55 protein-coding genes, 2 tRNA genes, 1 pseudogene and 1 riboswitch (2 of these 59 cut by a window edge) are annotated in these 55,269 nt (G+C 71.5%); of the genes and pseudogenes, 18 read left to right on the forward strand and 40 right to left on the reverse strand.

What is annotated here, in order from left to right; all coding sequences use genetic code 11:
* Positions 1-93 (forward strand): annotated as a pseudogene (locus ABZ128_RS08200) (hypothetical protein); its annotated part reaches 204 nt to the left of the window's first position; the annotation flags it as partial.
* Positions 94-176: 83 nt separating this feature from the next.
* Here ABZ128_RS08200 and ABZ128_RS08205 read toward each other — a convergent pair.
* The 5 genes from ABZ128_RS08205 to ABZ128_RS08225 all read right to left on the reverse strand — a co-directional run bounded on the left by ABZ128_RS08205 (position 177) and on the right by ABZ128_RS08225 (position 5,252).
* Complete coding sequence (locus ABZ128_RS08205; RefSeq protein WP_356846830.1) at positions 177-1,475, reverse strand: DUF445 domain-containing protein; 1,299 nt, start codon at positions 1,473-1,475, stop codon at positions 177-179.
* Positions 1,476-1,689: 214 nt separating this feature from the next.
* Entirely contained in the window at positions 1,690-2,424 is a 735-nt protein-coding gene (locus ABZ128_RS08210; RefSeq protein ID WP_356846832.1) for a DUF1707 domain-containing protein, read from the reverse strand.
* Between the two features lie 103 nt (positions 2,425-2,527).
* Positions 2,528-3,499, reverse strand: a complete 972-nt coding sequence (locus tag ABZ128_RS08215; protein ID WP_356846833.1) for an ATP-binding cassette domain-containing protein — start codon at positions 3,497-3,499, stop codon at positions 2,528-2,530.
* 6 nt (positions 3,500-3,505) lie between these two features.
* A complete protein-coding gene (locus ABZ128_RS08220) occupies positions 3,506-4,372 on the reverse strand; it encodes an ABC transporter permease (RefSeq protein WP_356846950.1) in 867 nt (288 codons plus the stop codon).
* Positions 4,373-4,406: 34 nt separating this feature from the next.
* Positions 4,407-5,252: an ABC-2 family transporter protein gene (locus ABZ128_RS08225; RefSeq protein WP_356846834.1), complete on the reverse strand. Its 846-nt coding sequence runs from the start codon at positions 5,250-5,252 to the stop codon at positions 4,407-4,409.
* Between the two features lie 175 nt (positions 5,253-5,427).
* Between ABZ128_RS08225 and ABZ128_RS08230 the strand changes: the two genes are divergently transcribed.
* The gene (locus ABZ128_RS08230; RefSeq protein WP_356846835.1) at positions 5,428-7,812 is read left to right on the forward strand and encodes a transglycosylase domain-containing protein; all 2,385 of its coding nucleotides are present in this window, start codon (positions 5,428-5,430) and stop codon (positions 7,810-7,812) included.
* A 27-nt stretch (positions 7,813-7,839) separates the two neighbouring features.
* Here ABZ128_RS08230 and ABZ128_RS08235 read toward each other — a convergent pair whose 3' ends face one another.
* From ABZ128_RS08235 to ABZ128_RS08245, 3 genes are all read right to left on the reverse strand, one after another.
* On the reverse strand, positions 7,840-8,160 hold the full coding sequence (locus ABZ128_RS08235; protein WP_356846836.1) for a multidrug efflux SMR transporter: 321 nt from the start codon (positions 8,158-8,160) through the stop codon (positions 7,840-7,842).
* A gap of 31 nt (positions 8,161-8,191) precedes the next feature.
* Positions 8,192-8,267: riboswitch (guanidine-III (ykkC-III) riboswitch) on the reverse strand.
* A 73-nt stretch (positions 8,268-8,340) separates the two neighbouring features.
* Complete coding sequence (locus tag ABZ128_RS08240; RefSeq protein WP_356846837.1) at positions 8,341-8,691, reverse strand: co-chaperone GroES; 351 nt, start codon at positions 8,689-8,691, stop codon at positions 8,341-8,343.
* Positions 8,692-8,737: 46 nt separating this feature from the next.
* Positions 8,738-9,055: a DUF3618 domain-containing protein gene (locus ABZ128_RS08245; RefSeq protein ID WP_356846952.1), complete on the reverse strand. Its 318-nt coding sequence runs from the start codon at positions 9,053-9,055 to the stop codon at positions 8,738-8,740.
* A 109-nt stretch (positions 9,056-9,164) separates the two neighbouring features.
* On the opposite strand from ABZ128_RS08245, the gene bcp reads away from it, so the two are divergent.
* Both bcp and ABZ128_RS08255 read left to right on the forward strand, forming a co-directional pair.
* Positions 9,165-9,632, forward strand: a complete 468-nt coding sequence (gene bcp, locus ABZ128_RS08250; protein ID WP_356846838.1) for a thioredoxin-dependent thiol peroxidase — start codon at positions 9,165-9,167, stop codon at positions 9,630-9,632.
* Between the two features lie 510 nt (positions 9,633-10,142).
* Positions 10,143-10,226 (forward strand) — tRNA-Leu (locus ABZ128_RS08255).
* A 68-nt stretch (positions 10,227-10,294) separates the two neighbouring features.
* Here ABZ128_RS08255 and rdgB read toward each other — a convergent pair.
* The 4 genes from rdgB to ABZ128_RS08275 form a co-directional block, all read right to left on the reverse strand.
* Entirely contained in the window at positions 10,295-10,906 is a 612-nt protein-coding gene (gene rdgB / locus ABZ128_RS08260; RefSeq protein ID WP_356846839.1) for an RdgB/HAM1 family non-canonical purine NTP pyrophosphatase, read from the reverse strand.
* Positions 10,907-10,986: 80 nt separating this feature from the next.
* Positions 10,987-11,367 (reverse strand): hypothetical protein, encoded by a 381-nt coding sequence (locus ABZ128_RS08265; RefSeq protein WP_356846840.1) that lies wholly within the window; start codon positions 11,365-11,367, stop codon positions 10,987-10,989.
* Positions 11,368-11,466: 99 nt separating this feature from the next.
* Entirely contained in the window at positions 11,467-12,192 is a 726-nt protein-coding gene (gene rph / locus ABZ128_RS08270) for a ribonuclease PH (RefSeq protein ID WP_356846841.1), read from the reverse strand.
* Between the two features lie 140 nt (positions 12,193-12,332).
* Positions 12,333-12,632 carry a PTS glucose/sucrose transporter subunit IIB gene (locus ABZ128_RS08275; protein WP_356846842.1) on the reverse strand — a complete coding sequence of 100 codons (300 nt, stop codon included), beginning with the start codon at positions 12,630-12,632 and terminating at the stop codon, positions 12,333-12,335.
* Between the two features lie 137 nt (positions 12,633-12,769).
* Between ABZ128_RS08275 and ABZ128_RS08280 the strand changes: the two genes are divergently transcribed.
* Entirely contained in the window at positions 12,770-14,074 is a 1,305-nt protein-coding gene (locus ABZ128_RS08280) for a PTS transporter subunit EIIC (protein WP_356846843.1), read from the forward strand.
* Between the two features lie 304 nt (positions 14,075-14,378).
* Entirely contained in the window at positions 14,379-15,638 is a 1,260-nt protein-coding gene (locus tag ABZ128_RS08285; protein ID WP_356846844.1) for a PTS transporter subunit EIIC, read from the forward strand.
* 83 nt (positions 15,639-15,721) lie between these two features.
* Here ABZ128_RS08285 and ABZ128_RS08290 read toward each other — a convergent pair whose 3' ends face one another.
* The gene (locus ABZ128_RS08290; RefSeq protein ID WP_356846846.1) at positions 15,722-16,474 is read right to left on the reverse strand and encodes an MBL fold metallo-hydrolase; all 753 of its coding nucleotides are present in this window, start codon (positions 16,472-16,474) and stop codon (positions 15,722-15,724) included.
* Positions 16,475-16,679: 205 nt separating this feature from the next.
* Between ABZ128_RS08290 and ABZ128_RS08295 the strand changes: the two genes are divergently transcribed.
* Together ABZ128_RS08295 and ABZ128_RS08300 are read left to right on the forward strand one after the other, a co-directional pair.
* The gene (locus ABZ128_RS08295) at positions 16,680-17,099 is read left to right on the forward strand and encodes a hypothetical protein (RefSeq protein WP_356846847.1); all 420 of its coding nucleotides are present in this window, start codon (positions 16,680-16,682) and stop codon (positions 17,097-17,099) included.
* Positions 17,099-17,458 (forward strand): DUF488 family protein, encoded by a 360-nt coding sequence (locus ABZ128_RS08300; protein ID WP_356846848.1) that lies wholly within the window; start codon positions 17,099-17,101, stop codon positions 17,456-17,458. The genes ABZ128_RS08295 and ABZ128_RS08300 overlap by 1 nt, the downstream gene beginning before the upstream one ends.
* Before the next feature lie 95 nt (positions 17,459-17,553).
* On the opposite strand, the gene ABZ128_RS08305 is transcribed toward ABZ128_RS08300, so the two are convergent.
* The 7 genes from ABZ128_RS08305 to clpS form a co-directional block, all read right to left on the reverse strand.
* On the reverse strand, positions 17,554-18,504 hold the full coding sequence (locus tag ABZ128_RS08305; RefSeq protein ID WP_356846849.1) for a cysteine synthase: 951 nt from the start codon (positions 18,502-18,504) through the stop codon (positions 17,554-17,556).
* Positions 18,504-18,782, reverse strand: coding sequence for a MoaD/ThiS family protein (locus tag ABZ128_RS08310; RefSeq protein WP_356846850.1), 279 nt, complete (start codon positions 18,780-18,782; stop codon positions 18,504-18,506). The genes ABZ128_RS08305 and ABZ128_RS08310 overlap by 1 nt, the downstream gene beginning before the upstream one ends.
* A 78-nt stretch (positions 18,783-18,860) precedes the next feature.
* Positions 18,861-18,968, reverse strand: a complete 108-nt coding sequence (locus tag ABZ128_RS08315) for a putative leader peptide (RefSeq protein WP_324603773.1) — start codon at positions 18,966-18,968, stop codon at positions 18,861-18,863.
* 77 nt (positions 18,969-19,045) lie between these two features.
* Positions 19,046-19,468, reverse strand: coding sequence for a M67 family metallopeptidase (locus tag ABZ128_RS08320; RefSeq protein WP_356846851.1), 423 nt, complete (start codon positions 19,466-19,468; stop codon positions 19,046-19,048).
* Between the two features lie 102 nt (positions 19,469-19,570).
* On the reverse strand, positions 19,571-21,010 hold the full coding sequence (locus ABZ128_RS08325; RefSeq protein WP_356846852.1) for an amino acid permease: 1,440 nt from the start codon (positions 21,008-21,010) through the stop codon (positions 19,571-19,573).
* A gap of 360 nt (positions 21,011-21,370) precedes the next feature.
* Positions 21,371-21,988: a DUF2017 domain-containing protein gene (locus ABZ128_RS08330; protein WP_356846853.1), complete on the reverse strand. Its 618-nt coding sequence runs from the start codon at positions 21,986-21,988 to the stop codon at positions 21,371-21,373.
* Entirely contained in the window at positions 21,988-22,302 is a 315-nt protein-coding gene (gene clpS / locus ABZ128_RS08335) for an ATP-dependent Clp protease adapter ClpS (RefSeq protein ID WP_356846855.1), read from the reverse strand. The genes ABZ128_RS08330 and clpS overlap by 1 nt, the downstream gene beginning before the upstream one ends.
* Positions 22,303-22,382: 80 nt before the next feature.
* Between clpS and ABZ128_RS08340 the strand changes: the two genes are divergently transcribed.
* Positions 22,383-23,711, forward strand: a complete 1,329-nt coding sequence (locus ABZ128_RS08340; protein ID WP_356846856.1) for a nicotinate phosphoribosyltransferase — start codon at positions 22,383-22,385, stop codon at positions 23,709-23,711.
* A 73-nt stretch (positions 23,712-23,784) separates the two neighbouring features.
* Positions 23,785-24,378: an isochorismatase family protein gene (locus ABZ128_RS08345; RefSeq protein ID WP_356846857.1), complete on the forward strand. Its 594-nt coding sequence runs from the start codon at positions 23,785-23,787 to the stop codon at positions 24,376-24,378.
* A 28-nt stretch (positions 24,379-24,406) separates the two neighbouring features.
* Here ABZ128_RS08345 and ABZ128_RS08350 read toward each other — a convergent pair whose 3' ends face one another.
* Positions 24,407-24,709 carry a hypothetical protein gene (locus ABZ128_RS08350; RefSeq protein ID WP_356846953.1) on the reverse strand — a complete coding sequence of 101 codons (303 nt, stop codon included), beginning with the start codon at positions 24,707-24,709 and terminating at the stop codon, positions 24,407-24,409.
* 111 nt (positions 24,710-24,820) lie between these two features.
* On the reverse strand, positions 24,821-27,223 hold the full coding sequence (locus ABZ128_RS08355) for an immune inhibitor A domain-containing protein (RefSeq protein ID WP_356846954.1): 2,403 nt from the start codon (positions 27,221-27,223) through the stop codon (positions 24,821-24,823).
* 370 nt (positions 27,224-27,593) lie between these two features.
* On the opposite strand from ABZ128_RS08355, the gene ABZ128_RS08360 reads away from it, so the two are divergent.
* Positions 27,594-27,899 (forward strand): hypothetical protein, encoded by a 306-nt coding sequence (locus tag ABZ128_RS08360; protein ID WP_356846858.1) that lies wholly within the window; start codon positions 27,594-27,596, stop codon positions 27,897-27,899.
* 33 nt (positions 27,900-27,932) lie between these two features.
* On the opposite strand, the gene ABZ128_RS08365 is transcribed toward ABZ128_RS08360, so the two are convergent.
* Entirely contained in the window at positions 27,933-28,658 is a 726-nt protein-coding gene (locus ABZ128_RS08365) for an RDD family protein (protein WP_356846859.1), read from the reverse strand.
* A 108-nt stretch (positions 28,659-28,766) separates the two neighbouring features.
* Entirely contained in the window at positions 28,767-30,266 is a 1,500-nt protein-coding gene (locus ABZ128_RS08370) for an RDD family protein (protein ID WP_356846860.1), read from the reverse strand.
* Positions 30,267-30,553: 287 nt separating this feature from the next.
* Here ABZ128_RS08370 and ABZ128_RS08375 point away from each other — a divergent pair, with 287 nt between their 5' ends.
* The gene (locus ABZ128_RS08375; protein ID WP_356846861.1) at positions 30,554-31,036 is read left to right on the forward strand and encodes an SsgA family sporulation/cell division regulator; all 483 of its coding nucleotides are present in this window, start codon (positions 30,554-30,556) and stop codon (positions 31,034-31,036) included.
* A gap of 47 nt (positions 31,037-31,083) precedes the next feature.
* Here the strand turns inward: ABZ128_RS08375 and ABZ128_RS08380 are convergent, their stop codons facing one another.
* The gene (locus ABZ128_RS08380; RefSeq protein ID WP_356846863.1) at positions 31,084-32,511 is read right to left on the reverse strand and encodes an FAD-linked oxidase C-terminal domain-containing protein; all 1,428 of its coding nucleotides are present in this window, start codon (positions 32,509-32,511) and stop codon (positions 31,084-31,086) included.
* A 96-nt stretch (positions 32,512-32,607) separates the two neighbouring features.
* Here ABZ128_RS08380 and ABZ128_RS08385 point away from each other — a divergent pair, with 96 nt between their 5' ends.
* Entirely contained in the window at positions 32,608-34,233 is a 1,626-nt protein-coding gene (locus ABZ128_RS08385) for a tetratricopeptide repeat protein (RefSeq protein ID WP_356846864.1), read from the forward strand.
* A gap of 90 nt (positions 34,234-34,323) precedes the next feature.
* On the opposite strand, the gene hppD is transcribed toward ABZ128_RS08385, so the two are convergent.
* Entirely contained in the window at positions 34,324-35,478 is a 1,155-nt protein-coding gene (gene hppD, locus ABZ128_RS08390) for a 4-hydroxyphenylpyruvate dioxygenase (RefSeq protein WP_356846866.1), read from the reverse strand.
* Positions 35,479-35,612: 134 nt separating this feature from the next.
* Here hppD and ABZ128_RS08395 point away from each other — a divergent pair, with 134 nt between their 5' ends.
* From ABZ128_RS08395 to ABZ128_RS08410, 4 genes are all read left to right on the forward strand, one after another.
* Positions 35,613-36,083 (forward strand): Lrp/AsnC family transcriptional regulator, encoded by a 471-nt coding sequence (locus ABZ128_RS08395; protein WP_356846867.1) that lies wholly within the window; start codon positions 35,613-35,615, stop codon positions 36,081-36,083.
* 108 nt (positions 36,084-36,191) lie between these two features.
* On the forward strand, positions 36,192-36,782 hold the full coding sequence (locus ABZ128_RS08400) for a helix-turn-helix domain-containing protein (RefSeq protein WP_356846868.1): 591 nt from the start codon (positions 36,192-36,194) through the stop codon (positions 36,780-36,782).
* A gap of 142 nt (positions 36,783-36,924) precedes the next feature.
* A complete protein-coding gene (locus tag ABZ128_RS08405; protein WP_356846869.1) occupies positions 36,925-37,143 on the forward strand; it encodes a hypothetical protein in 219 nt (72 codons plus the stop codon).
* Positions 37,140-38,438: an MFS transporter gene (locus tag ABZ128_RS08410; RefSeq protein ID WP_356846871.1), complete on the forward strand. Its 1,299-nt coding sequence runs from the start codon at positions 37,140-37,142 to the stop codon at positions 38,436-38,438. Before ABZ128_RS08405 ends, ABZ128_RS08410 begins: the two co-directional genes overlap by 4 nt.
* Here ABZ128_RS08410 and ABZ128_RS08415 read toward each other — a convergent pair.
* From ABZ128_RS08415 to ABZ128_RS08440, 6 genes are all read right to left on the reverse strand, one after another.
* On the reverse strand, positions 38,368-39,165 hold the full coding sequence (locus ABZ128_RS08415; RefSeq protein ID WP_356846872.1) for a S16 family serine protease: 798 nt from the start codon (positions 39,163-39,165) through the stop codon (positions 38,368-38,370). The two genes, ABZ128_RS08410 and ABZ128_RS08415, sit on opposite strands and share 71 nt — an antisense overlap.
* A gap of 137 nt (positions 39,166-39,302) precedes the next feature.
* Complete coding sequence (locus ABZ128_RS08420) at positions 39,303-39,944, reverse strand: helix-turn-helix domain-containing protein (protein WP_007264382.1); 642 nt, start codon at positions 39,942-39,944, stop codon at positions 39,303-39,305.
* A 338-nt stretch (positions 39,945-40,282) separates the two neighbouring features.
* On the reverse strand, positions 40,283-42,067 hold the full coding sequence (locus tag ABZ128_RS08425) for a DEAD/DEAH box helicase (RefSeq protein ID WP_356846873.1): 1,785 nt from the start codon (positions 42,065-42,067) through the stop codon (positions 40,283-40,285).
* A 117-nt stretch (positions 42,068-42,184) separates the two neighbouring features.
* Entirely contained in the window at positions 42,185-42,607 is a 423-nt protein-coding gene (locus tag ABZ128_RS08430) for a type II toxin-antitoxin system death-on-curing family toxin (protein ID WP_356846875.1), read from the reverse strand.
* Positions 42,604-42,804 (reverse strand): hypothetical protein, encoded by a 201-nt coding sequence (locus tag ABZ128_RS08435; RefSeq protein ID WP_356846877.1) that lies wholly within the window; start codon positions 42,802-42,804, stop codon positions 42,604-42,606. Before ABZ128_RS08435 ends, ABZ128_RS08430 begins: the two co-directional genes overlap by 4 nt.
* A 9-nt stretch (positions 42,805-42,813) precedes the next feature.
* Entirely contained in the window at positions 42,814-44,304 is a 1,491-nt protein-coding gene (locus tag ABZ128_RS08440; protein ID WP_356846878.1) for an MFS transporter, read from the reverse strand.
* 181 nt (positions 44,305-44,485) lie between these two features.
* Between ABZ128_RS08440 and ABZ128_RS08445 the strand changes: the two genes are divergently transcribed.
* Positions 44,486-44,560: transfer RNA gene (locus ABZ128_RS08445), tRNA-Cys, on the forward strand.
* Between the two features lie 99 nt (positions 44,561-44,659).
* On the opposite strand, the gene ABZ128_RS08450 is transcribed toward ABZ128_RS08445, so the two are convergent.
* The 8 genes from ABZ128_RS08450 to ABZ128_RS08485 all read right to left on the reverse strand — a co-directional run.
* Positions 44,660-45,211 (reverse strand): hypothetical protein, encoded by a 552-nt coding sequence (locus ABZ128_RS08450; protein WP_356846880.1) that lies wholly within the window; start codon positions 45,209-45,211, stop codon positions 44,660-44,662.
* Position 45,212: 1 nt separating this feature from the next.
* Positions 45,213-47,507, reverse strand: coding sequence for a hypothetical protein (locus tag ABZ128_RS08455; RefSeq protein WP_356846882.1), 2,295 nt, complete (start codon positions 47,505-47,507; stop codon positions 45,213-45,215).
* A 20-nt stretch (positions 47,508-47,527) separates the two neighbouring features.
* Positions 47,528-47,965 carry a hypothetical protein gene (locus tag ABZ128_RS08460; RefSeq protein ID WP_356846883.1) on the reverse strand — a complete coding sequence of 146 codons (438 nt, stop codon included), beginning with the start codon at positions 47,963-47,965 and terminating at the stop codon, positions 47,528-47,530.
* Between the two features lie 329 nt (positions 47,966-48,294).
* Complete coding sequence (mycP, locus tag ABZ128_RS08465) at positions 48,295-49,455, reverse strand: type VII secretion-associated serine protease mycosin (RefSeq protein WP_356846885.1); 1,161 nt, start codon at positions 49,453-49,455, stop codon at positions 48,295-48,297.
* Positions 49,456-49,476: 21 nt separating this feature from the next.
* On the reverse strand, positions 49,477-50,919 hold the full coding sequence (locus ABZ128_RS08470) for a hypothetical protein (RefSeq protein WP_356846886.1): 1,443 nt from the start codon (positions 50,917-50,919) through the stop codon (positions 49,477-49,479).
* Positions 50,919-51,404, reverse strand: coding sequence for a DUF2563 family protein (locus ABZ128_RS08475; protein ID WP_356846888.1), 486 nt, complete (start codon positions 51,402-51,404; stop codon positions 50,919-50,921). Before ABZ128_RS08475 ends, ABZ128_RS08470 begins: the two co-directional genes overlap by 1 nt.
* Before the next feature lie 180 nt (positions 51,405-51,584).
* The gene (locus ABZ128_RS08480; RefSeq protein WP_356846955.1) at positions 51,585-53,888 is read right to left on the reverse strand and encodes a xanthine dehydrogenase family protein molybdopterin-binding subunit; all 2,304 of its coding nucleotides are present in this window, start codon (positions 53,886-53,888) and stop codon (positions 51,585-51,587) included.
* 44 nt (positions 53,889-53,932) lie between these two features.
* Positions 53,933-55,269, reverse strand: the 3' portion of a protein-coding gene (locus ABZ128_RS08485; RefSeq protein WP_356846890.1) for a (2Fe-2S)-binding protein. It continues 1,042 nt past the right edge of the window; the window shows 1,337 of its 2,379 coding nt (coding positions 1,043-2,379); the start codon falls outside the window, past its right edge; it ends in the stop codon at positions 53,933-53,935.

The following is a 55,269-nucleotide window of genomic DNA, read 5'->3' on the forward strand; positions in this document are numbered from 1 at the left end:
CACCCGCTGGCCAAGAAGGTCGGGGCCTGGCCGGCCGTCCTCGGGGCGGCGGCCGCAGTGGCGACGGCGTCCTGGTTCGCCGCCGACGCGCGCTGCCCGCGGGCCGGCGGCTCCGGCCACTCCGGCCACTCCGGCCACTCCGGCGGCGCCGCCCACCCCGTCCGCTCCAGCCGCGGCTACGCCCCCAGCGCCCGCGACACCGAGTAGATCAGCAGCCCGGCCAGGGCGCCGACCACCGTGCCGTTGATGCGGATGAACTGCAGGTCCCGCCCGATGTGGGCCTCGATCTTCCGCGACGTGTGCTCGGCGTCCCACCCCGCCACGGTCTCGGTGATCAGCGAGGTGATCTCCGCGCGGTAGGTGGTCACGACGTACACCGTCGCGCCCTCGATCCACCCCTCCACCTTCCGCTGGAGCCGGCCGTCGGTCGCCAGCCGCGCCCCCAGCGAGATCAGCGAGGAGCGGACCCGCAGGCGCAGCTCGCTCTGCTCGTCCTCCGCCGCCGAGAGGATCATCGACCGGATCGCGGTCCAGGCGGAGGCGATCACGTCCTGGACCTCCTCCCGCTCCAGGATCTCGGTCTTCAGGCGCTCCACCCGGGCCCGGGTGTCGGTGTCCGCCTGGAGGTCGGCGGCGAAGTCCCGCAGGAAACGGTCCACCGCGCCGCGCGCCGGATGCTCCGGCATGTCGCGCATCTCGCCGAGGAAGCGCAGCAGCTCCTTGTAGACGCGCTCGCCGACCTTGCGGTCCACGAAACGCGGAGTCCAGCCGGGGGCGCCGCCCTGGACCGCGCCCATGACGGACTCCGCGTGCGTCACCAGCCAGTCGTACGCCTTCGCGCACACCAGGTCCACGACCTTGCGGTGACCGCCGTCCGCGACGACCCTCTCCAGGGTCTTGCCGATGCCCGGGGCGATCTCGGCGCTCTCCGCCCGCCGGGTGATGGCCTCGCCCACGACGGCCTGCACATCGGAGTCCCGCAGCACGGTGAGGGCGCCGCGCAGCGCCGTGGCCAGCTCGGCGGTGACCCGGTCGGCGTGAGCCGGCTCGGCCAGCCAGGCGCCGAGGCGGCCGCCGATGCCGAGGGCGTGGAGGCGGGCGCGCACGACGTCGGAGGAGAGGAAGTTCTCGCCGACGAACTCGCCGAGGGAGATCCCGAGCTGGTCCTTCTTGGTCGGGATGATCGCGGTGTGCGGGATGGGCAGGCCGAGCGGCCGCTTGAAGAGGGCGGTGACGGCGAACCAGTCCGCGAGCGCGCCGACCATGCCGGCCTCGGCGGCGGCCCGGACGTAACCGGCCCAGGCGCCCGCGCCGGTGTGCTCGGCCCAGGTCGCCAGCACGTACACCAGCGCGACCAGCCCCAGCAGGCCGGTGGCGGTCGCCTTCATCCGGCGCACGCCGCGCCGACGCTCCTCGTCGGCCGCGCTGAACACGAAGCGGGTGCCGCTGCCTCCGGCTGTGGTGCGGTTGTCCACGTGCTCCTGCCTTCCCCCGGGCGCCGGGTTTGTCTGCATAGCATCCGACTCCCGGGACGGCCGTGAAGTTCCCGGCACGCCGTTTCGCTTCCCCTGATGAGTACGGGGGCCTACGGCCACAGCGCGCCCGGACCGGCCACGGCCCCTCCCCCACCGGCGCCCCACCCGGCCGCTCCGAAGCCCCCGCGGCCCGCCTACCCGGCAGCCCCGCCCCCTACAGCTCCTTGCGCAGGTCCGGGCCGCCCCCCAGGCGCTTCGGGGACTTCGGGGACTTCGCCGGCTTCGGGGCCTTGACCCGGACCTCCACCCCGCCCCAGAAGGCGAAGCCCGTCACCACCACGCGCGGGGCGCCCGGGCTCGTCGGGCCCTGGGATTCCCGCTGGTCGAAGGCGCCCATGAAGCCGAAGCCACGGACGTCGACCTCCACCCCCGGCGGCACCGTGATCTCGATGCCGCCCATGATCGCGACACAGTTGATCACCACCTCGCGTTCCGCGAACCGCGCCTCCCGCAGGTCCAGCTCACCGCCGCCCCAGAAGGCCACCGCGTTGAAACGGGCGGGCACCGTCCACCCGCCCTTGCGCTGGAAACCGGACATGACCGCGACCGCCGTCGCGGAGGCCCCCGGGACGCCCCCGCCGCCGATCCGGTCCCGCCAGACCTCCGCCCCGGTCCCCGTACCCGTACCCGCCCACGCGCCCGCCCCCGCTCCCGCCACCGGCGACGGCGCCCCGGCCGGAGCGGTCCCCGCCGCCGGCAGGTCGCGGGTCAGCGGTTCCAGCTCCGCGTAGGTGCGCGACGTGTACGCCGCCTCCAGCCGCTCCTCGAACTCCTCCATGTCGAGCCGGCCTTCGGCGACGGCGTCCCGCAGACGCTCCACCACCCGTTCGCGGTCGGCGTCCGACGCCCTCAGCTCCGGCAACGGCTTCTCCGGCCGTTCGTCAGTCATGCCGACCAGCCTATGCAGCCGGGCACGGGAGTTGTAGGACTTGACCCCGGCCCGGACCCCGGTCCCGACCCTGATTTCTCCCCACCCCCGGAGGGCAATCCCCTCAGCCCCGGCCCGCGTACATCCGCGCGATCACGTCCTCGATGTCCGGTTCCCGGATCGACAGGTCCAGCAGCGGGTACCGCGCCGCCACCTCCGCCACCAGCGGCGCCGCCGGGGCGCCCGCCGGGAAGGCCAGCCACTGGCGCGGCCCCTCCACCTTCACCACCCGCGCCCCCGCCACACGGATCGGCGCAAGCTCGCGTTCCAGGTCCAGCACCAACGTGCGTTCGCTCTCCCCCACCGTCCCCGCCCCGTGCAGGCCGTCCACCGTGCCGTCGTACATCAACCGCCCGTGGTCGATCACCATCACCCGTTCACACAACTGCTCGATGTCCTGGAGGTCATGGGTGGTGAGCAGCACCGTCGTCCCGAGTTCCGCGTTCAACTGCCGCAGGAAACCCCGTACCTTCGCCTTGCTCACCACGTCGAGCCCGATCGTCGGCTCGTCCAGGTACAGCACGTCCGGGTCGTGCAGCAGCGCCGCCGCGATGTCCCCGCGCATCCGCTGCCCCAGCGACAGCTGCCGTACCGGCACGTCGAGCAGCTCCCCCAGGTCCAGCCGGTCCACGCAGCGCTCCAGGTTCTCCCGGAACCTCGCCCGCGGGATCCGGTACATCCGGCGCATCAGCCCGTACGAGTCCTTCAGCGGCAGGTCCCACCACAGCGTGGTGCGCTGCCCGAACACGACCCCGATCCGGTGCGCCAGCCGCATCCGCTCACGCGCCGGGTCGATGCCCGCGACCCGCAGCCGGCCACCGCTCGGCGTCAGGATCCCGGTCAGCATCTTCACCGTGGTCGACTTCCCGGCACCATTGGGCCCGATGTAGCCGACCACCTCGCCCCGCGCCACCTCGAAGCTGATCCCGTCCACGGCCCTGACCTGCCGTTTCTCCCGGCGTACCAGCCCCACACGGCGGCGTACCTCGAAAACCTTCTCGACCCCGTCCAGCGAGATCAGCGCATCCCTGCCCACAACGGCTCAGCTCCCCGTGCTCCGGTACATACGAAGACCCGCCCGCCACGCCAACGAGGCGGGCACGAACACCGCGAGGGCGACCAGCGGGCTCAGGTACGCCACCCAGCCCGGCAGCCCCAGCGGATCGGGCCGCCCCAGCAGGTGCAGTGCGGGCAGCCAGTTGACGAACGCCAGCGGCACGATGAAGGTGACCGCGCGCACCAGCTCCTTCCCGAACACCGTCGGCGGGTACTGGAGCATCGTGTTGCCCCCGGCCGTGAAGGAGTTCTGCACCTCCGCCGCGTCACCGGCCACGAACTGGAACGCCGCCCCCGCCACCATCACCGCACTGAAGATCCCCGCCCCGGCGATGACCATCACGGGCACCAGCAGCACCTTCCCCACCGTCCAGTCGACGTCGAGCGCCGACAACGCCCAGCCCAGCACCACCAGCCCCTGCCCGGTGCGCCCGATCCGGCGCAGGGCGAAACGGTCCGCCGCGATCTGGGCCAGGACGGGCACCGGGCGCACCAGCATGGTGTCCAGCGAGCCGTCCCGCACCCGGAGCCCGACCCGGAAGGTGTTGCCGAGCAGCAGGTCGGCCAGGCCCAGCGAGGCCGAGGAGGAACCGTAGAGCAGGGCCGTCTCGGGCAGCGTGAAACCGCCCAGGACGTCCACGTGCGAGAACATGATGAAGATCGCGACGAAGTCGAGCAGCGTCAACGCCGCGTTCCCCGCCGTGGACAGGAAGAAGGACGTCCGGTAGGTCATCGTCGCGCGGATCCACATCGCGACGATGAGCCCGTAGCCGCGCAACCCCTCCACGACACGGCTGCGTTCGGGCACCAGGAGCGGCCCCGCCGGCCTCCCCGGCCCGAGCCCCGGGGCCATCTCCCCGGCCCCCGCCTGCACCCCCGCCTCGGCCTCAGCCACCCTGGACCACCACCTTCCGGGTCGCGGCCGACTGCACCAGCCGCCCCAGGCCCAGCAGGACGAGCGCCCACCCGGCCTGGAACCCCAGCGCCCGCACCACCCCCGCCGGCCCGCCCTCGGCGTACGTGCCCATCAACACGTCCAGCGGCACCTGCAGCATCGCCGCCCACGGCAGCACCCGCACGAACTCCCCGAAAGCCCCCGGGAACACCGTCAGCGGCAGCAGCACACCGGAGAAGAAGATCGTGACGACGTTGGCCATCATGTTGACCCCCGTTCCGTCCATCAGCCAGAACGCGGCCAGCGCCAGCAGGTAGCGCACCGCGAAGCTCACCGCGAGCCCGAGCAGGAAGGACACCAGGAACAGCAGCCAGCGCACCGGATCGGCGGGCAGCGCCAGCCGGAACGCCAGTGCCCCGGCCAGCAACGGCACCACTCCGCGGCCCACCAGCTGGAAGGCGGACCGCCCGAGGTCCGCCGCGAGCCACCACAGTTGGAGGTCGACGGGCCGGTACAGGTCCACGGCGACGTCCCCCGTGCGGATGCGCTCCTGCAACTCCTCCTGGAAACCACCGCCGATCAGCGCGCCCGCGGCGAGCAGCGACTGGCTCACCCATACGAAGGTCAGGGCCTCGGCCTGGTCGTAGCCGCCCAGCCCGGGGCGCTCGTCCCACAGGGCGACGTACGTGTACGCGAGGATGAAGCCGAAGACCGTGTTCGTGAACACACCTGCGGCCGTCGCGGTCCCATAGGCGGCGTAGCGCCGGAAACCACCGACGGCGACGGCCAGATAGAGGCGGCCCTGCTGCGCGGCTGCCCGAAGCGTTCTCCGGCGCACCGTATCCCTCCGTTTCCCGGATCGTTCCTACGAGGGCCAAAGCGCGCGAGCTTAGTGCGGAGGGGCGATCCACGCGACCGAATTACGCCCGTCCGGCGCGTAATGGGCGGCCATCAGGTAGACACCTTGGGGTACAGACGTGGATGTTCCGCACGGCGCCGAGGAGCCTTGGACGATGAGCGACCAGTCACCACCACCTGGCTGGACGCCTCGTGACCCGGACACCCCCGACCGGCCGGCCGGCCCGGACGGACCGCCCGCCCGACGCCGGCGGACCGGCCGGCGCCGCTTCTTCCCCACCTGGCGCATGCTCCTCGGCGCCTTCCTGCTGCTCCTCCTGCTCGTCTGCGGCGCCCTCGTCGCGGGCTACCTGCTGGTCGACATCCCGCCCGCCAACTCCGCGGCGACCGCGCAGTCCAACCTGTACCTCTACTCCGACGGCACCGAACTCGCCCGCGACGGTGAAGTCGACCGGGTCAACGTCCCCCTCTCGCAGGTCCCCCGCACCGTGCAGGAAGCCGTACTGGCCGCGGAAGACCGGGACTTCTACTCCGAACGCGCCGTCGATCCCAAGGCCATGGTCCGCGCCGCCTGGAACACCCTCTCCGGCAAGGGCAAACAGTCCGGCTCGACCATCACCCAGCAGTACGTCAAGAACTACTACCTGGGCCAGGAACAGACGATCAAACGCAAGGTCAAAGAGTTCTTCATCGCCATCAAACTCGGACGCGAAAAATCGAAGCAGTACATTCTTGAGGGCTACCTCAACACCAGCTACTTCGGCCGCAACGCCTACGGCATCCAGGCCGCCGCCCAGGCCTACTACGGCAAGGACGCCGGAAAACTCACCACCGCCGAAGGCGCCTACCTCGCCACCCTCCTCAACTCCCCCAGCGCCTTCGACGTCGTCTCCCACCCCCAGAGCCGCGAACGCGCCCTCGCCCGCTGGAACTACGTACTCGACGGGATGGTCAAGAAGCAGTGGCTTTCCGCGCCCGAACGCGCCGCCACCACCTTCCCCGAACCCGGCAAGGTACGCCCGGCCGCGGGCCTGTCCGGGCAGCGCGGCTACCTCGTCGAAGCCATCAAGGACCACATCACCGAACGCAAGATCCTCGACGAGACCACCCTCGCCGAAGGCGGCTACCGCATCACCACCACCATCGACAGACGCCGCCAGAACGCCTTCGTCGAGGCGGTCGACGACAAGATGGCCGACAAACTCGACCCCGAGACGCACAAGACCGACCGCTTCGTACGCGCCGGCGGCGTCTCCATCGACCCGGCCACCGGCAAGGTCGTCGCCCTCTACGGCGGCTTCGACTACACCAAGCAGTACGTCAACAACGCCACCCGGCACGACTACCAGGTGGCCTCCACCTTCAAACCGTTCGTCTTCGCGGCCGCCGTGGAGAACAAATCCCGCACCCAGGACGGCCGTCGGATCACCCCCAACACCCTCTACAACGGCGACAACAAACGCCGCGTCGTCGGCACCCGCACCCCGTACGCCCCCGAGAACGAAGGCCGGCAGTCGTACGGGGACATCACCGTCAACACCGCCACCGACCTCTCCGTCAACACCGTCTTCGCCCAGATGGTCGTCGACGTCGGCACCGCCAAGGTCAAGGAAACCGCCGTCGCCCTCGGCATCCCCGAGAACACCCCGAACTTCGTCACCGGCCCCGCCATGGCGCTCGGCACCATGCAGGCCAGCGTCCTCGACATGACCCAGGCGTACGCGACCCTCGCCGACCACGGCCGCTACACCCCGTACACCTTCCTGGAAAAGATCAGCAAGGACGGCGAGGACCTCCACCTGCCCGACCGGACCCCCCGCCAGGCCGTCAGCCGCGAAGCCGCCGACACCACCACCTCCATGCTGGTCAGCGTCGTCGACAACGGCACCGGTACGGCCGCCCTGGCGGCGGGCCGCCCGGCCGCGGGCAAGACCGGCACCGGCGAACTGGACCGCTCGGCCTGGTTCGCCGCCTACACCCCCGACCTGGTCACCGTCGTCGCCATGATGGGCCAGGACCCCGACACCGGCACCCTGGAGTCCCTCTACGACGCACTCGGCGAAGCCCGCATCGGAGGCGGCGGCTACCCGGCCCGGATCTGGGCCCAGTACACGAAGACGGCCCTCGAAGGCACCGACCCCGTCGACTTCGACCTCGAACTCCAGCCGGGGGCGGCCCCCTCCCCGCCGCCGTTCACCCCGAACAACCCCGAGCAGCCGCCGGGCAGCACCCCGCTCCCGCCGGCGCCGCCGTCCCCGCCGGGCCGGCCCCACCGCCCCGGCCGGCCCAGCCCGCCGGCGGACGGGCAGGACGAGGAGGGCCAGACCGAAGGCGGCGAGGACGAGGAGGGGCAGACCACCGGGGGCGAAACCCCCGGAGGCGGCACCGACACGGGCACCACCGCCGGAAGGACCGGCGGCACCACGGCCGGCACCACGGCCGGCACCGGCTCCGGAACCACCGCCGGCGCCCTCGGCGGCGCCGGCGCAGGCGGCACCGGCGGCCGCCGCTCCCGCCCCCCGGCCGAGTTCCTGGAATGAGCCCGCACCCCGCACGGAGGGGACCGGTCAGTGACCGGCCGTGGCCTTCAGCCCCACCACGGCCACCAACAGCAGACAGATGAAGAAGATCCGGGCGGCCGTGACCGGCTCACCCAGCACCGCCATACCGAGCACCGCCGCCCCCACCGCACCGATGCCCACCCACACGCCGTACGCGGTACCGATGGGCAGCGTCTTGGCCGCGTACGACAGCAACACCATGCTCGCGACGATGCCCGCACCGGTGAACACGCTCGGCCACAGCCGCGTGAACCCCTCGGTGAACTTCATACCGATCGACCAGCCGACTTCGAGCAGTCCTGCGACGAGAAGAAGAACCCAGGCCATGACAGGCACCTCCGGAACGAGAGCGGAACGGGGTGCGTCGTCTTGTCGTCCAGCCACGGCCACCCGGTACGGCGCGTCTCGTCGGGGTCCCACCACCGTAGCAAAACACGAAGAAAGGGACCGGTGACAGACGTCACCGACCCCTCTCCGCGCAGATACAGCCGGTCAGGTCAGAGCAGGTCAGAGGTACAGCCCGGTGGAGTCCACGGACCCCTCCAGCCGCTCCGCGGCCACGGCGTGCAGATCCCGCTCGCGCATCAGCACGTACGTCGCCCCGCGGACCTCGACCTCGGCCCGGTCCTCGGGGTCGTACAGCACCCGGTCGCCCGGCTCCACACTGCGCACGTTCTGCCCGACCGCGACCACCTCGGCCCAGGCCAGCCGCTTGCCCACGGCAGCGGTCGCCGGGATCAGGATGCCGCCGCCCGAGCGCCGCTCGCCCTCGGGCGTGTCGGACTTCACGAGCACACGGTCGTGCAGCATGCGGATGGGCAGCTTGTCGTGGGTGGTGGTGTTGGTGTTCTCGCTCACGCCCCGAACCTACCCGCCCCCACCGCGCCCCTACGCCGCAGGGTCATCAGCGCTTGCGCCGCGCCGACAGCACGATCAGCCCCACGAGACCCACCGCCACCAGCGCGACCGGCACGATCCGCTCGGGGCGCGGGGCGCCGTCCTCGTGCCGGAAACCGTCCTTCACGTCCGTGACGAGGCGGTTCACGGCGACGATGGCCCGCCCGGCGGTGTGGTCGACCGTGGAGGCGACCCTGGCCTTCGCATCCCCGATGATCGTCTTGGGGTGCATCCGCACCCCGATCTCGTCGAGCGTCTCGGCGAGCTGGTCACGGCGGCGGATGATGTCCGCCTCGATCTGTGCGGGGGTCCTGGCTTCCGACACCGCGCTGCCTCCGTCGTCGTGGGTGGTGGTCATGGGGGGCGTGTTCCGCCATGCACAGTCTGTCAGCTTAGTCTCGTGGCGTATCGATCCCCTCCCGAGGAGACCAGCGATGAGTGAGCGACTCCAGCCGGGCGACAGCGCCCCTGCCTTCACCCTGCCCGACGCGGACGGCAACGAGATCTCGCTCGCCGACCACAAGGGCCGCAAGGTGATCGTGTACTTCTACCCCGCCGCCCTGACGCCGGGCTGCACGAAGCAGGCCTGCGACTTCACGGACAACCTGGCCGTGCTGGCCCAGGCCGGCTACGACGTCATCGGCGTCTCCCCGGACAAGCCGGAGAAGCTGGCGAAGTTCCGCGAACAGGAGCACCTGAAGGTCACCCTGGTCGGCGACCCGGAGAAGAAGGTCCTGGAGGCCTACGGTGCCTACGGCGAGAAGAAGCTGTACGGCAAGACGGTGACCGGGGTCATCCGCTCGACGGTCATCGTGGACGAGGAGGGCAAGGTCGAACGCGCCCTCTACAACGTCAAGGCCACCGGCCACGTAGCCAAGATCATCAAAGACCTGGGCATCTGACCCCACCACCCGGCCCACCCCGAAACGGCCCGCACCAACCGGTGCGGGCTGTTCCGTTCATCGGACGAACTCCCCCTCAGCCGCTCGACCATCGACCCGTGACTCCATGCGAGGACTGCACGCATGTCCACAGGACGGAGGAGCGCCATGGGTGACCCGTTCGCGTCGGCAGCAGCCGCCTCCACGACCTTCCGCGAACGAACCACCGCCGCGTGCGCCGCAGGGTGGCACAACTCGGACCCGAAACCTCCCACTTCACGCGACGCGCCTGGGGCAGGACACCCGCTCGCGCGCCGCGACCCGTGGCACCGGACACGCTCACGCTGCTCCCCGACGGTCGCCCCGCACGAACCGCGCGCGGCTGACCTCCGATATCCGTGCCCCAACTGCCACAGCCCGACGGACACGTGGTGCCGCAGGCGCCGCCCCGAGTCCTTCGCCTCCCCGGCCTCCGCCCCGTAGACTGAGCGAAGCCCAGCCTGACTCAATGTCCGATTTGGGCGGGATGTCGCGGTTGTGGTGGAATTGGCAGTCACGCTGGGTTTAGGTCCCAGTGGGGTAAAACCCGTGGGGGTTCGAGTCCCCCCAACCGCACACGCATACCGAAGGCCCCGTACGCAGCCGCGTGCGGGGCCTTCGGCGTGAGCCGGGGCATCGGGCCCTCAGTCCACCAGGGCCCGGATGAACGGGACCAGCGCGCGGAAGGCCTTGCCGCGGTGGGAGATGGCGTTCTTCTCCGCCGGGGTCAGTTCCGCGCAGGTGCGGGTGTCGCCCTCCGGCTGGAGGATCGGGTCGTAGCCGAAGCCGCCCGTGCCCGTCGGGGTGTGGCGGAGGGTGCCGGGGAGGCGGCCCTCGACCACGCGTTCGGTGCCGTCCGGGAGGGCCAGGGCCGCCGCGCACGCGAAGTGGGCGCCGCGGTGGACGTCGTCGATGTCCGAGAGCTGGGCCAGCAGGAGCTCCAGGTTCGCCTTGTCGTCGCCGTGGGTGCCGGCCCAGCGGGCCGAGAAGATGCCGGGGGCGCCGTTCAGGACGTCCACGCACAGGCCGGAGTCGTCGGCGATGGCCGGCAGGCCGGTGGCTCGGGCCAGGGCGTGGGCCTTGAGGAGGGCGTTCTCGGCGAAGGTGATGCCCGTTTCCTTGACGTCCGGGATCTCGGGGTACGCGTCCGCGCCGACCAGCTCGTACGGCAGGCCGGCGTCGGACAGGATGGCGCGGAGTTCGGAGACTTTGCCCGCGTTGCGGGTCGCGAGGATCAGGCGGCGGCTGCTGGTCATGGGCTCCATTATTCCGGTCGGCTCGCTGCGCCCGGTGCTCGCCCCGGCTCGCCCCGGCCCGCCTGCGCCCGGCTCGGCGCTCAGCCCGGGGTGCAGACCTTCGACAGTTCCTTCGCCGCGTCCGCGACGGGGGTGACGTCGGGGGTGGGGTTGCCGCTGTCGATCGACGTGCGGACGTTCTTGACGGCCGTGTTCATCGAGTCGATGGCCTTGCCGAGATCGGTGTTGTCCGTCTGGTCGCCGATCTTCTTGAGGTTCGTCTCGATCTGGTTCAGCGCGTTCTGGGCGTCCTGCGGGCTGTTGCCCGCGTTCGAGACCGCCTGCTGGAGGTCGTTCACGCCGTTCGTGATGGCCACCGCCGTGTTCGCGCAGTCCATCGCCGTGGAGATCGCGTCGCAGGAGGTGAGGGCCGGGACGGTCAGGACGGCCGCCACGGCCACGGCGGCTATGCGGAGCTTCATTCGGGTCCCCCCGGAAGGTTTGCGGGTACGTGGACGGGCGCACGGCTGTGACGCCGTGCGCCCGTGTCTGCGGAGACGCCGTGGCGCCCGCCGCGGTTGCTACAGCTGCAGCGCTCCGCGCTGGATGGCCTCCAGGTCGGCGCAGCCGCCGGCGGCGAGGTCGAGGAGGGCGTTGAGTTCCTTGCGGTCGAAGGGCTCGCCTTCGGCGGTGCCCTGGACCTCGACGAAGCGGCCGTCGCCGGTGCAGACGACGTTCATGTCGGTCTCGGCGCGGACGTCTTCCTCGTAGCAGAGGTCGAGGAGGGGGACGCCGTCGACGATGCCGACGCTGACGGCGGCGACGGTGCCGGTGAGCGGCTTGCGGCCGGCCTTGATCAGCTTCTTCCGCTGGCCCCAGGCGACGGCGTCGGCGAGGGCGACGTAGGCGCCGGTGATGGCGGCGGTGCGGGTGCCGCCGTCGGCCTGGAGGACGTCGCAGTCCAGGACGATGGTGTTCTCGCCGAGGGCCTTGTAGTCGATGACGGCGCGCAGGGAGCGGCCGATGAGGCGGGAGATCTCGTGGGTGCGGCCGCCGATCTTGCCGCGTACGGATTCGCGGTCGCCGCGGGTGTTGGTGGAGCGGGGGAGCATCGAGTACTCGGAGGTGACCCAGCCTTCGCCGCTGCCCTTGCGCCAGCGGGGGACGCCTTCGGTGAAGGAGGCGGTGCAGAAGACCTTGGTGTCGCCGAAGGCGATGAGGACGGAGCCCTCTGCGTGCTTGCTCCATCCGCGTTCGATGGTGACCGGGCGGAGCTGTTCGGGCGTGCGGCCGTCGATGCGAGACATGTTCCGAGCCTAGTCGGTGCGCGGGGAGGCGAGGACGGGGGAACGCGAAGACCCCGTCCGGGTGCGGGTGTGCGGGACGGGGTCCGGGCGCGGGTGTGGGTGGTCCCGCGTGTGCTCAGGTCAGATCAGGTCAGATCAGGTCACATCATGTCTTCGATGTCGGCGGCGATGGGGTCGGCGTCGGTGCCGATGACGACCTGGACGGCGGTGCCCATCTTGACGACGCCGTGGGCTCCGGCGGCCTTCAGGGCGGCCTCGTCGACCAGGTCGGGGTTGACGACCTCGGTGCGCAGGCGGGTGATGCAGCCTTCGACTTCTTCGATGTTGTCGATGCCGCCGAGCCCTGCGACGATCTTCTCAGCCTTGGTGGCCATGTGTTTCTCCCTGAGTTCTCCGAGAACCGACCCACCGGCGCGGTCCGCTTTGTCACGGTAGCCCACGGTTGGCCCATCTACACGAGCACGTGCGCGCCTTCTGCCGAATGATGACGATCAGCAGGAACCGCCTGCACAACTGGTCTACACCAGTGTGCCGCACGGGACGCACCTGCCAAAACGGGCCGGTCAGGAGGACGCCGATGAGCGCGAGCAGCGCCGCCGCAGCATCACCCGAACCGAGGTGGTGGAACGGCCTGTTCCAGGGGCTCCAGAAGATGGGGCGGAGCCTGCAGCTGCCGATCGCCGTCCTTCCGGCGGCCGGGATCATCAACCGGCTCGGCCAGCCTGACGTGTTCGGCAAGGACGGCCTGGACTGGGCGGACGTGGCCAAGGTGATGGCGGGGGCCGGCGGCGCGCTGCTGGACGCGGACCTGGGTCTGCCGCTCCTGTTCTGCATCGGCGTGGCGATCGGCATGGCGAAGAAGGCGGACGGCTCGACGGCGCTCGCGGCGGTGGCGGGGTTCCTCGTGTACCGGGGGGTGCTGCACGCCTTCCCCAAGGACTGCCCGTCCGGCACCAAGGACGTCGGGGGCGGCTGTCTCACGCCGACGGACACCTTCGCGGGGTACACGTACCAGAACCCGGGGGTGTTCGGCGGGATCATCATGGGTCTGCTCGCGGCCTGGTTCTGGCAGCGTTTCCACCGGGTGAAGCTCGTCGACTGGCTGGGTTTCTTCAACGGCCGCCGGCTGGTCCCCATCATCATGTCGTTCGTCGCGATCGCGTTCGCCGTGGTGTGCCTCGGCATCTGGCCGCCGGTGGGTGACGCGCTGGAGAGCTTCTCGGACTGGCTGACGGGGCTGGGCGCCTGGGGTTCGGGCCTGTTCGGTCTGGCGAACCGGGCGCTGCTGGTGATCGGGCTCCACCAGTTCCTGAACGTGCCGGTGTGGTTCCAGTTCGGCAGTTACACGAAGCCGGACGGCACGGTGGTGCACGGCGACATCAACATGTTCCTGCAGGGTGACCCGGATGCGGGGCAGTTCCTGTCCGGCTTCTTCCCGATCATGATGTTCGCCCTTCCGGCGGCGGCGCTGGCCATCACGCACTGCGCGAAGCCGCTGCGCCGCAAGGAGGTCGGGGGGCTGATGCTGTCGGTGGGCCTGACGTCGTTCGTCACGGGCATCACGGAGCCGATCGAGTACTCGTTCCTGTTCGTGGCGCCGGCGTTGTACGCGATCCACGCGGTGCTGACGGGGGTGTCGATGGCGGTGACCTGGGGGCTGGGCGTGCACGACGGTTTCAGCTTCTCGGCGGGGTTCATCGACTACGTCATCAACTGGCGGCTGGCGACGAAGCCCTGGCTGATCGTTCCGATCGGCCTGTGCTTCGCGGTGGTGTACTACGCGGTCTTCCGCTTCGCGATCACGAAGTTCGACATCCCGACCCCGGGGCGGGAGTCGGACGAGGAGATCGCGGCGATGCAGGCGGAGACGACGAAGGCGTAGCGGCGGGTCGCGCCCTCCCGGAGGCCGTCGAGGCCCTTGGATCTTTGATCCGGGGGCCTTTCGTCATGACCTGCCGTACGACATGCCGGGCGACCCGCCGGAGGACCCGGAGGATGTGGCGCAGGCCACAGGAAATCGAAGGTTCCTTATCTATCCCCGACCATGCTACAACTGGTCTACACCACCCATTGGTGTAGACCACGCACGAGCGGGGCACCTCTGTCCGAGCGCTCGCGTACCCCCGTTCCGAGACGCCGCCGATCCCCCGTTCCCCGGGCGGCGCCTTGCCTTCTGGAGGAAGCCCATGTCCACAGCCACCGCTGCTGCGGAAAAGAAGAAGGGCGCGGGCGTGATGGCTGTCATGCAGCGCATCGGCCGGAGCCTCATGCTCCCCGTCGCGGTGCTGCCCGCCGCCGCGCTGCTCGTCCGCCTCGGTGACAAGGACATGCTCGGCGATCCCTCGCTGCCGGGCTTCCTCACCAAGATCGCCGGATACATGTCCGCCGGCGGCGGCGCGATCCTCGCGAACATGGCGCTGCTGTTCGCCGTCGGCATCGCGATCGGTTACGCCAAGAAGTCCGACGGCTCCACCGCTCTCGCCGCGGTCACCGGCTACCTGGTCTTCTCCAAGGTCCTGGCGACCTTCACCGACCCGAACCTGCCGAAGGTCGAGACGGTCGTCGACCACAAGGTCGCCCTCGTGGACGCTCCCGTCGACGCCAAGGTCCTCGGCGGTGTCGTCATGGGCATCGTGGTCGCCCTGATCTACCAGAAGTTCTACCGGACGAAGCTGCCCGAGTGGGCCGGCTTCTTCGGCGGCCGCCGCCTGGTCCCGATCCTCTCCGCCTTCGCGGGTCTGCTGATCGGCATCCTCTTCGGCCTGATCTGGCCGGTCCTCGGCACGGGCCTGCACAACCTCGGTGAGTGGCTGGTCGGCTCGGGCGCCGTCGGCGCGGGCCTCTTCGGTGTCGCCAACCGCGCTCTGATCCCGGTCGGCATGCACCACCTGCTGAACTCCTTCCCGTGGTTCCAGGCCGGCGAGTACAACGGCAGCAGCGGTGACATCGCCCGCTTCCTGGCCGGTGACCCGAGCGCCGGACAGTTCATGACCGGCTTCTTCCCGATCATGATGTTCGCCCTCCCGGCGGCGTGCCTCGCGATCGTCCACTGCGCCCGCCCCGAGCGCCGCAAGGTCGTCGGCGGCATGATGTTCTCCCTCGCCCTGACCTCCTTCGTCACGGGCGTGACCGAGCCGATCGAGTTCACGTTCATGTTCATCGCCCCGGTGCTGTACGCGCTCCACGCGGTGCTGACCGGTGTATCGATGGCGCTGACCTGGGGGCTCGGCATGAAGGACGGCTTCGGCTTCTCCGCCGGTGCCATCGATTACCTGCTGAACCTGGGCAAGGCCACCAACCCGCTGGGCCTGGCGGTCGTCGGTCTGTGCTTCGCCGCGGTCTACTACGTGGTGTTCCGCTTCGCGATCGTCAAGTTCAACCTGCCCACCCCGGGCCGCGAGTCCGACGAGGAGCTGGCCGAGATGGCGAAGGCCGAGGCCAAGTAGCCGGCAGCCGCCGTACGAACGACGAAGCCCCCGCCTTCCCTTCCGGGAGGGCGGGGGCTTCGTCCGTCCGGGGCCGCTCGGGCTCAGACCTCGTACACGGCGCCCGCGTACGCGAGGTCGACCGGGCCGTCGTAGACCGCGCGGGCGTCGGCCAGGTTCTGCCGGGGGTCGGTCCACGGCGGGATGTGCGTGAGGACCAGCCGCCCGACCCGGCCGGCGCGGGCGAACTCCCCCGCTTCGCGGCCGTTGAGGTGGAGGTCGGGGATGTCCTCCTTGCCGTGGGTGAAGGACGCCTCGCACAGGAAGAGGTCCGTCTCCTCGGCCAGCAGCCCCAGCTCGGGGCAGACGCCGGTGTCGCCGGAGTACGTGAGGGAGCGGCCGCCGTGCTCGACGCGGATGCCGTACGCCTCCACCGGGTGGCTGACCCGCTCGGTGCGGACCTGGAACGGGCCGATCTCGAAGGTCGCGGGCTTCAGGGTGCGGAAGTCGAAGACCTCGCTCATCGAGCGCTCGTCGGGGACGTCGTCGTAGGCGGTGCTCAGCCGCCTCTCGGTGCCCTCCGGGCCGTAGACGGGGATGGCGGAGCAGCGGCCGCCCTCGTGCCGGTAGTAGCGGGCCACGAAGTACGCGCACATGTCGATGCAGTGGTCGGCGTGCAGGTGGCTCAGGAAGATCGCATCGAGGTCGTAGAGACCGATGTGGCGCTGCAGCTCGCCGAGGGCTCCGTTGCCCATGTCGAGGAGCAGCCGGAAGCCGTCGGCCTCGACGAGGTAGCTCGAACAGGCCGATTCCGCGGACGGGAACGACCCCGAGCAGCCGACGACGGTGAGCTTCATGGAGCGTGAACCTCCAGGGACGGTCCGTGGACGGAATGCGGGCCGTGCGTGGGTCGAGCGTAAGGCGCGAAACGTCGGGTCGCTCCTCCGCGGCAGGCCGTTGTGGGGGGAATCACCTGTGCTGTCACCCGGGGGAGCGACAGGGGGCACGGGCGTGCCGGTGTACTGCCGTGCCGGGGCCTGCGGGCGAGGATAACGTCGGAACATGGACACGTCCTGGTGGCCCGCGGCGGCGGCGGTGGTCGCCGTGTTGCTGGTGGTGCTGGTCGCGGGGCGGCTGCCGGCGCTGCCCCGGCGTGCCCTGCCGCAACACGCCTCCGGTACGGAGCCGCGGCCGCGCCCGGGCGAGCTGTGGTGCCTCGCGGACGGGCGGCCGTGCCTGGTGCTGACGGTGGAGCCGGTCCGGGCGCACCGGGCGCGGGTGGCGTGGATCAGCGGGAAGTACGACGACCGGCGGCCCGGGGTGATCCCGCTGCCGCCGGGGACGGTGGGGTCCCAGGGCCGTCCGGGTTTCCTGGAGGCGGACCGGCCGGAGCAGGTGTGGGTGTGGGAGTTCCGCAGCCGGCTGGGGGTGCTGGACCCGGCGGTGTGGGACGAGGTCAAGGGACTCGGAGGTGGCGGGTGATGGCGGGCGAGGTGCGGGTGCGGCGGGTCTACGATCCGGCGGAGCCGGAGGCGGACGGCGTACGGGTGCTGGTGGACCGGCTGTGGCCGCGGGGCCTGGCGAAGGCGCGGGCGGAGGTGGACGAGTGGCCGAAGGCGGTGACGCCGTCCGGGGAGCTGCGCACGTGGTTCCACGCGGGGGGCGGTTCGGCCGAGGAGTTCCGGCGGCGCTACGAGGCGGAGCTCGCGGAGCCGGAGGCGGCGGCGGAACTGTCCCGGTTGCGCGGGCTGGCGGCGAAGGGCCCGGTCACCTTGCTGACGGCGGTCCGGGACCCCGCGTCGAGCCACGCCGCGATCCTGGCGGAGCTGCTGTCCCCGTGACGGCCCCGGCGGTTCCCCTGACGGCCCCGGCGGTCCCCTGACGGCCGGCCCCGGGCCGGGTTCGGGTCAGTGCGGGCCGGGGCCGCGGCCGGGGGTCACGCCCAGAGCTGGCCCTGGAGGGTTTCGATGGCCTCTTCCGTGGTCTTCGCCGTGTAGACGCCGGTGGAGAGGTACTTCCAGCCGCCGTCGGCCACGACGAACACGATGTCCGCCGACTTCCCCGCGTCGACCGCCTTGCGGCCGACGCCGATCGCCGCGTGCAGGGCGGCTCCGGTGGAGACGCCCGCGAAGATGCCCTCCTGCTGGAGGAGTTCCCGGGTGCGGGTGACCGCGTCGGCGGAGCCGACCGAGTAGCGGGTCGTCAGGACGGAGGCGTCGTACAGCTCGGGGACGAAGCCCTCGTCGAGGTTGCGCAGGCCGTACACGAGGTCGTCGTAGCGGGGCTCGGCGGCGACGATCCTGATGCCTTCGACGTGCTCGCGCAGGTACCGGCCGACGCCCATCAGGGTGCCGGTCGTGCCGAGCCCGGCCACGAAGTGGGTGATCGAGGGGAGGTCCCGCAGGATCTCCGGGCCCGTGGTGGCGTAGTGGGCGCCCGCGTTGTCCGGGTTGCCGTACTGGTAGAGCATCACCCAGTCGGGGTGCTCGGCGGCCAGTTCCTTCGCCACCCGGACGGCGGTGTTCGATCCGCCCGCCGCCGGTGACGAGACGATCTCGGCTCCCCACATGGCGAGAAGGTCGCGGCGCTCCTGGCTCGTGTTCTCCGGCATGACGCACACGATCCGGTAGCCCTTGAGCTTCGCCGCCATCGCCAGGGAGATGCCGGTGTTGCCCGAGGTGGGTTCCAGGATGGTGCAACCGGGGTGGAGCCGGCCGTCCTTCTCGGCCTGCTCGACCATGTGGAGCGCGGGGCGGTCCTTGATCGAGCCGGTCGGGTTCCGGTCCTCCAGCTTGGCCCAGATCCGTACGTCCTCGGAGGGCGACAGCCTGGGCAGCCGGACGAGCGGCGTGTTGCCGACCGCGGCCAGCGGGGAGTCGTAGCGCATCAGACGGAGCCGCCGGCGACGGCCGGGAGGATGGTGACGCTGTCGCCGTCCTTGACCGCGGTGGAGATGCCGTCGAGGAAGCGGACGTCCTCGTCGTTGAGGTAGACGTTCACGAAGCGGCGCAGCTTGCCGCCGTCCACGATGCGCTCCTCGATGCCCTTGTGGCGCTTCTCCAGGTCGGCGAAGAGCTCGGACAGCGTGGCGCCCTCACCGGTGACGGCCTTCTCGCCGTCGGTGTAGGTGCGGAGGATGGTGGGGATGCGGACCTCGATGGCCATGGCAGCAGGCTCCAGTCGTGTCGTGACAAAGGTGTGGGGGCGCGGCGCAGGGCCCCCCGCGCGAGGGGCTGTGGGTGCTCAGGCGGCAGGACAGATACTGCTGGCGAGGCGGCACAGGTCGACGTGCAGCCGCGCCACGAGCAGCAGCCTGCCGGGCGTCTCGATGCTCACGTCGTGGGGAACCATGCGGTCATGTTAACGATTCCCGGTGCCCGGTTTGGAGTGTGATCCCGCATCGTGGACGCCATACGCTCACATCGTGGTCAGTAGGCCTCGACGACCTGCACTTCCTCCTCGGTGATGACGCCGTCGACGATGCGGTACGAGCGGAACTGGAACTCGCCGAGGCCGTCGGTGTCGGCCGTCGAGACGAGGACGTAGTGCGCGCCGGGCTCGCCCGCGTAGGAGACGTCGGTGCGCGAGGGGTAGGCCTCGGTCGCGGTGTGGGAGTGGTAGACGATGACGGGGTCCTCGTCGCGGTCGTCGAGCTCCCGGTAGAGCTTCAGCAGATCCTTCGAGTCGAACTCGTAGAACGTGGGCGAGCGGGCGGCGTTGAGCATCGGGATGAACCGCTCGGGGCGGTCGGTGCCGGCCGGGCCGGCGACGACGCCGCACGCCTCGTCGGGGTGGTCCTGGCGGGCGTGCTCGACGATCCGGTCGTACAGGTCCTTGGTGAGGGTCAGCATGAGCGACAGGATAAGCAGACGGGCCCTCCCGTACCGAGGTGTGGTACGGGAGGGCCCGGATCGTGGACACGAGCTCGGTGGAGCAGGCGTCGGGCGACCTCGTCAGGAGACCTTGTTGAAGGCGGCTCCGGCCGGGTTGCGGCGCTTGAGCACCAGGTAGGAGACGCCGAGGATCAGGCCCCACAGCGGGGCGCAGTAGAGCGAGACGCGCGAGTCGGCGTCGATGCCCATCATCACGATGACGACGGCGATGAAGGCGAGCGAGAACCAGCTCGTCCAGGGCGCGCCCGGGGTCTTGAACGGGGAGGCGGGCAGCGCTCCGCGGTTCACCAGGGAGCGGTAGCGGATCTGGCAGACCAGGATCATGATCCAGGCCCACATGCCGGAGATGGTGGCGAAGGAGACGACGTAGTCGAAGGCCTTGCCCGGGGCGACGTAGTTGATCCAGACGCCCACCAGCATCAGGGCGGCGGAGAAGGTGGTGCCCACGAGCGGGGTGCCGCTCTTGGTGAGCTTGGTGAAGACCTTCGGGCCCTGGCCGTTGAGCGCGAGGTCGCGCAGCATGCGGCCGGTGGAGTACATGCCGGAGTTGCAGGAGGACAGGGCGGCGGTCAGCACGACGAAGTTGACGATCGCGGCGCCGAGGCCGAGGCCCATCTTCTCGAAGGCGAGCACGAAGGGGCTCTCGCCGGCCTTGAAGTTCGACCACGGGATGACCGACATGATCATGATGAGGGCGCCGACGTAGAAGACGGCGATGCGCCACGGCACGGTGTTGATGGCCTTGGGCAGGGTCTTCTCGGGGTCCTTGGACTCGCCGGCGGTGACGCCGACGAGCTCGACCGCGAGGAAGGCGAACACGACGATCTGGAGCGTCATCAGCGTCTCGCCGATGCCGTTCGGGAAGAAGCCGCGGTCGTTCCACAGGTTGGAGAAGGAGGCGCCGCCGGCGGCGTCGGAGAAGCCGATGGTCAGGACGCCCGCGCAGATCAGGATCATGCCGACGATGGCGGTGACCTTGACCATGGAGAACCAGAACTCCAGCTCACCGAAGAGCTTCACGGAGATCAGGTTGGCGGCGTAGAGGATGACCGTGAAGATCAGCGCGTAGGCCCACTGCGGGAAGCTGTCGTGGGTCCAGTACGACATGTACTTGGCGGCGGCGGTGACCTCGGTGATGCCGGTGACCACCCAGAAGAGCCAGTAGGTCCAGCCGGTGGCGTATCCCCAGAAGGGGCCGAGGAACTGGCGGGCGTAGTCCGAGAAGGAGCCCGAGACCGGGCGGTACATCAGCAGCTCGCCCAGGGCGCGCATGATGAAGAAGATGACCAGGCCCGCGATGGCGTAGGCCAGGATCAGGCTCGGTCCCGCCTTGGAGATCGCCTTGCCGGCGCCCAGGAAGAGACCGGTGCCGATGGCTCCGCCGATCGCGATCATCTGGATCTGGCGGGCGCCGAGTGCGCGGTGGTAACCCTCGCCGCCCTCGGCCGGTGCGCCCTCGCCGGGCGTCCTGTCGTGCTGCTCGACCTGCACAGAGGTCATGTCTTGGTGCGCCTTTCTCCACGCCGACCCGCGCCTTGACTGGCTGCGGATCGGGTCCTCGATCCCCCCGGATACGGATGGAGTTGCACCCGGCGGTCAGCCGGTTCAAGCAGGCCGGGGGACATGGGTGGCGCCCCGTCGGCGGTCGTGAAGATTTATCACGGCCCTACGGGTGATCGGCGGACGGAAATGTGACGCAGGACACCGGGAATTCGGGACAAAGGTCCCGAAACAGATCAGATCACCGCATGGCGGTGATCTGATCGTTATCCGGATTTGAGCGTCCGCTGAGCGAACGAGGCGCGGGCGGTACGCGAGCGATGGCCGCGTCTGAGGTTTTCCTGAGGTTTCGGGCGGCTCTCAGAGGGTTTCGATGAGCGTCTCCTGAAGCCCGCCGAGCCAGAGGTAGGCCATCACCATCGGCTTGCGCGGATCGTCATCCGGCAGCCGGAAGAGCATGGCGCTCTCGTCGTCCTCGGTGATCTCCAGGCGGGCCGCGATGGTCAGCCGGAGGTCGTTGAGGGCGCCCAGCCAGCGCAGCGGCAGCTCCCCGGTCAGCTCCAGCACGGCCGCCTCGTCCTCGCCGGGCGCGAGCCCGTCCAGGCTCCGCACGACGGCCAGCGCGTCCTCCCGCTTGCGGGTGCGCAGGTCGTTCTCGGTGAACCGGCGGAACTCGGCCGACCGGGCGGCGAGCTCGGCCGGGTCCACACCCTGGTCCTCGGGGCCGGGGCCGCCGTAGGCGTCGGGGAAGAGCCGGGCCAGCGCCGGATCGGCCGGCCGCTCGGTGGGCCCGTCGCTGCCCTCGGCGAACAGCACGGCCAGCGGGTCCGCGTCCGCGTCGGGCTCGGGTGCGCCCGGCCCGATGAGCTCCAGCAGCTGCACGGCCAGGGAGCGCAGGATGGAGATCTCGATCTCGTCCAGCGTGATGGCGGCGCCGCCGCCCTTCAGGGCCTCGAACATCCCGGCGGAGCGCCCCATCAGACGCGGTCCTGGGAGAGGGTTGCCCACAGGCCGTAGCCGTGCATGGCCTGCACGTCGCGCTCCATTTCCTCGCGGGTGCCGCTGGAGACGACCGCCCGCCCCTTGTGGTGGACGTCGAGCATCAGCTTGTGCGCCTTGTCCTTCGAATAGCCGAAGTACGCCTGGAACACGTACGTCACGTAGCTCATGAGGTTGACCGGGTCGTTGTGCACGAGGGTCACCCAGGGGACGTCGGGCTCGGGGACCGCGGCGGCTTCTTCTGCCGACTCGGTGCGTTCGATCTCAATGGGAGCAACACTCACTCGTCCCATGCTGCCACTGTGACCGGCCCGTCGCACAAACGACCCCGACATCTCGTCACTCTGACGAAATGTGCGCTAGCATCCGTGTCATGAACCCTGCGGACCTGGGCCTGCCGGTGGACGTGCCGTCGACAGCGCTCTTCACGGATCACTACGAGCTCACGATGCTGCAGGCCGCCCTGGCGAACGGCACCGCCGACCGCCGCTCGGTCTTCGAGGTCTTCACCCGGCGGCTGCCCGAGGGGCGGCGCTACGGGGTGGTGGGCGGCACCGGCCGCGTCCTGGACGCGGTCGAGAACTTCCGCTTCGACGGCGCCGTGCTGGAGTTCCTGCGCGAGCGCGCCGTCGTCGACATGCGGACCCTGGACTGGCTGGCCTCCTACCGCTTCTCGGGCGACATCTGGGGCTACCCGGAGGGCGAGGTCTACTTCCCCGGCTCCCCCCTGCTGCGTGTCGAGGGCAGCTTCGCCGAGTGCGTGCTGCTGGAGACGGTGGTCCTGTCGATCCTGAACCACGACTCCGCGATCGCGGCCGCCGCCTCCCGCATGGCCTCGGCGGCCGGCGGGCGGCCGCTGATCGAGATGGGCGCGCGGCGTACGCACGAGCTGGCGGCCGTGGCGGCCTCGCGGGCCGCGTACGTCGGCGGATTCGCCTCGACCTCGGACCTGGCGGCGGGCTTCCGCTACGGGATCCCGACGGTCGGCACCTCCGCCCACGCCTTCACCCTGCTGCACGACAGCGAGCGCGACGCCTTCACGGCGCAGGTGGCCTCGCTCGGCGGGGGGACCACCCTGCTGGTGGACACCTACGACGTCGCCGAGGCGGTGCGGACCGCCGTGGAGGTGGCCGGGCCGGGACTGGGCGCGGTCCGGATCGACTCCGGTGACCTGCTGCTGGTCGCGCACCGGGTGCGCCAGCAGCTGGACGAGCTGGGCGCGACGGGGACGCGGATCGTGGTGACCTCGGACCTGGACGAGTACGCCATCGCCTCGCTGGCGGCGGCTCCGGTGGACGCGTACGGCGTCGGCACCCAGCTGGTGACCGGCAGCGGGCACCCGACCTGCTCGATGGTCTACAAACTGGTGGCCCGCGCCCAGTCCGCCGACCCGAAGGCGCCGCTGGTGCCGGTGGCGAAGAAGGCGAGCGGCGGGAAGACCTCCGTCGGCGGCCGCAAGTGGGCGGCGCGGCGGGTCGACGCCGAGGGCGTGGCGGAGGCCGAGGTCGTCGGGACCGGGCCGGTCCCCGCGGCCCTGGCGAACCGGCAGCTGCTGGTCGAGCTGGTCAAGGCCGGCGAGGTCGTCGCCCGCGAACCGCTGGAGGCCGCGCGGGAGCGCCACCGCGAGGCCCGGGCCGGCCTCCCCCTGTCGGCGACGCAGCTCTCGCGGGGCGAGGCCGTGATCCCGACGGAGTACGCGTAGCGCGGCCCGGGCGGGGGGAAGAGCCTCCCGCAGGGCCCGCCGCAGCACACCACCGAGCCGAAGGGCACCCGAAATGCACCGCGCACTGATCGTCGTCGACGTACAGAACGACTTCTGCGAAGGCGGCAGCCTGGCGGTCGCCGGCGGGGCCGACGTGGCCGCCGCCATCACCGAGCTGATCGGGCAGGCCACCCCCGGGTACCGCCACGTCGTGGCCACCCGTGACCACCACGTCGACCCGGGCCCGCACTTCGCCCGCCCGCCGGCCGAGCCGGACTACCGGGAGTCCTGGCCCGTGCACTGCGTCGCCGGCACCGAGGGCGTGGGGTTCCACCCGAACTTCGCGCCCGCCGTGGCCTCCGGCGCCGTCGCCGCCGTCTTCGACAAGGGGGCGTACGAGGCCGCGTACAGCGGGTTCGAGGGCGCCGACGAGAACGGCACGGGGCTGGCGCAGTGGCTGCGCGAGCGGCACGTCAGCGAGGTCGACGTCGTCGGGATCGCCACGGACCACTGCGTCCGGGCCACCGCGCTCGACGCCGCCCGCGCCGGTTTCACCACCCGGGTGCTGCTGAACCTGACGGCGGGCGTGGCCGCGGACACGACCGAGCGGGCCGTGGAGGAGCTCCGGACGGCCGGCGTGGCCGTGGTCGGCGGCCCCGCCCGCTAGGCCGGTGCCGGGGCCCCCAGGGGCCCTCTCAGGTGCCCAGGAGGGCCCGGATGGGGTGCCAGAGCTCCTGGGCCCGGTCCGGGGCGCCCCGCCAGAGCAGGCCGTCCGGGTGGTGCAGGACGGCCGTGACCTCGTCGGGGGTGGGGGGCTCGGCGTTGCCCCGCAGGTACACCGCGCGCATGCCGTGGTTCCGCAGCCTGGTCAGGGCGCGGGCCCGGTTCGCGGCGTGCACGAGCACGCGGACGTTGCCGTCCTCGCCGGACGGCCTGGGCAGGGTCAGCGCGACCACCACGCTGCCGCCTGGCAGTCTGACGAAACCTCCACCGGGCATGATCTTCAGCTCCCCCGTCAATAAGAAACTCAGCTCACGCATCTAAACGCGATCGGCCGCCGCCCGCTAGAGGGCGACGGCCGATCATGCTGTGACCTGCTGTTTTACGAGTTACTTCGCGGCGGGGCCGACCTCGACCGTCATCTGGAGACCGTCGTAGGTCTCCTTGGCGATCTTGATCTTGGTGTTGGTGTCAGTGACCTTCACCGAGCCGGTCGGGTTCTCGTCGTAGTAGTACTTGCCCTTGTGGTCGTCGAAGACCAGGTTCGCGGGCTTCGGCTTGAGGAAGAGCTCCTCGCCGTTCTTGTGCAGGGTGAACGCGTCCGTCGAGTACGCGCTGAACGGCGCGTCGTACGGCTGGATCTTGTTCCGCAGCAGGGTGCCGTCGGCCCACTTCATGGGCTTGGCGTTGGCGTCGATCGGGAGGATCAGACCGGCGCCCGGGTGCTGGCTGACGTTGTTGTCCTTCTGGGACTTGTCCCAGAGCCAGATCAGCAGGCCGTCCTGGTACGGGTAGTGCTCGACCCAGTTCGGCTTGGTGTTGGCGAAGCCGAAGTTGTACGGGCCGACCTTGAGGGTGGAGTCGTACGACACGTAGCGGCGGTTCTCCGCGATGTAGTACTGCTCGTACTCCTTGGTGAAGCCGGCGCCGATGCGCGAGAAGCCCTTGCCGGTCCAGCCGTTGTCGCCGTTCTCGGCGCCGTCGGTGAACAGGGTCTGGCCGTCCGCGGTGATCGAGAGGGCGTCGGCGGTGAAGCCCTTGCCGCCCGCGCCGCCGTCCGTCTGGTAGCGGAAGCGGAGGTCGATCTTCTTGCCCGCGTAGGCGTCGAGCGGGAACTTCAGGTCCTGCCAGCCGCCGGAGACGTCGGTGAGACCGGCGTTGCCCGCGGCGTCGGCCGGGATGGCCTTGCCGTTGGCGGTGCCGTTCAGGACGGTCCAGGTGGCGCCGCCGTCGGTGGACACCTCGGTGTAGAGGTAGTCGTAGTCCTTCTCGATGTCCCACCAGCCCTTGAGGGACAGGGCGGCGGAGGACTTGCCGGTCAGGTCGACCGAGCGGGTCAGGGTGTTCTTGAGGTCGTCACCCATGTTGCTCCACCACTGGGTGGAACCCTCGGCGGGAGTGGTGACCTCGGTCTTGACCTGCTTCTTCGGCAGCTCGACGAGCAGCGCCTGCTTGTCCTTGGTGTTGTACTCCGAGACGCCCAGCTTGTGGGTGGACTTCGTCGCGGCCTTCGCCGTGTCGTAGTTCAGCCAGCCCAGCTGCAGCTTGTCCCAGGCGGTCATGTCGCCGGGGAGGTCGCCTATGGAGTCCTTGCCCTCGCCGAGCCAGGAGCCGGCCGACATCAGGGACCAGAAGCCGACGGAGTTCTCGGCGCCACCGGAGGTGTCGTAGAGGTCCGGCAGACCGAGGTCGTGGCCGTACTCGTGGGCGAAGACGCCGAGGCCGCCGTTCTCGGGCTGCATCGTGTAGTCGCCGACCCAGATGCCGGTGTCGCCGATCTGGGTGCCGCCGGCCTTGTTGTTCTCCGGGCCGGTCTTGCCCGCGTTGGTGCCGTAGGCGTACCAGCGGTGCGCCCACAGCGCGTCGTGGCCCTGCACGCCGCCGCCGGCCGACTCGTCCTCGCCCGCGTGGACGATCTGGAAGTGGTCGATGTAGCCGTCGGGCTCGTTGAAGTTGCCGTCGCCGTCGAAGTCGTTGCGGTCCCACTGGTCGTACTGCGCCAGCTGGGCCTTGATCTGGGCGTCGGTCTTGCCGGCCTTCTTCTGCGCGTCGACCCAGGCGTTGACGCCGTCGCGGACGGTGTCCCAGACGTTGGCGCAGTTGGTCTGACCGCAGTAGTTCGAGCCGTAACGGGCCTCGTTGTACGGGACCTTGACCCAGTCGGCGACCTCGCCGTCGACGGAGTAGCGGCCCGAGGAGGTCTTCTCGTAGTAGGTCTTCAGCGAGTTCTTGCCCTGGCCGGTACCGAAGTACAGGTCCTGGAAGTACTCGCGGCTGAAGTCCTTGCGCCAGGCGGTGCTGTTGTTCGTGGAGCGGTCCGGCTGGGCGATCTGGTTGTGCGCCGGGCCGGGGGCGCCGCCGTACTTCGGCACGGCCGGCTTCGGGCCGTCGGGGCCGTCCGGGTCGAACATGGTCGTGTTGTCGACCTGGTCGCCGAAGTCGACGAGGATCGTGAAGATCTTGTCGGTCTTCTCGCGGCCGAGCTCGACGTACTTGTTGTCGTCGAGCTTGACGACCTTCGAGGCACCCCGCTGCTCGACCTGCTTCTTGCCCTTCAGCACCTGGTCAAGGGCAGCCTCGCGCGCCTGCGCCTGCTGCTTGCTGAACGGACCGTCGAGGTTGTGGGGGACCTGCTCCTTGGCGGGAGCGGTCGGGTCCTGGCGGTCCGCGGCCGGCGCGCCGCCCCAACTGGTGTCGGCCTGGGCCGCGGTGAAGAAGGCGCCGGAGGCCGCGGTGGCGGCCAGGGTCACGCCGATGGCTGCGGCACGCAGCGCTCGTCGGCGACTGGAAATGCTGGTCACTTGATGTCGTTCCCCTCCCGCGGCCGCGACACAGGTCGGAACATCTCCGTAGGAGTGGGGGGTTCCGCGCGGCGCGCGTCTCAAGTGACGACATTTGACCGGAGAGTCGAGAGAAAAGACAGACCTTGACTTGTTCCTTACAACTGCACTATGCGGTCAGGTGGTTCCGCTATCCGGACGTTCTCCTGCCATATGGGACGAAGGGCGCTTCCCGGCCCTCGCGCAGTGGTGGAGCGTGACCCCGTGCGCCCCCCGTGCACCGGCACCGTGGGTTAGGTCACGCTTACTGCCGGTTCCGCCCGGGAATCTCCCGTCCTAGAGTCTCCTGACTGGCCCTCCCGCCTTGAGGACGGATACCGCCATGCCGCGTCCGACTGCCGCACAGCTCGTGTACGGGTCCGCCACCGTCGTCGTGTCGACCATCGCCATGCTGCTGCTCTCGCAGACGAGTTCGGGCATCGGGGTCGCGGTGATCTGTGTGGCCGCGCTGGCCCTCGGTCTGCTCATCGCCGTCAGCGGGGCGATCCCTGCACGGCGCCCGCGCCCGGCTGCCTCTGCTGCCGGGGCCGAGGCGAGGGTGGAGGCGGAGGCAGGGGCTCCCATGCCGGCGGCCGCCCGGGTGCCTGAACCCCGGACGGCCGCTGCCGAACAGCCGGTGCACCACTGAGCCGTACGCCCGCACGGCCCGGGGTGCGCCGCGCTACACCACCCTGACCACCACGGTCTTGCCGACCTTGTCGTGCAGGCCCTGCTTGTACGGCTTGTCCACGAGCATCGAGATGATCAGCGCGAGCGGCCACAGGCAGAAGCAGCAGATCAGCGTCGGCAGCCAGAGCACCGCGGCGCGGGCCAGGGAGGCGCCCGAGGGCGGGACGCGGCCGTCGTTGAGCATGGCGGTGCGCAGGCCCAGTGCCTTCTTGCCGATGGTCTGCCCGCTCCGGTGGGTGAACCACCAGTCGTAGCCGACGTACGCGGCGATCGAGATCAGGGTCATCGCGAGGCCGGCGCCGCTGTACGACTTGGTGATGACCTCGCTGACGTCCTCGCCCTTGTTCGTCTCGACCATGTAGCGGTTGGTGCCGAAGGCCAGCTGGATCAGGGCCAGGGGAATGGCCACGATGATGAGGTCGATGATGCGGGCACCGAGCCGCTTGCCGAAGTCGGCGAGCGGGGGCATCCCGGCGAGCGGGTCGGGCATGCCGTAGCCGCCACCGCCGTACGCCCCTCCCCCGCCGTTGTACGGGCCGCCCGGCGGCGGGGGCGGAGGGGGCGGGTAGCCGCCTCCTCCGCCCCCGTACGGGCCTTCCCCGCCGCCGTACGGGCCTCCGGGCGGCGGGGGCCCGCCCGAGGTCGGCGGCTGCGGGGGCTTCTTGAGGAAGGGGTCGTCCTCGGGCGGCTCGGCCGGCGGCGGCTGATCGGTGCTCATGCCCCGAGTCGAACCCGCCTCCTGACGGCCCGCAACGGGACACGGTCCGTTAGGGGCATCCGCGCCCCGTACGGCGCCCGGGGCGGTACGGGGGCCCTGCGGGCGCCCCTAGCGGGACACGTACGTCCTGGCGGCGCGGTCGTGCCAGCCGCGGCGGCGGGGGCGGTCGCCGAGGCACCACAGGCTGCCGAGGAGCCCGAAGAGGGCGAACACCAGCCAGCGGCGCAGGGCCGCGCCGAAGCCCGGGGGGCGCAGGGTCGCGGCGGCCAGGACCCGGATGCCGAGGAGCTTCTTGCCCGGGGTGCGGCCCCAGCGGGCGGTGGGCAGGGCCTCGTAGAACACCCCGAAGAGGAGGACGGCGGCGAGGACGAGGCCCAGGTAGCCCGCGACGGTCCCGTCGAACAGCCAGACGGTGGTGGTGTGGCCGGTGCCGCGGGCGGCGTCCACCTTGGCCCGCAGGTGTGCGGTGGCGGCGGGCAGCAGGGGCCGGGCGGCGGCCGCGGCGACCGCGGCGAGGACGAGGGAGTCCAGGGCGCGCGCCACGGCCCGGCGCGCCAGTCCGGCCGGCCGTACGGCCCGCTCCGCCATCTGCTCGAACACCTCCCGCCCGGTGGGCCGGTGCCGGGCGGGGGCCGGGCCCTCCGCCTCCGGCCGGTCGGCGGGCGGCTCGGCCGGGAGCGGACCGCCCGCGGCGGGGCCCTGCCGCGGCGTCCAGGGGACGGCACCCCGCGGCGCGGACTCCCCGTCCCGTGGCTCCCGTTCGTCCCGCTCGCCGCCGCCTGCGGCAGGCCGGGCGCCGCCCGCCTCCGGGCCGGGCCGGGTCGGCGCGGGCCGCTCGGGCGCCCAGGTGCCGGTGCCCCGCGGGCCGGCGGGGGCCGGCTCCGCCGCCCGGATCTCCGCCCGGACCTCCGCGTGGGCCGCCTGCCGGGCGCCGGCTTCGTCCGGGGCGGGGCGGTCCGGGCTGGACGGCCACGGGGGTGCGTCCGGCGCGGCGCGGTTCGGCGCGGGCTGCCCGGACGGGGGCCAGGGGCCGGGTTCCGCGCGCTGCGGGCGGGGGGCCTCCCGGGCCTCGGGCCAGGAAGAGGTGAGGCCGGAGTCCGATCCGCCGCCCGGGGCGGAGGGCCAGGCCGGGGATTCGGCGGCGGGGGACCGCGCCGACAGGATGCCCACCCCCTCGGCCGAGCCGCGCGCGGCCCCCGTCCCCGCACCCGCCCGGGCGAAGGACACCCCCGGCCCCCGCTCCGCCACCGGCTCGGGCTCGGCCTCCGGCTCGGGCTCCGGCTTCGGCTTCGGCTTCGGATCCCGCTCCGGCTCCGCGCGGTGGCCCCAGGACACCCGGTCGTCGCGGGACCCGCCGAAGCCGGCCTGCTGGGCGGGATCGGCCTGCCACGCGGCCGCCGGCGCCCGCTCGGCCACCACCTCGGTCACGCCCGTCCGGTCCAGGAACACCGGCCCCGTCTCGTCGGCAGGAGTGGCGGGGCGGCTCGTACCCGGGACCCAGGACAGGCCGTTCCAGTACCGGACGTACCCGGGGATGGACGGATCGGGGTAGTAGCCCTCGCGGGCCGCGTGCTCGCCGTCACCAGGGGAGGCCGTCAATGTCCCCAACTCCGATCGTGGCTTGAGGCTTGTGCAGGGGGAGGACCATAGCCAAGAACCGCCCCCCGACCGGTGGGGTAACGGGAGAATCCAAGCCTTCGAGCGAACCTCCCCTCGTACGACTCTTTTCGGTCAGCCGACAGAAACCGGCCAATCCCCGTGGGGCTGCCCGAAGTCGCGTCATACCCGGGCACTTCGGCGCTCTCTGGGGTGCGGGGCCGGAACCGGCCCGCACCCGGCACCCCTGCACCCCTGCAGACCTGCAGGGGTGCATCCCGAACCGAGAAGAGGCCGCCATGCAGCACCACCCCGTCATCGAGCGCGAGCTGGAACTCAAGCTGGTCCTGTCCCCCGAGCGCAGCATCGCCGTCCCCGCCCGCCTGGTGTACCTCGCCGACGACCCGTACGCCGTGCACATCACCTTCCACACCGGCTCCAGCACGCCGGTGAACTGGACCTTCGCCCGCGAGCTGCTGGTCGAGGGGGTGTTCCGCCCGTGCGGCCACGGCGACGTCCGGATCTGGCCCACGAAGGTGGACGACGAGGCGGTGCTGTGCATGGCGCTGAGCTCCCCGGACGGCGACGCCCTGCTGGAGGCCCCGGCGCCGGCCGTCTCGGCCTGGCTGGAGCGCACCCTGCGCGCCGTGCCGCCCGGCAGCGAGGCCGAGCGGCTGGGCCTGGACGAGGCGCTGGCCGAGCTGCTCGCCCCGACTCCGGCCGACGACCTGTGGATGCGCGACCCCTGGCCGTCGGACGAGTCGGCGGACGGTGAGCTGTGATGGCGGGCGGGCGGAGCCCCGTACCGCGGCCGGGCCGGTGCGGGGCGTCAGCAGAGCTTGCCGGGGTTGAGCAGGCCGAGGGGATCGAAGGCCCATTTGACCGCGCGCTGCATCTCCAGTCCCACGGGTCCCAGTTCGCGGGCGAGCCACTCCTTCTTCAGGACGCCGACCCCGTGTTCGCCGGTGATGGTCCCGCCGAGCTCCAGCCCGAGTTCCATGATCGCGTCGAAGGAGGCGCGGGCCCGCCGCGTCTCGTCCGGGTCGGCCGGGTCGAAGCAGACCACCGGGTGCGTGTTGCCGTCGCCCGCGTGCGCGCAGACCCCGATCAGCAGGTCGTGCGTACGGGCGATGGCGGACGTACCGTCCAGCATCTCGGCGAGCCGCGAGCGCGGTACGCACACGTCGTCGATCATCGTCGCGGGCCGCAGGGCCTCCAGGGCGGTCAGCGACATCCGGCGGGCCCGCAGCAGCAGTTCGGACTCCGTCGGGTCTTCGGCGGGTACGACGGCGGTGGCTCCGGCGGCCGTGCACAGCCGCGCCAGGGCGGCCAGGTCGCCGGGGGCCTGCGGGGTGTCGAAGGCGGCCAGCAGCAGGGCCTCGGTGGTCTCGGGCAGGCCCATCCGGCCGAGGGCGTTGACGGCCCGGACGGTCGTACGGTCCATCAGTTCGAGCAGCGAGGGCGTCAGGCCCGCCTCCATGACGGCGCAGACGGCCGCGCAGGCGGCCGCGGCGGAGGGGAACTCGGCCGCAAGCGCGAGCTGCGGGAGCAGTGCGGGGCGCAGCCCCAGGACGGCGCGCACGACGACGCCGAGGGTGCCCTCGGAGCCGGTGAAGAGGCGGGTGAGGTCGTACCCGGCGACCCCCTTGGCGGTGCGCCGGCCCGTCCGCAGCAGCCGCCCGTCGGCGAGCACCACGTCGAGGCCGAGCACGTATTCGGCGGTGACCCCGTACTTGACGCAGCACAGGCCGCCGGAGCCGGTGCCGATGTTGCCGCCGATGGTGCACTGCTCCCAGCTGGAGGGGTCGGGCGGGTAGTACAGGCCGTGTTCGGCGACGGCCCGGGACAGGACGGCGTTGACGACGCCGGGTTCGACGACGGCGATGCGGTCGACGGTGTCGATCTCCAGGATCCGGTCCATCCGGATCAGGGAGAGCACGATGCAGCCGTCGGTGGCGTTGGCCGCGCCGGACAGGCCCGTGCGGGCGCCCTGCGGGACGACGGGGACGCGTAGGGCGGTGGCGGTGCGCAGGACGTGCTGCACCTGTTCGACGGTGCGGGGCAGGACGACGGCCGCCGGGGTGCCGGCGGGGCAGAAGGTGGCCATGTCGGTGGCGTAGGAGGCGGTGACCTCGGGGTCGGTGAGGACGGCCTCGGCGGGGAGCCCTTCCAGCAGGCTCTCCTTCACCCGCGCGGGGAGCGGTGGCTGCGCGGGGTGCGGTACGGAGGCCGGGAGATCATCAGCTGTGAGATCCATGGGCTCAGCGTGGCACCGGGGGCCATCGGTGTGAACACGGCCGTTACCGGCTTCGGACAGCCGGGCCGTCTCTTCATATTGACGCACAGTGACTTCATGGACCGTATCGACGAGGAATCGCAGCAGCCCGTGCCGCCCGTGACCTTCACCGGCCGCAAGACGCTCGTGGCGGCCGCGGTTGCCGTGGTCCTGATCGTCGGGGCGCTGGTGATCCGGCCGGCCCGCCAGGACGACGACGCGCGTCCGCCGGGCCCCAGCGAACGGGCCGCCTCGGCGGTCGGGATGGGCGCGCCCGCGTCGGCGGTGGACCTGACGGCGCTGGTCGCCGACCGGGAGAAGTGGGTCGCGGTCCATCCGGACGACGAGGGGTCGTGGGCGGTGCTCGGGGCGGCGTACCTGGAGCAGGCGCGGCGGACGGCGGCGCCGGGCTGGTTCCCGAAGGCGGAGAAGGCGCTGAAGCGGTCGCTGGAGATCCATCCGGCCGAGAAGGGCAACTTCGACGCGATGACGGGCATGGGCACGCTGGCCAACGCCCGCGGGGACTACACCACCGGCAAGAAGTGGGGCGAGCTCGTACGGGCGCAGGCACCGCAGCGGTGGACGGCGTACCCGGTGCTGGTGGACGCCTACTCGGGTCTGGGGGACTACAAGGGCGCCGAGCGGGCGATGGAGCGGCTGGTGGACCTGCGGCCGGGGCTGACGGCGTTCGTCCGGGCCTCGCAGGTCTACCGCGACCGCGGCTGGCGCGAGGACGCGGCGATGGCGATGGAGCACGCGGCGGCCGCGGCGAAGTCCCCGGCGGAGAAGGCGTACGTGCTGTTCCGGCTCGGGGAGCTGGCCTGGGAGCGCGGGGAGACGACGGAGGCGCTCGGCCAGTACGAGGGCGCCCTGCGGGCGGACCCGGCGCAGGCGGAGGCCCTCGGCGGCCGGGCGCGGGCGCTGGCCGGGCTGGGCCGGGGCGGGGAGGCGGTACGGGACTACCGGCTGGCGCTGGGCCGGGCGCCGATGCCGCGACTGGCGCTGGAGCTGGGCGAGTTGCTGGAGTCGCTGGGGCGGGCGGACGAGGCGCGGGTGCCCTACGACATGCTGCGGGCGGCCGCGGCGCGGGAGGGGGCGGACGGGGCGGACGACGAGGTGGTCCTCGGCCTGTTCGAGGCGGATCACGGGGATCCGGCCGCGGCGGTGCGGCGGCTCACGCAGGAGTGGGCGCGGCACAAGAACATGCAGGTGGCGGATGCGCTGGGGTGGGCGCTGCACAGGTCGGGGGATGACACGGCGGCCCTGGAGTACGCGAAGAAGGCGACGGACCGGGGTTTGCGCAGTGCGGACTTCGCCTACCACCTGGCGATGATCGAGCGGGGTGTCGGGGACGAGGCCGGGGCGCGGCGCCACCTGCAGGAGGCGATGCGCACGAACCCGCGGTTCTCGCCGGTGCGGGTGCCGCTGGTGAAGGAGGCCCTGGCCTCGATCGGCCAGCCGCCGCCGGGCGGTCCGGAGAACATGCAGCCGCCCACGCCTTGGGTGGCGCCGGAACTGCCCAAACCGGCCAAGCCGGCCAAGCCCGCCAAGCCCGCGCCGAATCCCGCGGTGGCGAAGGCGGCCGCGCAGAAGCCGGGCGGGCAGAAGCCGGGCGGGCAGCCGAAGCCGGCCGCCGCGCCGGCGAAGCCGAAGCCGGCCCCTTCGCCGGCGCTGACGCCGGCACCGGGCCCGTCGGGTGAGTGACGGCCGCGGGCCGGGGCCCGGGAGCGAGTGCCCCGGACCCCGGCCGCGTCACCGCCGGCCCGCGGGGGGCCTGCGTACCCGCTGTGGCGGCTAGAGGTTGCCGCGCTTGGCCTGCTCGCGCTCGATGGCCTCGAACAGGGCCTTGAAGTTGCCCTTGCCGAAGCCCATGGAGCCGTGGCGCTCGATCATCTCGAAGAAGACCGTCGGGCGGTCCTGCACCGGCTTGGTGAAGATCTGCAGCAGGTAGCCGTCCTCGTCGCGGTCCGCGAGGATCTTCAGCTCGCGCAGGGTCTCGATCGGGACGCGGGTGTCGCCGACCCACTCGCCGAGCGTGTCGTAGTACGAGTCCGGGGTGTCCAGGAACTGCACGCCCGCCGCCCGCATCGCGCGCACCGTCGCCACGATGTCGTTGGTCGCCAGCGCGATGTGCTGGACGCCGGCGCCGCCGTAGAACTCCAGGTACTCGTCGATCTGCGACTTCTTCTTCGCGATCGCCGGCTCGTTGATCGGGAACTTGACCTTCAGGGTGCCGTCCGCGACCACCTTCGACATCAGCGCCGAGTACTCGGTCGCGATGTCGTCGCCCACGAACTCCTTCATGTTCGTGAAGCCCATGACCTTGTTGTAGAAGCCGACCCACTCGTTCATGCGGCCGAGCTCGACGTTGCCGACGCAGTGGTCGATCGCCTGGAAGGTCCGCTTGGCCGGCGGCTCGACCATCGGGTCGACGGCGACGTAGCCCGGCAGGTAGGGGCCGGAGTAGTTCGAGCGGTCGACCAGGGTGTGGCGGGTCTGGCCGTAGGTGGCGATCGCGGCCAGCACGACCGTGCCGTGCTCGTCGGTCAGCTCGTACGGCTCGTCCAGGCCGCGCGCGCCCTGCTCGACGGCGTACTTGTACGCGGCGCGGGCGTCGGGGACCTCGATGGCGAGGTCGATGACGCCGTCACCGTGGTCGGCGACGTGCTCGGCGAGGAAGCGGCCGTGGTCCGTGGTCGCCTTGATGACCGAGGTCAGGACGAAGCGCGCGGCGCCGTTGGTGAGGACGTAGCTGGCCGTCTCGCGCACGCCGTTCTCCGGTCCGGAGTAGGCGACGAGCTTCATGCCGAAGGCGGTGGAGTAGTAGTGCGCGGCCTGCTTGGCGTTGCCGACGGCGAAGACGACCGCGTCCATGCCCTTCACCGGGAAGGGGTCTGCCTCACGCGCGGTGTGCGGGGTGGTTTCCAGATTCGTCGAAGACTCAGTCATGAGCGCAGAGTCCCGCCGATCCACAAGCTGCGCAATAGTTTCGATTTCTGCTGTACAGGTTGCCCAGTAGGGGCGGAGGATGACTGAGAGATCTGTGCAGGATGACCACTCCCCGAGCGCCCTGGAGGACCCCGATGGGAATCGACGCACTCGACGGCCGGCTCATCGTCCTGCTCGCGCGGGAGCCGAGGATCGGGGTCCTGGAGGCCTCGCGCCGGCTCGGCGTGGCCCGCGGCACCGTGCAGGCCCGGCTCGACCGGCTCCAGGCGAACGGGGTGATCCGCGGATTCGGCCCCCAGGTCGATCCGGCCGCCCTCGGGTATCCGGTGACGGCCTTCGCCACGCTGGAGATCAAGCAGGGCCAGGGAGCCGACGTACGGGCCCACTTGAGCGGGGTGCCGGAGGTGCTGGAGCTGCACACCACCACCGGGCACGGGGACATGCTGTGCCGGCTGGTGGCCCGGTCCAACGCCGACCTCCAGCGGGTCATCGACCGGGTGGTCGGCTTCGAGGGGATCGTGCGGGCCTCGACGGCGATCGTCATGGAGAACCCGGTCCCGCTGCGGATCATCCCGCTGGTGGAGCAGGCGGCCGCGGACGGCTGAGCCCTTCCGCGGACGGGCCTGCCGGTTTCAAGGTAGGCGTTGCGGTTCCAAAGAAGGCGTTGCAAAGAAACCCTTGCATAGGACTCTTTGCATGCTTAGGGTTGAGGCATGCCCGAAGAACCCGGAACCGCCAAGCAGCCCACGGTCCGCACCCTGGACGCCCGCTCCCTGCGGGGGCTCGCCCACCCCCTGCGCATGCGCATGCTGGCCGCCCTGCGGCAGGACGGTCCGGCCACGGCCTCCCAGCTGGCCGAGCGGCTCGGCGAGTCCAGCGGCTCCACCAGCTACCACCTGCGCCAGCTCGCCGCGCACGGGTTCGTCGAGGACGCCCCGGAGCACGGCAAGGGCCGCGAGCGCTGGTGGCGGGCCGCCCACGACGGCACACGCTTCGACGAGTCGCTGACGTCCGACGACGACCCCGAGACGCGCGGCGCGGCCGACGTCTTCCTGCACGAGATCGCGGCGATCCACGCGCAGGAGATGAACACCTGGCTCGGCAGTGCGCACGGCTGGCCCGACACCTGGCGGCGCGCCTCGGACCTCAGCGACTTCACGCTGCAGCTGACGCCCGAGCAGAGCGGTGAACTGATCCAGAAGATGCACGCGCTGGTCAACAGCTACCGCGACCTGCCGCGGGCGCAGGACACGGAGACCGTCCGCGTCCACACCCACGCCTTCCCGCGCCGCAACGGCGCATAGCGCGTACGTCCACGCCGGCGCCCGCAGGCGGCCCGCGGGCGGCGGCAGGCGCCGCCAGGCACCCGCGGGCGGCCTGAGCGCCGTACGCCGGCCACCCGAATGTCATGGCCTTGTCATGACCTGCAGAAGAAGGAGTCCTGCCATGCACGCCTTCACGTCTCCCGAGAGCCACTTCGACGCCCACATCGCCCGTACCGCCGAGCTCGCCGCCGAGGCCGGGGCCTGGCGCCTGTGCCGGTCGGCCGCCCCCGCCATCTCCCTGCGCAACCGGCTCGGCGCGGCACTGATCGGCGCCGGGCTGCGCCTCGTACAGCCCGGCCCCCTCCCCGCACGGATCGCCCGCACCCCGCGCGCCGCATGAGCCGGCGGCCCTTCGCTGCCGTCCTGGCCGCCAACACCATCTCCATCGCCGGAAGTTCACTCACCCTCATCGGCGTCCCGTGGTTCGTCCTGCAGACCACGGGCAGCGCCGGGCGGGCCGGGGTGGTCGCCTTCTGCGCCACCCTGCCCGTCGTGGTCGCCGCCCTCGTCGGCGGCCCGGTCATCGACCGGATCGGCCGCCGCCGGGTATCCGCGGTCTCCGACCTGATCTGCGGGCTGGCCGTCGGCGCGATCCCGCTGCTGCACTACGCGGGCCTGCTGGAGTTCTGGATGCTGTGCGCGCTGATGGCCGTGGGCGGCCTCGTGCACACCCCCGGCCTGACCGCCCGCGGCGTCCTGCTGCCCAGCCTGGCCGAGCACTCCGGCACCACCCTCACCCGGGCGGCGGGCCTCTACGACGCGGTCTCGCGCGGAGCCCGGATGATCGGCGCCGCGGTGGCCGGCCTGCTGATCGCGGTGTTCGGGCCCGAGGCCGTCCTGCTGCTGGACGCGGCCACCTTCGCCGTGTCGGCGCTGCTGGTCACCGTCTTCCTGCGCGGGGTGCCGGCCGCCGATCCGCAACGTGCCGCCGGCAAGGCCTCGTTCGCCGCCTACCGGGTCGAACTCGCCGAGGGCTGGACCTTCCTGACCCGTTCGCGGCTGCTGCTCGGCATCACCCTGATGGTGATGATGACCAACGGCCTGGACCAGGGCTGGTCCTCGGTGCTGCTGCCCGTGCACGGCCGCGAGGCCCTCGGCGGCGCCACCGCGCTCGGCCTGCTGATCTCCCTGTTCGGCGGCTCCGCCCTGCTCGGCGCCCTGCTGTACGGGTGGTGGGGCGAGCGCTTCCCCCGCAGGACCGTCTTCGCGGCGGCCTTCCTGGCCTCCGGCGCGACCCGTTACGCGGTCGCCGCACTCACCGACAGCACGCTCCCGCTCGCCGTGACGATGGCCCTGGCCGGGCTGGGCGCGGGCATGCTGAACCCGATCCTGACCACCGTGGTCTACGAGAAGGTGCCGGAGGCCCTGCGCAGCCGGGTCGCCGGGGTGAGCACGGCGGGCTGTGAGCTGACCATGCCGCTGGGCGGGCTCGCCGCCGGTCTGCTGGTCGACGGGTTCGGGACGGCGCCGGCGCTGCTGCTGTTCGGCGGCACGTACCTGCTCGTCACGCTCGCGCCGCTGGTGTTCCCGGCCTGGCGCACCATGGAGCGGGCGGCCGGGCCGGTCAGCACGACGGAGCCGGCTCTCCCCGGTTCAGCGCCCGCAGGGCGTTCACCGCATCCGTCAGCGAACTGACGGGGACCAGCCGCAGCCCCTCGGGGAGCTCGGAGCGGGCGTCCGCGCACTCCGCCTCCGGTACGAGGAACACGTCCGCCCCGTCGCGGCGCGCGGCCTGGGTCTTCAGCGCCACTCCGCCGACGGCGCCGACCTTGCCGTCGGGGCTGATGGTGCCCGTGCCGGCGACGGTGCGGCCGCCGGTGAGCTCGCCGCCGCTGCCGTCCCCGTCGAGCTTGTCGACGATGCCGAGGGAGAAGAGGAGGCCGGCGCTCGGCCCGCCGACATCGGCGAGGTGGAGCTCCACCTTCACGTCCTTGGGATCCTTGTGGAGATAGCCGAGGGCGGCCTGGGAGGCGGCCGACTGCGAGGTGGCCATTTCCTCCAGGTTGCGCTCTTCGATCTCCTCGTCGGTTCCGCCCGAGGGGTAGACGGCCTCCTTGGGCATGACCGCCCGCGTGGAGTCGAACAGGTTGTCCAGCAGCTCGGGCAGGGTCACCGTGGTCGACGGGCCGGTCGCCTGGATGGTGGTCATCCGCAGCTGGCCGGTGGTCTGCCGGGTCGGCGCGCCGGAGACGACGATGACCTGCTTGCCGTCCCGGACCCCGAGCACGTCGGCCGTGGGCCCGGGCTGGGCGACCACGAACGGCAGCGGCGCGAAGGCGGCGGCGGCGAACAGGCCGAGCACGGGCGCGGCGCAGACGGCCAGGGCGGCGGGACGCGGCAGACGTGTGAGGCGAGAGAGCACCCGGCCAATCTATCGGGCGCCCGATGCGGAGCAGCCGCGCCCCGGCGACGGGACGCGGCTGGGCGGACGGCGCCGTGCTGCACTGCGGACGGCGCCGGGGCCTCGGGTACGGGTGGAGCACCCGCCGGGCGGAAGGCTCAGCGCAGGGCGTCGGCGACCTCGCGGGCGGCGTCCACCACCCGCGGGCCGACCCGCTCGGGCACGGCGTCGGCCAGCATCACCACGCCGACGCTCCCCTCCAGCCCGGTGATGCCCACCAGCGGGGCCGCGGCTCCGCTCGCGCCCGCTTCGAGCTCCCCGTGGGTCAGCGTGTAGCCGGGCTCGATCAGCGAGCCCTGCCGCGCGGCCAGGATGGCCCGGCCGGCCGCGCCGCGGTCCAGCGGGTGGCGGAAGCCGGCCCGGTAGGCGACGTGGTAGTCGGTCCAGGTCGGCTCGACGACGGCCACGGCCAGCGCCTCGGTGCCGTCGACGAGGGTCAGGTGCGCGGTGGCGCCGATGTCCTCGGCGAGGGACCGCAGCGCGGGCAGGGCCGCCTCGCGTACGAGCGGGTGCACCTGCCGCCCCAGCCGCAGCACGCCGAGTCCGACCCGGGCCCGGCCGCCGAGGTCGCGGCGGACCAGGGCGTGCTGCTCCAGGGTGGCCAGCAGGCGGTAGACCACGGTGCGGTTGACACCGAGGCGGTTGGAGAGCTCGGTGACAGTCAGACCGTGGTCGGTGTCGGCGAGCAGCTTGAGGACCCTGAGCCCTCGGTCGAGAGTCTGGGAGGTTTCCGCGGTCACGACGCCTCTCCCTCTTTCGGTGGCGGCGGTGACTCTCGCGGGGTGGAGCGCTGCCGGTCCCTCGGCGACGCACGGAGAGGCCGCCGGTAGCGGCCATGGCACCGGCTGCGCTCCCGCGGCGGCGCTGCCACGGGGCGTTCGATGCGGGGACAGTAGCGAGCGGGTCCGCTCAGCGGAAGTCCTCGTCCAGAATCCGGGCGCGTACTACCCCTTTATGACGGTTTCCGCAGGCCCGTCGGCGTCAATTCGTGATCGGCGGCGACCGGTTGGGTCCGTACGAAGCACCGCACGGACCCCCCGGTCACATCTGGAGAAACCACCCACGCCGGCCCGGCGGCTCAGCGCATGCGCGTGGCCCACTCCTGGACCTTCTTGATCCGCTCCCGCAGCTGCCCGGCCGTGGCCTCCGCGCTCGGGGGCCCGCCGCACACGCGGCGCAGCTCCGTGTGGATCACGCCGTGCGGCTTGCCGCTCTGGTGGACGTACGCCCCCACCATCGTGTTCAGCGACTTGCGCAGCTCCAGCAGCTCCTTGTGGGAGACCACCGGCCGCCGCTCCGCGGGCAGTTCCAGCAGGTCGGCCTCGGCGTCGGGCTTGCGGCGGCTGTGTGCGATCTGCCGCGACTGCCGCTTCTGGAGGAGCAGCTGCACCTGGTCGGGCTCCAGCAGCCCCGGGATGCCGAGGTAGTCCTGCTCCTCCTCGCTGCCCGGGTGGGCCTGCATGCCGAACTCGGCCCCGTCGTAGAGCACCCGGTCGAAGACGGCGTCGGACTCCAGCGCCTCGAAGGACATCTGCTCGTCCTCGCCGGTGTCCTCGTCCTCCTGGCGGTTCGCCTCCTCCATCTCCTTCTCGGACTCGGCGTACGGGTCCTCCTCGCCCTGCTTCTTCGGCCGGTCCAGGACGTGGTCGCGCTCGACCTCCATCTCGTTGGCGAAGCCGAGCAGGTAGGGGATCGTCGGAAGGAACACGGAGGCCGTCTCGCCACGTCTGCGCGAACGCACGAAACGTCCGACGGCCTGGGCGAAGAACAGCGGGGTCGAGATGGTCGTCGCGTACACGCCGACCGCGAGGCGCGGTACGTCGACGCCTTCGGACACCATCCGGACCGCGACCATCCAGCGGTCGTCGTTCCCGCTGAAGTCGTCGATCCGCTTCGAGGCGCCCGCGTCGTCGGAGAGCACGAGGGTCGCCTTGGTCCCGGTGATCTCGCGGATCAGCTTGGCGTACGCGCGCGCCGCGTCCTGGTCGGAGGCGATGACCAGGCCGCCCGCGTCGGGGATGCTCTTGCGCACCTCCGTCAGCCGCTGGTCGGCGGCGCGCAGCACGTTCGGCATCCATTCGCCGCGCGGGTCCAGCGCCGTGCGCCAGGCCTGCGAGATGGCGTCCTTGGTCATGGGCTCGCCGAGGCGGGCGGCGATCTCGTCGCCGGCCTTCGTCCGCCAGCGCATGTTGCCGCTGTAGGAGAGGAAGATCACCGGCCGGACGACGCCGTCGCCGAGGGCGTTCCCGTAGCCGTAGGTGTAGTCGGCGGAGGAGCGCCGGATCCCGTCGTTCCCCTCTTCATAGGTGACGAAGGGGATGGGGTTGGTGTCGGACCGGAAGGGCGTACCGGTCAGGGCCAGGCGGCGGGTCGCCGGGTCGAAGGCCTCCAGGCAGGCCTCGCCCCAGGACTTGGAGTCGCCGGCGTGGTGGATCTCGTCGAGGATGACCAGCGTCTTGCGCTGCTCGCAGCGGTTGCGGTGCAGCATCGGGCGGACGCCGACGCCCGCGTAGGTGACGGCGACGCCGTGGTACTCCTTGCTGAGCGGCCCGGCGGAGTAGTCGGGGTCCAGCCGGATGCCTATCCGGGCGGCGGCCTCGGCCCACTGCTTCTTCAGGTGCTCGGTGGGCGCGACGACGGTCACCTGCTGCACGACGTGGTGGTGCAGCAGCCAGGACGCCAGGGTCAGGGCGAAGGTCGTCTTGCCTGCGCCGGGCGTGGCCACCGCGAGGAAGTCGCGGGGCTGGGTCTGCAGATACCGGTCCAGCGCACCCTGCTGCCAGGCGCGCAGCTTGCTGGCGGTGCCCCACGGGGCACGGCCGGGGAAGGCGGGTGAGAGGTGGTGGGAGGCGGTAGTAGTCACGGTCTCCGGTTCGGGCTCTCGGCGGCGGTCGTACGTAGGACAACCGGGCCACCCTACCGGTGCGGGCCCGCCCCCCGAGGAGGGACAGGCCCGTGACCTCGACGGGTGCGGCGAGCGTCACACCGGGCGGGCCGGCGCCAGTTGCCGCAGCCGCCCGGCGACCCGTGCCACGTCGGCCTCCTGCCCGGACGCGACGTCGATCACCAGCGCGTAGGCGGTGTCCTGGTCGGCGTCGGCGAGGTCGATCCCGTTGACGGCGAGGAAGGTCGCGGCGGCGAGCCAGGCGGTCCGCTTGTTCCCGTCGACCAGGGGGTGGTTCGTCGCGATGCCGTGGAGGAGCGCGGCGGCCTGCTCGTACGGGTCCTCGTACGCGGGCGTCCCGAACATGCGCGCCCGCGGCCGGTGCACGGCGGACTCCAGCAGCCCGGGGGCGCGCAGCTCGACCGGCTGGTCCTGGGCGAGGCAGGCGTGCCGGGCGAGGTCGAGGACCTCGGCGAGGGTGAGGTGGCGGACTGCGGCGGCCCGGACCGTCCCGCTCATGCGCCGAGCCGCTTCAGGAGTCCGGCGTGCCGCTGCGCCAGGCGGGCGGCCTCGTCGCCGACGCGCGCCCGCTCCCGGCGCAGGTGCTCCCGCACGGCCGCGAGCGCCAGCTCCTCGGGGCTGGTTCCGGTGGCGTCGGCGAGGTCGTCGAGCTCGGCCCGCTCGGCGCCGGAAAGCGGGATGATCAACTGCTGCATGTCCTGACCCTAGCGGGCCGGGCCGGGGCTGCCCACTGGATTCGGGTCCTTGTCATGGAGCCGGGTGGCGACCCAGGCGCCGACGAGCGCGACGGCGGCCATCGGCAGGAAGACCACCACGAACGCGGCGGGGTGCGAGGCCGTCGCCCCCTCCCGGAGGGTGTGGGCGGCGCCCACCGCTCCCCCGCCGAGCGCGGCGAAGGCGGCCCCGCCCGCGGCCAGCAGCACCACGTTGGCCAGGGCGTCCGAGATCTGCAGGGCGGCGGAGTTGGCCCCCGCCTCCTCCGGCGCGGACAGCTTCAGCAGCAGCACGCTCGTCGAGCCGATCACCAGCCCCATCCCCAGGCATCCCAGCGCCCAGACCAGCGCCACCGTCCACACCGGCACCCACGGCACCAGCACCGCCGGCGCCCCCGCGATGGCGGCGGCCACCATCACCATCCCGCACACCATCAGCCGCTCCCGGTACGGCGCCATCCGCCCCTTGGACTGCACCCACGAGCCGCCCGCCCAGGTCACCCCGCCCAGCGCGAGCGAGAACCCGGCGAGCGTCGGGCTCAGTCCGCGCTGGGTGACCAGCATCAGCGGCACGAAGCTCTCCGCGGCGATGAACGAGCCGGCCGCGACCCCGCGCAGCAGCACCACCGAGGGCAGCCCGCGCCGCGCCAGGTAGGTCCCGCGCGGCAGCAGGCCGTTCCTGAACGCCACCGCGGGCACCAGCAGGGCCGCCCCGACGAGAGCCGGCAGCACCGACACCCACCGCAGGTCCTGGGCGGCGTACTGGAGCAGCCCCGCCCCGACGGAGATCCCGAGCGCCAGCCGGATCCGCCGCCCGTCGAAGGCGGCGGGCGGCGCGTCGGGGTCCACGGGGCCGGAGGCGGTCCGCCGTATCGCGGGCAGCGCGACCGCCAGCGGCACCACGACCAGCGCCGGAATCCCGAGGAACACCCACCGCCATCCGAGGTGTTCGGTCACCGTCCCGGAGGCCAGCGGTCCCACGATGGACGGCACGACCCAGCTCGCGGCGAAGGCGGCCATGATCGCCGGCCGCAGCCGCTCCTCGTAGGCCCGGCTGACGACGACGTACAGGGCGACGATCACCAGCCCGCCCCCGAAACCCTGCACGGCCCGCCCGAGCACGAACACCCCCATGACCCCGGCGGTCCCGCAGCACACCAGCCCGGCGGCGAAGGCCCCGATCCCGACGGTGAGCGGCCGCAACGGCCCCCGCCGGTCGGCCCACTGCCCGGAGAGCACCATGCCGAAGAGGCTGGTGGTGAAGTAGGCGGAGAACCCGAAGGCGTAGAGCCCGATCCCGTCGAGCTCGCGTGCGGCGACGGGCATGGCGGTGCCGACGGCGGTGGCCTCGAACGCGATGAGGAACACCACGGAGATGATCCCGACGCTGAGCGTCCGGTACGCGGACCCGAGGATCCCGCCCCCGGCCTGGGGCGGGACCGGCACGCTGCGCTGCGGAACGCGGGGTTCAAGGGCACTCATCGCCCCAGGGTAAGGCCCGTAGCCACAGGGCGCCCCTGTCATTTCGACGGACCCCCGCCTCGGCCGCCGGACCTAGGACCGCCCGGACTGTGAACGCGGCATGGCAGTCCCGTTGCAGCCCCCGCACCACCCTTCCGGCAGCCCCGGGCCCGCCGTAGCGTCATCCCCGGAAGCACCGCACGGCCGTGTGCCCGAGTGGTTGAGGGACTCGCCTGCAAAGCGAGTTACGCCGGTTCGATTCCGGTCACGGCCTCCACGGCAAGGCCGCCCAGACCAGGTCCGGGCGGCCTTTGCGTTTGACCGGAACCGCGGCGTTCTCGGTCCCGCGGACTCCCCGTGCCGCGGTCCCCGGATGCTAGGCAGCGCACCGAAGCTGCTCAGTGGCGAAGTCGTAGTAGTGCTTCATCAGCCCGGTGAACAACTGCCGCGGATTCCTGGGTTTTCCCGCTCCGGAGCCGTCATCGAGGCTGAGCTCCAGCTCGAAAGTCTCATCGGACCGCCTGCACGTGAGTGCGACCACCGCCCCGCCGTCCCAAACGAGCCCCTTCTTTCCGAAGCTGAGCTTGTCAGGATGCTGCTCCTGCTGGGTGTCCCAGAAGAAGTCCTGTCCCGCCGCCAGTCGCCATGCCCGGGCGTGGAACCGGATGTCCCCGTCCAGGAAGAGCGTGCACGATGTCCTCTTGTTGTCCTGCGAAAGCTCGAACATAGCAGGCGAGTCGTCCCGGACCCTTTTGCCCTGGCCCACCAGTGGGGCCACGTCGTCACTCTCAAAGACGCCCGCACCCCAGCAAACGCGTTCGGGCAGCGAAGCGGCCTCCTGTGCGGACTGCCCCGAGGAGCATGCGGACAGCAGCAGGCCTGCAGTCGTCGCGCCGACGACGAATCGGAGGAGCCTGCGGCAGGCCACGTCAGGATTTGCCTTTCCCGGAGGCCATGAGGTCGCGGCCGACCGAGTGGGCGGTCTTGGCCTCCTTTGACGCCACACCGGCAAGGTCGTTCATATCGGTCTGACTGATGTCCGACCCTCGGGCCGCGTTGCGGACAGCGGTTGCCGCGGATTCACCAGCCGCCGTCTGCGCCCTGGCGTAGTCGGCAATCACCCCCTTTTCCGTCTTGCCCATCTTCTTGGCTACGTCTTCCTTCGCGCCGTCGACAACTGCCTCAGTGATGTCCTCCTGGAGCCATTCCACGACATCACCGGCCACTGGAACCATCTCCAGGTACTTGCTGCCGGCCATGCTGATACCGCGATTGACCCATTTGGCGGTGTCCTCGACGCCCTTGACGTACTCCTCGTTGGTGTGTGCAGCTTCACCGAGCGTGCCTTGGGCCCGGGCCTCGGAGAGCATGCCTGCGATCTGACCGCCGGGGTTCACGGCATTCGCGATGGCCGCGTCCAGCTCGCGGTGCTGGGCGCGGTGCTCGATGACATCGCTGACCAGCGCCGTGGTGTAAGCCTGCTGGGCGTTGGTGATCGCCCCGTACGCCTCGGGGTCCTGGGCCACTGCACCGAGGAACCGGGCCATCTGGGACTTTTCGAAGTCGGCCCGGTCGCCGAAGGTCTTGATCTGGTGGCCGCCGTTCTCGGCTGCGGCCTGCAGGTCAGGCATGTACTCGGCAGCCATCTGCCCGAAGTGGCCGACCAGTCCGGCCAGGGGGGCCGGGGGGTCGCTGTCGTCGCCGCCGGGAGCCTTCACGACCAGTTCCGGATCGTCTCCGAGCTTGGCCACGACACGTTCCATGACGGCCGCCATCTCCTTGGTGTGCGGGACGGGCTTCGCGTCCGCGTCACCCGTCACGCGGCCCGAGACCGCCGCCTCCAGGGCGTTGCCGAGGGCGTCCTGCGCCGGATGGGCCGCGCCGGTCCTCGTGATGTCGAAGCCGTCCATGTAGGGCTTCTTGTCGAGCATGTAGTCGACCATGCCCTGCGCCTTGCCGTGCTGCCCGCCGACCGCTTTGTCGGCCTTCGTGACGATGCCGTCGCCGTTAATGTCCTCACGCACCGGCTCGTTGAAGAATGCCGTCGCCGCGTCCGGGTTGTTGTTCAACGCCTCCATCAGGCCCGTCAGCGGGTAGAAGCCCCTGCCGCCCTCGGCCCCGTGGTTGAGGCTCATGTTCAGGTCCTGCGGCGCTCCGTACTCCCAGGCCTTCGGATCCTTGCGGTCCATCGCGACCATGTCGCGGCCGACCGCCGTCAGGAACTCCTTGTCGTACGTCCCCTCCCGCAGCAGCGAGCCCAGCGCCTGGTAGCCGTAGACCTTCGTCATCAGCCCGACGTCGATCTCCTTGCGGCCCGCCTTCATCAGCTGGGTCGTCCAAGCGGCATCAAGGTGGTTCGGGACGTCCTTGTGGGTCGCGAGACCCAGCATCGCACCGAGATCGCTCTGGATGTTCCCGACCATCAGCGCCCGGTCCCTGCCCGCCGCACCGAGGCCGGTCGCGTCCAGGGACATCTTCGAGTAGGCCTCCAGCGTGCCCTCTGGGCCCATCTGGCGGTAGAAGCCGGTGGCGAACTCGGGGTCGTTGCGGTTGTCGTCGAGGAGGTCTTCCAGCTGACGCAACGCCTCGGGGTTGCGTGCCGTCCCTCCCTCGCCGGAGACCTTCTTCATCAGGTCCGCCGCACGGTCCACCTGCTCGGCGTCGAGTGTCGTGTACTTCGGGGCGGTGAAGTTGTTGTCGTCCGTCACGTTCGCCTGGAGTACGCGCACCAGCGAGTCGTCGGCGTCCTGGGCATCCTCGACTGCCCGGTTGACCCGTTCCTGCCACAGGCTCCGGTTCTTGCGCAGCGACTCCTGGTAATCCGGGTCGTGCTGGGCGGCGTACTGGTCCTTCGGATCGGCGAACGGGACGGCGCTGACCCGCCCCGTCTCGTCGATCCGGAATCCCGATGCCGACGCCTCTTCGGCCAGCTTCTTGAGCGTGTCCTGGGCGGCCTTGATGGTGGCGTGCCCGTCGGTGAGAACCAGGTGGACGCCCTTCGCCTCCTTGGCGGCGTCCTCGAACTCCTTGGCCGTCTTGTCGATGAACGACCGTGCGACACCTGCCGTGACGCCGTTCCACTCCGCCTTGTCGGCCTTGGCCTTCATTCCGTTGCGGGCCGCCTCGGCAAGCTCGTCCAGCTTCTTGACCATCGCAGCCCAGTCGCCGATGGCCGTCTGGAGCTTGCCCAAGGGAGCGTTCATCACGTTCTCGTACGTCAGCACGTGCTCTCCTGCGTCTTCCGCTACTTGAGGAGTCCGTCGATCTTGGAAGCGGTGAACTCGGCGTAGAGGGTCTTCTCCTCCTTGGCGTGGGAGGCCACGGAGTAGTTGAGTCCGTTGGAGATGTTCGCGCAGGCGGCGATGAGGGTCTTGAGCTGGCTTTCCCAGCGGGTGTTCACCTTGAGGAGGGCCGCCCCGCTGGCGAAGTTCTCCTTCGTGAGCGCATTCGCCGCTTCGGAGGTGGCGGTGGCGGCGTGCTTGCCGTCCGTTTGCAGGCGGGAGTGGAGCTTGTACGCCTCGGTGCCGATGGCGCCGATGTGGTCCTGGTTGAGCTCCAGGTCGCCGCTGCCGGCGCCGCCGCTGCCGCTGCCTCCGGGGTCGGCGGGGACGTGGTTGAGCCGCATGGAGACGTTGGCCGCGGCGGTGGCCCGGGCGGCGGACCATTCCTCGTCGAACGACATCGCGTGCTCGTCTCCTTCCGTACTACCCCGGTACGCGTGGTGACGGCTCGGCTCGGCTCGGCGCCGTCGTTCTCGCGACCGCTGGGGGTCGCGAGGGCGGACGACACCGTAGCCGACGGGGTCGGTTCGCTCGACGTCTGCGCAGGGAGACCGGGGGCGGAAGGATGCAATTGAAGCCACCCGGGGGTGGGGGTGCAGGAGGCACGCACGGGTGGTGGCGCTGTTGGCGTGCACGCTGCGCCGAGAGTGGGACGCTTTCCGGACAAGATGAGGATCACCCCGCCGGGACCGAGCGGAGGTGACGGGGGCCGACCAGGCCCCCGCCCCGGTCAGCGGTTCCGGCGAACGACCACTGCGACCACGGCCCCACCGATGATCACGCAGGCACCCAGCCCGAGGGCGATCCAGGGCAGGTTGCTGCCTCCGCCGTCGTTCTTGGCCGCGGCCTGAGGGGCGCTGGATTCCGGCTTCTTGCCGTCGGCCGACGGGGCGGGCGAGTTCTTGGCGTCGGCGGCGGCCAGGTCGGGGAGCGGGTACACGTCCGCGGGGCCGGGGTCGCCGGGAGTCGGCAGCGCGACCTTGGGCCGCACGATGCCGTAACCGAGGTAGTCGTTCCTCTCCTTACCGTCGTCGGCCTTGCCGGCGGTGTTCAGGAGGACACGGAGGACCTGGTTGTTGGTCCAGTCGGGGTGGGCGGACCAGAGGAGAGCGGCGGAGGCGGACGCGAGGGCCGTCGCATCACTCGTGCCGTGTGACTTACAGACTTCCGTCTCGCCCGCACAGGCAGTGAAGATGTCTATGCCTGGAGCCGAAAGGTCCACTTGAGCACCGTGCTGGGACTCTGCAGTCGCCTCACCGTTGGGCCCCACGGCTGCCACACCGACTACACCTGGCGTAGCAGCGGGGTAGAGAACCTGATTGGTGGTGTCGCCGGCATTTCCGACACCCGCGAAAATCAGCTTACCTTTGGAAAGGGCGTATTTGACCGCCTCAAGCCGAGCCGGGTCATCCTTGGACCTGACCATCGAGATATTGATGACTTTAGCTTCCGAGTCCGCCGCGTACCTGATCGCTTCGGTCCATGAAGGGCTCGTTTCGTTGTATTCGTGAGGAACGCGAATCGGGAGGATTTTCGCGCCAGGCGCAAGGCCGAAGGCGCCGTCCCCACTCGGGTGCTTGCCGGAGCCAGCGATTATCGCAGCCATCGTCGTGCCGTGTTTGTCATAGTCGGTGCGCTCATCGCCCTCGTACGACGTGGCAAAGTCCTTACCTGGCAGAACCTGGCCTTCCAGCTCCGGAACACGGGCGACGCCACTGTCAATGACAGCGACTGTTACCCCCTTACCCGTGGTGATCTTCCAGATGTCTTCGGCCTTCATGGCATCCAAATGCCACTGCTTGGACCGAATCGTCTCGGCATAGGCCGGGGTCGCGGCGACCCCGGCCAGCAGGAGGCCCACCAGGGCCGAGGTCGCCTTGCGCATGCGCATCCCGTGCAATGTCCGTTCTGCTCAGTCGATCACCGGCGGGACAACGCGATCGTTGCCCTGCCAGGTCTCTTCGTCCTCGGTCAGGTAGTCGGGGCGCTCGCCCTCACGCTGCTCACGCCGACCTGCCGGCGTATGGGTCCCCGCACCAGCGTGCCCCATCCCGCCGCGGGCCGGTCCCGTCCCGGAGCCGTTGCGCACGAGACCCGAACCGCCCTGGGTGAAGGGCTGACCGCCGGTGACCGGACGGCCGACCGCGCCCGGCTGGCGACCACCGACAACACCGCCCGGCTCCATGGCCAGCCGACGCCCCATCGTGGAGCCGCTCTGGCCCCCGTGGGGACCACTGCCTCCGCCAGGGTGCATGCCATTGGCCATGCCGCGACCGGGCTGCGAGCCGCCTTCGTGACCGATGACAGTGCCGCGCGGGATACCCTGCGTGGGTCCACCGGTGGTTACCTGGCGACCACCGACGATCCCGGTGTCACGCGGGAGTACAGGCGAAAGACCCCCGGTCTTCCCTCCGGGAGGTGCCAGAGACGGGAGCTTGCTGAGAGGGCCCCCACCACCGGGCAGCGTCGGTCCACTCATCGGGGGAAACGTCATGGGCGGCAACGGTCCAACCGGGGTGGGACCGGCCGGAACGGGAGCGGGGCCGGTGGGCAGGCTGACGACCGGAGGGACGGTCTTGTCCGGCAGGGTCCCCACGTGGTCGAGGTCCACGTCCACATTGTGGTCCGGGATGACGGGGACCGGCGCAGGTCCGGTGGTCGCGGGCGGCGTGGGGTTCGGCTGATGGCCGGGCGCCCATCCGGGCTCGTTGGACGGTCCATCGCTCCGCGGAGCCGACGCCACGTACGAGGGGCTGCCGGATCCGGATGTACTTGTGTAACCGCCTCCGGAGCGTCCTACGTACTCATCGCCGGAGACACCCGTCGGCTGGAACGGTTCCGGCGGCGGAGGGAACGTCGGGACTTCGACCTTGCCCATCTGCGTAGACGACTGGTCGTACGACCCAGCGAGCTTCGTCAGGCCGTCGACGGCCTTCTGGTGGTCGCTGTTCAGCTTGGCGCTGGCGATCTGGCCGAGCTTGGCCGAGTCCGGGTCGTTGTGGAACTGCTTGGCAGCCGCCAGGTTCTCCGCCATGGCCGTGTCGTACGAGGGCATGTTCTTCTTGACCTCGACCATGGTCTGGGCGGCCTCGGTCATCCACTTGCCGCCCGCGGCGCTGTACTCGCCCAGGCGCAGCGTCGCGTTGCCGGCCTGGGTCGTCCACTCCTCGAACTTGGTGGCGGCCTCGCCCTCCCAGCCCTTCACCTTGTGCTTCTTGAGGGCCTCGCCGATCTCCTTGATCGTGGCGGCGGCCTCCGTCAGTTGGGTGCCGCGGGTCTTCACCGTCTCCGGGTCGAGGGTGGCGACCATCGCGAGCAGCTGCTGGTGAGTGAACCCTTCGAAATTCGTCGCCATCAGATCTTGCCCTTCGGCTTGTGCTCGGCGTCCTTCTTCTGCTTCGCCATGGGGTCGCGCTCGGGGACGTAGTCCTTCTCCGCCTGGCGGACGATGGCCCGCATCCGGGCGCGCGTCTCCTCGTCGACACCCTCGTAGCCCTTGCCGGACGTCAGGATCGCGATGCCCAGCGCCTCGATCTGGCCCGCCAAGCCCTTGGACAAGTTCTGCAACTGTTCATGAACCGTCGAATACGTCTTGAAGAGGGCGTCGGCTTCGGCGAAGCCCTTGCCCAGGGAACCTGCCGGGAGGGTGCCGTGGGCCAGCTTCTTGTCGTCCGCCGGGGAGTCGCCGAGCTTCTTGAGCAGCTCGTCGACCACCTTCTTGTAGCCCTTGAACGTCTCGAAGTCGACCTCAAGTGCCTTCGCCTGCGCCATGATCGCTGCCGACAAATCCGTCGGACTGGCGATCAGTCCCGCCAGGCCCGACGCCTGCTCCTCTGCCACGATGGCCTCCCCGAATCCCCGTCATCCCCGTGGGCGCGGCGTTTCCGCCCTGCGCCCCGTCCCCGTTCGCACCCGTACGCACTCGAACGTACCCGCACGTAACACGTCCTACCGATCACTTTAGCGACCGCCACCGACAGTCCCAACCTCGGGGTTGCACGTGCAATGCGGGTCACACGCTCACGAGTTGGGCGCCGCCACCGCCGATGACGGCCTGATCGGGAGCCGGTTCACCGGGCGGCCCGTGGCCGCGCGTACTGCCGAGGCTACCGCCGCCGGCGTCGTCACCACAGGCACCGCGCTCGCCGCCTTCGCGCCGAACGGGGCCACCACGTCGCGTTCTTCGACCAGTTTGACGATGCGGACCGCCGGGGCGTCCAGTGACGTCGGCAGGGCGTAGCCCGTCAGGTCGGGGTGGCGGATCAGGCCCGAGGCCGAGCGGAGGTTCTCCGTCAGGGCCGCGCCCACGCCCTGGGTGACGCCCGCTTCGATACGGGCCTCCAACTGGCGGGGGTTGAGGACGCGGCCCACGTCCTGGGCCACCGCCAGCTCCACCACCCTGACCGAGCCCAGTTCGATGTCCACGTCGACCACCGCGCGGATCGCGCAGAAGGCCAGGCCCACGAAGGCGTCGCCCTGGCCGTCCGCATCCAGCGGTTCCGTGGGGTGGGGGCGGCACTGGGCCGTGGCCCAGAGTTCCTTGCCCGCCATGGCCTCCGCGACCGTCGTCGAGAACGCGCCGTCGTACGACGTGATCCGGCCGTCCTGGATCTGGAGGAGTTCCGTCGACATGCCCAGCTTGTGTGCCATGGGCTGGAGGAGCTGGGTACGGACCATCTTCGCGGCCCGTTCGACCGCGCCTCCCGACACCCACGTGTGGCGGCCGTGCGCCGACGGGCCCGCCGGCGGCTGGTCCGTGTCGACCGGGGCCGTCACCACCTCGTCCACGCCCAGGACCTCCTGGACGATCTGGCGGGCGAGGGTGGCGAAGCCCTGGCCGGTGTCGACCGCCGCGCAGATCACGGTGGCGGCTCCGTCGACCACCTTGACCGTGGCCGTCGACACCTCGTCCGTGCCCTCCGCGCCGAGCATGTGGACCATGCCGACGCCGTACCCGACGCCGCGCCGCACCGCGCCCGGCTCGCCCGCGCCCTCCGGGCCGCCCGGCAGGAGCCACTCGTCCTCCGGGGCGTCCTTGGGCAGGGAGGGCAGCTCGAAGTCGCGTACCGCGCGGAGCAGTTCGGCCACCGGGGCCGGGCAGGTGACCGTCTGGCCGGTGGGGAGCAGGTCGCCGGTGGCCAGTACGTTGCGCAGGCGCAGTTCGGCGCCGTCGATGCCGAGGGCGGCCGCGAGCTTGTCCATCTGGCCCTCGTACGCCGCGCAGACCTGCATGGCGCCCTCGCCGCGGACGTGGCCGGACGGCGGGTTGTTCGTACGGACCGCCCAGCCCTCGACGAAGGCGTGCGGGACGACGTACGGGCCGCAGGCGAAGGCCACCGCCGCCGCCAGGGACTCGGCGGAGGAGTCCGCGTAGGCGCCGGCGTCCATCAGGATCTGGGCCTCCACCTTGACCAGGCGGCCCTCCGCGTCCGCGTGGTGGCGGTAGCGCAGCAGCGTCGGGTGGCGGTGGGTGTGGCCGAGGAAGGACTCCTCGCGGGTGGCCGCGAGTTTGACCGGGTGGCCCGTACGGAGGGCGAGCAGGCCCAGCGGGAGCTGGAAGGCCGCGTCCTCGCGGTCGGCGGTGGCCCCGGGCACGCCGGTGACCACGACGCGGACGCGGTCGGGCTCCAGCCCGAAGCAGGCAGCGGCCAGGTCGCGGTCCAGGTGCGGGTCGGTGGAGGCGGTGTAGATCTCCACGCCGCCGTCGGGGCGCGGCACGGCCAGGCCGGCCTCGGCTCCGATGGGCGCCGGGTCCTGGCGGCCGATGCGGTAGAGGCCCTCGACGACGACCTCGCCGGTGGCCTCCGGGTCACCGTAGCGAAGCGGGATGTGCCGGATCAGGTTGCCGTCCGGGTGGAGGGGCGGGGCGCCGAAGGACTGCTCGGGGTCGGTGACGGCGTCGAGGAGTTCGTACTCCACCGCGATGGCGGCCGCGGCGAGGCGGGCCGTGTCCGGGTGGTCGGCGGCGACGGCGGCGATGGGTTCGCCGTGGTGGCGCACGACGTCGTGGGCGAAGACCGGCCGGTCGGCGATCCGGCGGCCGTGGGTGCTCGCGCCGGGGATGTCGGCGTGGGTGACGACGGCCCGCACGCCGGGCATCTCGGCGGCGGCCGAGGTGTCGACGGACACGATGCGGGCGTGGGCGTGCGGGGAGCGCAGCACGGCGGCCCAGAGCAGGCCCTCGGCCCACAGGTCGGCGGCGTAGGGGAAGGTGCCCTCGGCCTTGGCGCGGGTGTCGGCGGCCGGGACGGAGACGCCGATCCCGCGCAGGACCTCCTGCTCCCCCGCCTCCGCGACCGCGGCGGCCGCCGCCCCGGTCGACACCGTCACCGTCGCCGTCCCCGTCGCCGTGGCCGCGTCGTGCCCGCTCACGCCATGCCTCCGTTGTGGTGGGTCCCGTGGGGCCCGTCGGTCCCGTGCGCCCCCGGCATCCCGTGGACACCGCCCTCGCCGGGCGACGCCTGGTGCGGGATGTGCGGCAGGTGCGGGGGGTGCGGGGTGTGCGATTCGGCCGCTGCTGCCGCCGCCGCTGCCGCCTGCTGCGCATCGGCGGCGCCGGCCGCCTCCCGCTCGGCGACGACCTCGCGCACGGCCTCGATGACGCCCTTGTAGCCGGAGCAGCGGCACAGGTTCCCGCACAGGGCCTGGCGGGTCTCCAGCTCGCTCGGGGCGTGGTTGCCCTCCAGCAGGTCGTGGATGGTCATGGCCATGCCGGGCACGCAGAACCCGCACTGCACCGCACCCGACCTGCACAACGCCTGCTGCACGTCCGAGAGTTCCCCGCCGCTCGCGAGCCCCTCGACCGTACGGACCTCGCTGCCGGCGGCCGTCGCGGCCGGCACGAGGCAGGAGGCGACGAGCCGGCCGTCGACCTGCACGGCGCAGGCGCCGCACTCGCCCTGCGAGCAGCCGTCCTTGGCGCCGGCGAGGCCGAGGCGCTCGCGCAGCACGTAGAGGAGGGATTCGCCGATCCAGGCGCCGGTGACGGGGCGGTCGGCGCCGTTGACGCGCAGGACGTAGGAAGCCAGCGGGTGCTCGTGATGGGCGACGGCGGCGGCTTCCGGCTGGTTTTCGTACGTCGCCTCCTCGCCCGGGAAACCTTCGGGGGTCCCCGCACCCGCCGCCGCCACGGCGCCGTCCGCGGTACCCGCACCCGGCGCGGGCGCGGCCGCGTCTTCGCCGGAGCCGGGGAGGGAGGCTTCGGCGAAGCCGTGCCCCTCCGCCCCGGCAGGTTCCGCCGCGCCACCGCCCTGCCCGTGCCCGGAGGCGCTGAAGCCGTGCCCGAGGGTCCCCCCGGCCTCCGCGAAGCCGCCCGCGTACGCGGGGTCGGCCCCGCCCGCCGGAGCCTCGCCGCCCGCTTCGCCCCCGCCGTCGGGCACCGGGGCGGGATCCGCCCCGGCGACCACCGCGGGGCCGGGAACCGCTCCGGCCGCGGCGTCCTCGGCCGGGGTCTCGGCCTGCTCCGCCCCGGGGTGCGGCCGCTCCCCCGCAGCCGGCATCGCCGCCGGGCCGTGAGCGGCCTCGATGTCGTGCGGAGCCGCAGCCACGGGCTCCGGCTCGGGCCCGGCCGAAGCCGAGGTCACAGCGGAAGCCGAAGCCGAGGTCACAGCGGAAGCCCCAGCGGAAGCGCCAGCGGCACCGGAAGCCCCAGCCGCACCGGGAGCCGAAGCCGCGGCCCCGGCCACCCCGCCCTCCTGGTCGGGTC

This window comes from Streptomyces sp. NPDC006326 (genome assembly GCF_040612915.1).
GTDB lineage: Bacteria > Actinomycetota > Actinomycetes > Streptomycetales > Streptomycetaceae > Streptomyces.

Excerpts from the sequence above, each read along its gene's own strand:
- ABZ128_RS08430 (WP_356846875.1), bottom strand. The coding sequence starts at position 42,607 with ATGAGCGGGACGGTCCGGGCCGCCGCAGTCCGCCACCTCACCCTCGCC.
- rph (WP_356846841.1), bottom strand. The coding sequence starts at position 12,192 with ATGTCTCGCATCGACGGCCGCACGCCCGAACAGCTCCGCCCGGTCACC.
- ABZ128_RS08295 (WP_356846847.1), top strand. The coding sequence starts at position 16,680 with ATGGACACGTCCTGGTGGCCCGCGGCGGCGGCGGTGGTCGCCGTGTTG.
- ABZ128_RS08300 (WP_356846848.1), top strand. The coding sequence starts at position 17,099 with ATGGCGGGCGAGGTGCGGGTGCGGCGGGTCTACGATCCGGCGGAGCCG.
- ABZ128_RS08340 (WP_356846856.1), top strand. The coding sequence starts at position 22,383 with ATGAACCCTGCGGACCTGGGCCTGCCGGTGGACGTGCCGTCGACAGCG.
- ABZ128_RS08220 (WP_356846950.1), bottom strand. The coding sequence starts at position 4,372 with ATGGCCCCGGGGCTCGGGCCGGGGAGGCCGGCGGGGCCGCTCCTGGTG.
- ABZ128_RS08365 (WP_356846859.1), bottom strand. The coding sequence starts at position 28,658 with ATGAGCACCGATCAGCCGCCGCCGGCCGAGCCGCCCGAGGACGACCCC.
- ABZ128_RS08230 (WP_356846835.1), top strand. The coding sequence starts at position 5,428 with ATGAGCGACCAGTCACCACCACCTGGCTGGACGCCTCGTGACCCGGAC.
- ABZ128_RS08400 (WP_356846868.1), top strand. The coding sequence starts at position 36,192 with ATGCCCGAAGAACCCGGAACCGCCAAGCAGCCCACGGTCCGCACCCTG.
- ABZ128_RS08330 (WP_356846853.1), bottom strand. The coding sequence starts at position 21,988 with ATGGGGCGCTCCGCCGGGATGTTCGAGGCCCTGAAGGGCGGCGGCGCC.
- ABZ128_RS08395 (WP_356846867.1), top strand. The coding sequence starts at position 35,613 with ATGGGAATCGACGCACTCGACGGCCGGCTCATCGTCCTGCTCGCGCGG.
- ABZ128_RS08385 (WP_356846864.1), top strand. The coding sequence starts at position 32,608 with ATGGACCGTATCGACGAGGAATCGCAGCAGCCCGTGCCGCCCGTGACC.
- bcp (WP_356846838.1), top strand. The coding sequence starts at position 9,165 with ATGAGTGAGCGACTCCAGCCGGGCGACAGCGCCCCTGCCTTCACCCTG.
- ABZ128_RS08410 (WP_356846871.1), top strand. The coding sequence starts at position 37,140 with ATGAGCCGGCGGCCCTTCGCTGCCGTCCTGGCCGCCAACACCATCTCC.
- ABZ128_RS08235 (WP_356846836.1), bottom strand. The coding sequence starts at position 8,160 with ATGGCCTGGGTTCTTCTTCTCGTCGCAGGACTGCTCGAAGTCGGCTGG.
- ABZ128_RS08310 (WP_356846850.1), bottom strand. The coding sequence starts at position 18,782 with ATGGCCATCGAGGTCCGCATCCCCACCATCCTCCGCACCTACACCGAC.
- rdgB (WP_356846839.1), bottom strand. The coding sequence starts at position 10,906 with ATGACCAGCAGCCGCCGCCTGATCCTCGCGACCCGCAACGCGGGCAAA.
- ABZ128_RS08280 (WP_356846843.1), top strand. The coding sequence starts at position 12,770 with ATGAGCGCGAGCAGCGCCGCCGCAGCATCACCCGAACCGAGGTGGTGG.
- ABZ128_RS08345 (WP_356846857.1), top strand. The coding sequence starts at position 23,785 with ATGCACCGCGCACTGATCGTCGTCGACGTACAGAACGACTTCTGCGAA.
- ABZ128_RS08285 (WP_356846844.1), top strand. The coding sequence starts at position 14,379 with ATGTCCACAGCCACCGCTGCTGCGGAAAAGAAGAAGGGCGCGGGCGTG.
- ABZ128_RS08350 (WP_356846953.1), bottom strand. The coding sequence starts at position 24,709 with ATGCCCGGTGGAGGTTTCGTCAGACTGCCAGGCGGCAGCGTGGTGGTC.
- ABZ128_RS08320 (WP_356846851.1), bottom strand. The coding sequence starts at position 19,468 with ATGCTGACCCTCACCAAGGACCTGTACGACCGGATCGTCGAGCACGCC.
- ABZ128_RS08315 (WP_324603773.1), bottom strand. The coding sequence starts at position 18,968 with ATGGTTCCCCACGACGTGAGCATCGAGACGCCCGGCAGGCTGCTGCTC.
- hppD (WP_356846866.1), bottom strand. The coding sequence starts at position 35,478 with ATGACTGAGTCTTCGACGAATCTGGAAACCACCCCGCACACCGCGCGT.
- ABZ128_RS08290 (WP_356846846.1), bottom strand. The coding sequence starts at position 16,474 with ATGAAGCTCACCGTCGTCGGCTGCTCGGGGTCGTTCCCGTCCGCGGAA.
- ABZ128_RS08440 (WP_356846878.1), bottom strand. The coding sequence starts at position 44,304 with ATGAGTGCCCTTGAACCCCGCGTTCCGCAGCGCAGCGTGCCGGTCCCG.
- ABZ128_RS08210 (WP_356846832.1), bottom strand. The coding sequence starts at position 2,424 with ATGACTGACGAACGGCCGGAGAAGCCGTTGCCGGAGCTGAGGGCGTCG.
- ABZ128_RS08470 (WP_356846886.1), bottom strand. The coding sequence starts at position 50,919 with ATGGCGACGAATTTCGAAGGGTTCACTCACCAGCAGCTGCTCGCGATG.
- ABZ128_RS08435 (WP_356846877.1), bottom strand. The coding sequence starts at position 42,804 with ATGCAGCAGTTGATCATCCCGCTTTCCGGCGCCGAGCGGGCCGAGCTC.
- ABZ128_RS08265 (WP_356846840.1), bottom strand. The coding sequence starts at position 11,367 with ATGAAGCTCCGCATAGCCGCCGTGGCCGTGGCGGCCGTCCTGACCGTC.
- ABZ128_RS08380 (WP_356846863.1), bottom strand. The coding sequence starts at position 32,511 with ATGGATCTCACAGCTGATGATCTCCCGGCCTCCGTACCGCACCCCGCG.
- ABZ128_RS08375 (WP_356846861.1), top strand. The coding sequence starts at position 30,554 with ATGCAGCACCACCCCGTCATCGAGCGCGAGCTGGAACTCAAGCTGGTC.
- ABZ128_RS08460 (WP_356846883.1), bottom strand. The coding sequence starts at position 47,965 with ATGTCGTTCGACGAGGAATGGTCCGCCGCCCGGGCCACCGCCGCGGCC.
- ABZ128_RS08325 (WP_356846852.1), bottom strand. The coding sequence starts at position 21,010 with ATGACCTCTGTGCAGGTCGAGCAGCACGACAGGACGCCCGGCGAGGGC.
- ABZ128_RS08305 (WP_356846849.1), bottom strand. The coding sequence starts at position 18,504 with ATGCGCTACGACTCCCCGCTGGCCGCGGTCGGCAACACGCCGCTCGTC.
- clpS (WP_356846855.1), bottom strand. The coding sequence starts at position 22,302 with ATGGGACGAGTGAGTGTTGCTCCCATTGAGATCGAACGCACCGAGTCG.
- ABZ128_RS08360 (WP_356846858.1), top strand. The coding sequence starts at position 27,594 with ATGCCGCGTCCGACTGCCGCACAGCTCGTGTACGGGTCCGCCACCGTC.
- mycP (WP_356846885.1), bottom strand. The coding sequence starts at position 49,455 with ATGCGCATGCGCAAGGCGACCTCGGCCCTGGTGGGCCTCCTGCTGGCC.
- ABZ128_RS08405 (WP_356846869.1), top strand. The coding sequence starts at position 36,925 with ATGCACGCCTTCACGTCTCCCGAGAGCCACTTCGACGCCCACATCGCC.